The sequence below is a fragment of the Acidovorax sp. SDU_ACID1 genome (assembly GCF_045291395.1).
GTDB lineage: Bacteria > Pseudomonadota > Gammaproteobacteria > Burkholderiales > Burkholderiaceae_C > MR-S7.
Genome location: NZ_CP152342.1, coordinates 3,313,400 through 3,367,977, shown reverse-complemented (window position 1 = coordinate 3,367,977; position 54,578 = coordinate 3,313,400). Strand labels below are relative to the sequence as shown.

53 protein-coding genes, 1 tRNA gene and 6 pseudogenes (2 of these 60 running past the window's edge) are annotated in these 54,578 nt (G+C 65.4%); 34 read left to right on the top strand and 26 right to left on the bottom strand.

All coding sequences use genetic code 11. From position 1 onward, the window contains the following. Positions 1 to 95, top strand: a protein-coding gene (locus tag AAG689_RS16510) for an IS3 family transposase (RefSeq protein ID WP_406622737.1); it begins 1,029 nt to the left of the window's first position. Within the gene, positions 1 to 95 belong to an annotated coding region that runs on past the window's edge; the region does not span the whole gene. Positions 96 to 115: 20 nt separating this feature from the next. Here the strand turns inward: AAG689_RS16510 and AAG689_RS16505 are convergent. Next, positions 116 to 1,396 carry a plasmid recombination protein gene (locus AAG689_RS16505; RefSeq protein ID WP_406622918.1) on the bottom strand — a complete coding sequence of 427 codons (1,281 nt, stop codon included), beginning with the start codon at positions 1,394 to 1,396 and terminating at the stop codon, positions 116 to 118. Between the two features lie 710 nt (positions 1,397 to 2,106). Here AAG689_RS16505 and AAG689_RS16500 point away from each other — a divergent pair. Beyond that, positions 2,107 to 2,922, top strand: a complete 816-nt coding sequence (locus AAG689_RS16500; protein ID WP_406622917.1) for an IS5 family transposase — start codon at positions 2,107 to 2,109, stop codon at positions 2,920 to 2,922. A gap of 51 nt (positions 2,923 to 2,973) precedes the next feature. On the opposite strand, the gene AAG689_RS16495 is transcribed toward AAG689_RS16500, so the two are convergent. Then, positions 2,974 to 3,276, bottom strand: a complete 303-nt coding sequence (locus AAG689_RS16495) for an integrase (RefSeq protein ID WP_406626358.1) — start codon at positions 3,274 to 3,276, stop codon at positions 2,974 to 2,976. A gap of 30 nt (positions 3,277 to 3,306) precedes the next feature. Then, positions 3,307 to 3,531 carry a hypothetical protein gene (locus AAG689_RS16490; protein WP_406622916.1) on the bottom strand — a complete coding sequence of 75 codons (225 nt, stop codon included), beginning with the start codon at positions 3,529 to 3,531 and terminating at the stop codon, positions 3,307 to 3,309. An 861-nt stretch (positions 3,532 to 4,392) separates the two neighbouring features. Between AAG689_RS16490 and AAG689_RS16485 the strand changes: the two genes are divergently transcribed. Together AAG689_RS16485 and AAG689_RS16480 are read left to right on the top strand one after the other, a co-directional pair. After that, positions 4,393 to 5,152 (top strand): IS5 family transposase gene (locus AAG689_RS16485; RefSeq protein WP_406622915.1). Its coding sequence is split into 2 segments (ribosomal slippage): positions 4,393 to 4,736 and positions 4,735 to 5,152, totalling 762 coding nucleotides; the frame shifts between segments, so codons are not numbered across the junction. Between the two features lie 180 nt (positions 5,153 to 5,332). Beyond that, complete coding sequence (locus AAG689_RS16480; RefSeq protein WP_406626357.1) at positions 5,333 to 5,548, top strand: IPTL-CTERM sorting domain-containing protein; 216 nt, start codon at positions 5,333 to 5,335, stop codon at positions 5,546 to 5,548. A 251-nt stretch (positions 5,549 to 5,799) separates the two neighbouring features. Here AAG689_RS16480 and AAG689_RS16475 read toward each other — a convergent pair whose 3' ends face one another. The 4 genes from AAG689_RS16475 to AAG689_RS16460 form a co-directional block, all read right to left on the bottom strand. After that, positions 5,800 to 6,633 carry a tripartite tricarboxylate transporter substrate-binding protein gene (locus AAG689_RS16475; protein WP_406622914.1) on the bottom strand — a complete coding sequence of 278 codons (834 nt, stop codon included), beginning with the start codon at positions 6,631 to 6,633 and terminating at the stop codon, positions 5,800 to 5,802. 189 nt (positions 6,634 to 6,822) lie between these two features. After that, complete coding sequence (locus AAG689_RS16470; protein WP_406622913.1) at positions 6,823 to 8,211, bottom strand: FAD-binding oxidoreductase; 1,389 nt, start codon at positions 8,209 to 8,211, stop codon at positions 6,823 to 6,825. Between the two features lie 98 nt (positions 8,212 to 8,309). Next, a complete protein-coding gene (locus AAG689_RS16465; protein ID WP_406622912.1) occupies positions 8,310 to 9,296 on the bottom strand; it encodes a Bug family tripartite tricarboxylate transporter substrate binding protein in 987 nt (328 codons plus the stop codon). A gap of 59 nt (positions 9,297 to 9,355) precedes the next feature. After that, positions 9,356 to 10,249, bottom strand: coding sequence for an SMP-30/gluconolactonase/LRE family protein (locus AAG689_RS16460; RefSeq protein WP_406622911.1), 894 nt, complete (start codon positions 10,247 to 10,249; stop codon positions 9,356 to 9,358). A gap of 247 nt (positions 10,250 to 10,496) precedes the next feature. On the opposite strand from AAG689_RS16460, the pseudogene AAG689_RS16455 reads away from it, so the two are divergent. Further along, a pseudogene (locus AAG689_RS16455) lies at positions 10,497 to 10,682 on the top strand (LysR family transcriptional regulator); the annotation flags it as partial. Between the two features lie 26 nt (positions 10,683 to 10,708). Then, entirely contained in the window at positions 10,709 to 11,419 is a 711-nt protein-coding gene (locus tag AAG689_RS16450) for a LysR family substrate-binding domain-containing protein (RefSeq protein WP_406626356.1), read from the top strand. A 116-nt stretch (positions 11,420 to 11,535) separates the two neighbouring features. Here AAG689_RS16450 and AAG689_RS16445 read toward each other — a convergent pair whose 3' ends face one another. Then, positions 11,536 to 12,381 carry a LysR family transcriptional regulator gene (locus AAG689_RS16445; protein ID WP_406622910.1) on the bottom strand — a complete coding sequence of 282 codons (846 nt, stop codon included), beginning with the start codon at positions 12,379 to 12,381 and terminating at the stop codon, positions 11,536 to 11,538. 285 nt (positions 12,382 to 12,666) lie between these two features. On the opposite strand from AAG689_RS16445, the gene AAG689_RS16440 reads away from it, so the two are divergent. The 7 genes and pseudogenes from AAG689_RS16440 (at position 12,667) to AAG689_RS16410 (ending at position 19,224) form a co-directional block, all read left to right on the top strand. Further along, positions 12,667 to 13,728 (top strand): Bug family tripartite tricarboxylate transporter substrate binding protein, encoded by a 1,062-nt coding sequence (locus AAG689_RS16440; protein WP_406622909.1) that lies wholly within the window; start codon positions 12,667 to 12,669, stop codon positions 13,726 to 13,728. 23 nt (positions 13,729 to 13,751) lie between these two features. Next, entirely contained in the window at positions 13,752 to 15,470 is a 1,719-nt protein-coding gene (gene araD / locus AAG689_RS16435) for an L-arabinonate dehydratase (RefSeq protein ID WP_406622908.1), read from the top strand. Between the two features lie 11 nt (positions 15,471 to 15,481). Further along, positions 15,482 to 16,444 carry an NAD(P)-dependent oxidoreductase gene (locus AAG689_RS16430; RefSeq protein WP_406622907.1) on the top strand — a complete coding sequence of 321 codons (963 nt, stop codon included), beginning with the start codon at positions 15,482 to 15,484 and terminating at the stop codon, positions 16,442 to 16,444. Further along, positions 16,441 to 16,971, top strand: a pseudogene (locus AAG689_RS16425) (alpha-hydroxy-acid oxidizing protein); the annotation flags it as partial. The gene AAG689_RS16430 and the pseudogene AAG689_RS16425, both read left to right, overlap by 4 nt. Before the next feature lie 185 nt (positions 16,972 to 17,156). Then, positions 17,157 to 17,615, top strand: coding sequence for an alpha-hydroxy-acid oxidizing protein (locus tag AAG689_RS16420; RefSeq protein ID WP_406626355.1), 459 nt, complete (start codon positions 17,157 to 17,159; stop codon positions 17,613 to 17,615). Further along, positions 17,560 to 18,651 (top strand): annotated as a pseudogene (locus AAG689_RS16415) (Bug family tripartite tricarboxylate transporter substrate binding protein). Before AAG689_RS16420 ends, AAG689_RS16415 begins: the two are co-directional and overlap by 56 nt. Before the next feature lie 210 nt (positions 18,652 to 18,861). Beyond that, complete coding sequence (locus AAG689_RS16410) at positions 18,862 to 19,224, top strand: response regulator transcription factor (RefSeq protein ID WP_406622906.1); 363 nt, start codon at positions 18,862 to 18,864, stop codon at positions 19,222 to 19,224. A 12-nt stretch (positions 19,225 to 19,236) separates the two neighbouring features. On the opposite strand, the gene AAG689_RS16405 is transcribed toward AAG689_RS16410, so the two are convergent. Beyond that, a complete protein-coding gene (locus AAG689_RS16405) occupies positions 19,237 to 20,232 on the bottom strand; it encodes an aldo/keto reductase (protein WP_406622905.1) in 996 nt (331 codons plus the stop codon). Positions 20,233 to 20,427: 195 nt separating this feature from the next. On the opposite strand from AAG689_RS16405, the gene AAG689_RS16400 reads away from it, so the two are divergent. Next, a complete protein-coding gene (locus AAG689_RS16400) occupies positions 20,428 to 22,830 on the top strand; it encodes a catalase (RefSeq protein WP_406622904.1) in 2,403 nt (800 codons plus the stop codon). Positions 22,831 to 22,851: 21 nt separating this feature from the next. On the opposite strand, the gene AAG689_RS16395 is transcribed toward AAG689_RS16400, so the two are convergent. From AAG689_RS16395 to AAG689_RS16370, 6 genes are all read right to left on the bottom strand, one after another. Next, positions 22,852 to 24,396: a methyl-accepting chemotaxis protein gene (locus AAG689_RS16395; protein WP_406622903.1), complete on the bottom strand. Its 1,545-nt coding sequence runs from the start codon at positions 24,394 to 24,396 to the stop codon at positions 22,852 to 22,854. Positions 24,397 to 24,532: 136 nt separating this feature from the next. Then, a complete protein-coding gene (locus AAG689_RS16390) occupies positions 24,533 to 25,243 on the bottom strand; it encodes an ABC transporter ATP-binding protein (protein WP_406622902.1) in 711 nt (236 codons plus the stop codon). After that, the gene (locus AAG689_RS16385) at positions 25,240 to 25,995 is read right to left on the bottom strand and encodes an ABC transporter ATP-binding protein (protein ID WP_406622901.1); all 756 of its coding nucleotides are present in this window, start codon (positions 25,993 to 25,995) and stop codon (positions 25,240 to 25,242) included. The genes AAG689_RS16390 and AAG689_RS16385 overlap by 4 nt, the downstream gene beginning before the upstream one ends. Further along, positions 25,992 to 26,951 (bottom strand): branched-chain amino acid ABC transporter permease, encoded by a 960-nt coding sequence (locus AAG689_RS16380; protein WP_406622900.1) that lies wholly within the window; start codon positions 26,949 to 26,951, stop codon positions 25,992 to 25,994. Before AAG689_RS16380 ends, AAG689_RS16385 begins: the two co-directional genes overlap by 4 nt. 170 nt (positions 26,952 to 27,121) lie before the next feature. Then, positions 27,122 to 28,039 (bottom strand): branched-chain amino acid ABC transporter permease, encoded by a 918-nt coding sequence (locus tag AAG689_RS16375; RefSeq protein ID WP_406622899.1) that lies wholly within the window; start codon positions 28,037 to 28,039, stop codon positions 27,122 to 27,124. Further along, on the bottom strand, positions 28,036 to 29,223 hold the full coding sequence (locus tag AAG689_RS16370; protein ID WP_406622898.1) for an ABC transporter substrate-binding protein: 1,188 nt from the start codon (positions 29,221 to 29,223) through the stop codon (positions 28,036 to 28,038). The genes AAG689_RS16375 and AAG689_RS16370 overlap by 4 nt, the downstream gene beginning before the upstream one ends. Before the next feature lie 209 nt (positions 29,224 to 29,432). On the opposite strand from AAG689_RS16370, the gene AAG689_RS16365 reads away from it, so the two are divergent. Beyond that, on the top strand, positions 29,433 to 30,554 hold the full coding sequence (locus AAG689_RS16365) for an SPOR domain-containing protein (protein ID WP_406622897.1): 1,122 nt from the start codon (positions 29,433 to 29,435) through the stop codon (positions 30,552 to 30,554). Between the two features lie 84 nt (positions 30,555 to 30,638). After that, complete coding sequence (locus AAG689_RS16360) at positions 30,639 to 30,968, top strand: I78 family peptidase inhibitor (RefSeq protein WP_406622896.1); 330 nt, start codon at positions 30,639 to 30,641, stop codon at positions 30,966 to 30,968. A 141-nt stretch (positions 30,969 to 31,109) separates the two neighbouring features. Here the strand turns inward: AAG689_RS16360 and hemW are convergent, their stop codons facing one another. The 5 genes from hemW to AAG689_RS16335 all read right to left on the bottom strand — a co-directional run bounded on the left by hemW (position 31,110) and on the right by AAG689_RS16335 (position 35,753). Then, positions 31,110 to 32,333: a radical SAM family heme chaperone HemW gene (gene hemW, locus AAG689_RS16355; protein WP_406622895.1), complete on the bottom strand. Its 1,224-nt coding sequence runs from the start codon at positions 32,331 to 32,333 to the stop codon at positions 31,110 to 31,112. A gap of 100 nt (positions 32,334 to 32,433) precedes the next feature. Beyond that, a complete protein-coding gene (gene rdgB, locus AAG689_RS16350) occupies positions 32,434 to 33,033 on the bottom strand; it encodes an RdgB/HAM1 family non-canonical purine NTP pyrophosphatase (protein WP_406622894.1) in 600 nt (199 codons plus the stop codon). A gap of 45 nt (positions 33,034 to 33,078) precedes the next feature. Beyond that, a complete protein-coding gene (gene rph, locus AAG689_RS16345) occupies positions 33,079 to 33,804 on the bottom strand; it encodes a ribonuclease PH (RefSeq protein WP_406622893.1) in 726 nt (241 codons plus the stop codon). Between the two features lie 33 nt (positions 33,805 to 33,837). Continuing rightward, positions 33,838 to 34,740: a PP2C family protein-serine/threonine phosphatase gene (locus AAG689_RS16340; protein ID WP_406622892.1), complete on the bottom strand. Its 903-nt coding sequence runs from the start codon at positions 34,738 to 34,740 to the stop codon at positions 33,838 to 33,840. After that, positions 34,737 to 35,753 carry a protein kinase domain-containing protein gene (locus AAG689_RS16335; protein WP_406622891.1) on the bottom strand — a complete coding sequence of 339 codons (1,017 nt, stop codon included), beginning with the start codon at positions 35,751 to 35,753 and terminating at the stop codon, positions 34,737 to 34,739. Before AAG689_RS16335 ends, AAG689_RS16340 begins: the two co-directional genes overlap by 4 nt. A gap of 95 nt (positions 35,754 to 35,848) precedes the next feature. On the opposite strand from AAG689_RS16335, the pseudogene AAG689_RS16330 reads away from it, so the two are divergent. The 4 genes and pseudogenes from AAG689_RS16330 (at position 35,849) to AAG689_RS16315 (ending at position 39,960) form a co-directional block, all read left to right on the top strand. Further along, positions 35,849 to 36,741 (top strand): annotated as a pseudogene (locus AAG689_RS16330) (YicC/YloC family endoribonuclease). A 6-nt stretch (positions 36,742 to 36,747) separates the two neighbouring features. After that, complete coding sequence (gmk, locus tag AAG689_RS16325) at positions 36,748 to 37,368, top strand: guanylate kinase (protein ID WP_406622890.1); 621 nt, start codon at positions 36,748 to 36,750, stop codon at positions 37,366 to 37,368. A gap of 19 nt (positions 37,369 to 37,387) precedes the next feature. Next, positions 37,388 to 37,591 carry a DNA-directed RNA polymerase subunit omega gene (gene rpoZ / locus AAG689_RS16320; protein WP_020226898.1) on the top strand — a complete coding sequence of 68 codons (204 nt, stop codon included), beginning with the start codon at positions 37,388 to 37,390 and terminating at the stop codon, positions 37,589 to 37,591. Positions 37,592 to 37,749: 158 nt separating this feature from the next. Continuing rightward, entirely contained in the window at positions 37,750 to 39,960 is a 2,211-nt protein-coding gene (locus tag AAG689_RS16315; RefSeq protein WP_406622889.1) for a RelA/SpoT family protein, read from the top strand. A gap of 9 nt (positions 39,961 to 39,969) precedes the next feature. Here the strand turns inward: AAG689_RS16315 and greB are convergent, their stop codons facing one another. Continuing rightward, entirely contained in the window at positions 39,970 to 40,527 is a 558-nt protein-coding gene (gene greB / locus AAG689_RS16310; RefSeq protein WP_020226900.1) for a transcription elongation factor GreB, read from the bottom strand. A 329-nt stretch (positions 40,528 to 40,856) separates the two neighbouring features. Here greB and AAG689_RS16305 point away from each other — a divergent pair, with 329 nt between their 5' ends. Next, entirely contained in the window at positions 40,857 to 41,672 is an 816-nt protein-coding gene (locus AAG689_RS16305; RefSeq protein ID WP_406622888.1) for an IS5 family transposase, read from the top strand. A 132-nt stretch (positions 41,673 to 41,804) separates the two neighbouring features. On the opposite strand, the gene AAG689_RS16300 is transcribed toward AAG689_RS16305, so the two are convergent. Further along, the gene (locus AAG689_RS16300; protein WP_406622887.1) at positions 41,805 to 43,559 is read right to left on the bottom strand and encodes a terminase ATPase subunit family protein; all 1,755 of its coding nucleotides are present in this window, start codon (positions 43,557 to 43,559) and stop codon (positions 41,805 to 41,807) included. 193 nt (positions 43,560 to 43,752) lie between these two features. On the opposite strand from AAG689_RS16300, the pseudogene AAG689_RS16295 reads away from it, so the two are divergent. From AAG689_RS16295 to AAG689_RS16275, 5 genes and pseudogenes are all read left to right on the top strand, one after another. Beyond that, a pseudogene (locus AAG689_RS16295) lies at positions 43,753 to 44,082 on the top strand (GPO family capsid scaffolding protein); the annotation flags it as partial. 186 nt (positions 44,083 to 44,268) lie between these two features. After that, positions 44,269 to 44,889 carry a hypothetical protein gene (locus AAG689_RS16290; RefSeq protein ID WP_406622886.1) on the top strand — a complete coding sequence of 207 codons (621 nt, stop codon included), beginning with the start codon at positions 44,269 to 44,271 and terminating at the stop codon, positions 44,887 to 44,889. Further along, a complete protein-coding gene (locus AAG689_RS16285; RefSeq protein ID WP_406622885.1) occupies positions 44,886 to 45,116 on the top strand; it encodes a hypothetical protein in 231 nt (76 codons plus the stop codon). The genes AAG689_RS16290 and AAG689_RS16285 overlap by 4 nt, the downstream gene beginning before the upstream one ends. Before the next feature lie 63 nt (positions 45,117 to 45,179). Next, entirely contained in the window at positions 45,180 to 45,350 is a 171-nt protein-coding gene (locus tag AAG689_RS16280) for a hypothetical protein (RefSeq protein ID WP_406622884.1), read from the top strand. Continuing rightward, on the top strand, positions 45,323 to 45,751 hold the full coding sequence (locus tag AAG689_RS16275) for a hypothetical protein (RefSeq protein WP_406622883.1): 429 nt from the start codon (positions 45,323 to 45,325) through the stop codon (positions 45,749 to 45,751). Before AAG689_RS16280 ends, AAG689_RS16275 begins: the two co-directional genes overlap by 28 nt. Before the next feature lie 56 nt (positions 45,752 to 45,807). Here AAG689_RS16275 and AAG689_RS16270 read toward each other — a convergent pair whose 3' ends face one another. After that, on the bottom strand, positions 45,808 to 46,068 hold the full coding sequence (locus tag AAG689_RS16270) for a BrnA antitoxin family protein (RefSeq protein ID WP_406622882.1): 261 nt from the start codon (positions 46,066 to 46,068) through the stop codon (positions 45,808 to 45,810). Positions 46,069 to 46,096: 28 nt separating this feature from the next. Then, positions 46,097 to 46,363 carry a BrnT family toxin gene (locus AAG689_RS16265; RefSeq protein WP_406622881.1) on the bottom strand — a complete coding sequence of 89 codons (267 nt, stop codon included), beginning with the start codon at positions 46,361 to 46,363 and terminating at the stop codon, positions 46,097 to 46,099. Positions 46,364 to 46,682: 319 nt separating this feature from the next. On the opposite strand from AAG689_RS16265, the gene AAG689_RS16260 reads away from it, so the two are divergent. The 3 genes from AAG689_RS16260 (at position 46,683) to AAG689_RS16250 (ending at position 48,914) form a co-directional block, all read left to right on the top strand. Beyond that, complete coding sequence (locus AAG689_RS16260) at positions 46,683 to 46,931, top strand: hypothetical protein (RefSeq protein ID WP_406622880.1); 249 nt, start codon at positions 46,683 to 46,685, stop codon at positions 46,929 to 46,931. Between the two features lie 106 nt (positions 46,932 to 47,037). Continuing rightward, complete coding sequence (locus AAG689_RS16255; RefSeq protein ID WP_406626354.1) at positions 47,038 to 48,009, top strand: Rha family transcriptional regulator; 972 nt, start codon at positions 47,038 to 47,040, stop codon at positions 48,007 to 48,009. Positions 48,010 to 48,059: 50 nt separating this feature from the next. Continuing rightward, positions 48,060 to 48,914: a tyrosine-type recombinase/integrase gene (locus AAG689_RS16250; protein WP_406622879.1), complete on the top strand. Its 855-nt coding sequence runs from the start codon at positions 48,060 to 48,062 to the stop codon at positions 48,912 to 48,914. 114 nt (positions 48,915 to 49,028) lie between these two features. Here AAG689_RS16250 and AAG689_RS16245 read toward each other — a convergent pair. After that, positions 49,029 to 49,105: transfer RNA gene (locus AAG689_RS16245), tRNA-Arg, on the bottom strand. Positions 49,106 to 49,251: 146 nt separating this feature from the next. Continuing rightward, complete coding sequence (locus tag AAG689_RS16240) at positions 49,252 to 49,530, bottom strand: hypothetical protein (protein WP_406622878.1); 279 nt, start codon at positions 49,528 to 49,530, stop codon at positions 49,252 to 49,254. Between the two features lie 211 nt (positions 49,531 to 49,741). Between AAG689_RS16240 and rpsO the strand changes: the two genes are divergently transcribed. From rpsO to secG, 5 genes and pseudogenes are all read left to right on the top strand, one after another. Continuing rightward, positions 49,742 to 50,008 (top strand): 30S ribosomal protein S15, encoded by a 267-nt coding sequence (gene rpsO, locus AAG689_RS16235; protein ID WP_024000822.1) that lies wholly within the window; start codon positions 49,742 to 49,744, stop codon positions 50,006 to 50,008. A 207-nt stretch (positions 50,009 to 50,215) separates the two neighbouring features. Beyond that, the gene (gene pnp / locus AAG689_RS16230; protein WP_406622877.1) at positions 50,216 to 52,456 is read left to right on the top strand and encodes a polyribonucleotide nucleotidyltransferase; all 2,241 of its coding nucleotides are present in this window, start codon (positions 50,216 to 50,218) and stop codon (positions 52,454 to 52,456) included. A 92-nt stretch (positions 52,457 to 52,548) separates the two neighbouring features. Then, positions 52,549 to 53,540: pseudogene (locus tag AAG689_RS16225) on the top strand (NAD(P)H-quinone oxidoreductase). After that, on the top strand, positions 53,537 to 54,292 hold the full coding sequence (gene tpiA, locus AAG689_RS16220) for a triose-phosphate isomerase (protein ID WP_406622876.1): 756 nt from the start codon (positions 53,537 to 53,539) through the stop codon (positions 54,290 to 54,292). The pseudogene AAG689_RS16225 and the gene tpiA overlap by 4 nt, the downstream one beginning before the upstream one ends. 35 nt (positions 54,293 to 54,327) lie before the next feature. After that, positions 54,328 to 54,578 carry the 5' portion of a preprotein translocase subunit SecG gene (gene secG, locus AAG689_RS16215; RefSeq protein WP_406622875.1) on the top strand. Its footprint extends 127 nt past the window's final position, so only the first 251 of its 378 coding nucleotides appear in the window; it begins with the start codon at positions 54,328 to 54,330; its stop codon lies beyond the right edge, outside the window.

Sequence of the window (54,578 nt, the reverse complement as noted above, 5' to 3'; positions counted from 1 at the left end):
CCCACAGTTCACTGGGGCGCATCTCGCCGGCCAGCTTTGCTGCCTTGCATCGCCAGCGCGCTGGCGATGCAAGGCAATCACCGGAGATCAAGTAGTCTCCACAACCTTGGACTCGCTAACTCGGGACTGGCACGTCTAACGGGGGCAGGTCACAGTGCGAATCTCCCAGCCCCTCCGGGGGCGGATCCACAGGCGCGCCGAGGACGATGGCCTTGCCCCCATCGCCTTCCTGCTGACCGGTGACGGCCTGATGGCGCCCACCGGTGATGCGCCTGTCGTTGGACACGATCACGGCGTGGTCGCCTTGGGTCTCCTTCGCCGCCTCCACCGTTTGGGTTTCTTGCCCGATACCCAGGGCGTCCAGATGCGCCACCAGCCCGCCGGGGGCCACGGAGTGCACCTGCTCGGTGCAAATGTTCGCCAACGAAGCATCAGGAGCCCTTGCACGCTGGCGAGCAGCTTTCTGCTTGTTCACCGCAAGCCCCACGTCGGGGAGGGCTGCCCTTTCTTGCAGAGTCGGAACGACCTCAAAACTCTCCATCTCGTCAATTGCGACAGAGCATAGAGTTTTGGTGCCCACTGCTACACGCTGAGCGTGACTTGGTTCCCGAGCCGGCCCCTTGCCATTGCTCGTAAAAATCTGCGCCATGGTGCGCATCCGCTTCTGGCGAGGGGCGACCTCCAAGCCGAGTTGCCGCATGTACGAACCAGGGTCAAGCTCGATCGACCTCCGCACGGCGGGCCAAGTGGGATCATTCAACAAAGCGGGCAAAGCCCGCCGATAGTGCGCCAGAACCATCGTGACGGCTTCTGCCTTATCCTCGCCGCGCAGCTTCTGCGCAGGAGGCGACAGCCCATGGCGGATACCGACCTCGGTGTAGAGGGTCTCGCGCCAACTATTGAGCTGAGCGGGACTTCCACACACTTTTCCTCCCTGCATTCGACCTTCCAGGAGCGGAAGCACAAGCACATGCATGTGCGGAGCACCTTCATCCAAGTGCACATCGGCGCTCAGGATGTTGCGGGGATCGCAAAAGTGCCGGCCCATCCAGGCCAGGCAATCGTTGAAATAGGCGCGATGGTTCTCCGCATTGAAACCGGGTGGCAGGCTAAAGATGACCTCCACGGCGAGCACCACGTTTTTTCGCAGTGGCTTGAGGCCGCGGCCCTTGCCCCGGCCTGCAGCACGCAGCATCGCCCGGGTGGCATGCGTGATCGCCAGGCTCGCGCCGTGACCGGCGTCCGGGCCGGCCAGGGCGTAGTTCAAACGAACGCGCTCTGGGTCAATATGCGGTTGAAGACGCTCGCGCTTGTTATGGCGCCCCGCTTCCAGCAGTTGTCGGAAGGTATGGATACGCCCAATGCGCATGACACCGCACAGGGCAGAGGTCGCCATCCCTTACCCTCCAACACCCAAAATGCGGCGCAAATCGGCCACAGGCCACGCAAGGGCGACCATGGACCCGAATCGGGCGCAGAGGGCCGTTTTCATGACAGGCCCAGAGGCGAAGCGTCTGCGGCTTGCGGTTGAGGTGGATTGCAGCTTCGGTGGTCGGCAGTGCTGCGCGGGTTTCCTGGATCAGGGGCTTGATCGAAACCATGGAGGCTCCAGCAAGGGGGAGCCAACTCAGTTTTCCTTGAGTGCATGACATCCCCCGGATTGACGGGAAATTGCCAAGCACTCCTGCGCTACAGCCTTCTTGTGCGATCCTGCCGTATCGACCACAAAGCGGTCAAAGACTGGATGTACGCATATATGTTAGTAGGGCCGTTGAAATAGTCAAGACACATACGGTGATCGCGGAGGGCCGAGACGGCATCGGTGGTCCCGAAAGACGAGGCTGCGTCCACCTAGGCAGGTGATTCAGCGCGCTCCAGGCGCACTACGGCACAGTAGCCGACGGCGTGTGCATGGCGCTCACACTACGCTGTGACGGCGTGGCCTTGCCGCCTTCCAGGCTCGGACTGCGGGTGCAGCGTGGCGGTCCATTAGTTTGTGTTATCGCTTTTTTGCCACTATGTGCAGCTTGCCCGGTTCGATTTGGGCGTCAAACTGCACCTTAGAGCGTGTTATGAACTTGATAGCGCGTGCGGTAGATTCGCCACATGGCAAGGCGCAAGCAGTACCCCACGGATGTCACGGATGAGGAGTGGGGCTTCGCGGCGCCGTACCTGGCACTGATCGACGAGAAGGCAGCGCAACGCCAGCACGAACTGCGCGAAGTGTTCAATGCCTTGCGCTGGATGGCCCGTGCGGGTGCGCCCTGGCGCATGCTGCCTGGGGACTTCCCGCCGTGGGAGGCGGTCTATCAGCAAACACGCCGCTGGTTGCAAGCAGGATGCTTTGAGGCAATGGCCAACGACCTTCGCTCGGTCATTCGCGTGGCGCAAGGACGCCAGGGCCAGCCCAGTGCGGCAGTCTTGGATGGACGCACCTTGCAATCGAGCTGTGAGAGTGGTCCGCGTGCTGGCTACGATGGTTACAAGCGGCGCAACGGCTCGAAAGTGCACATGGCCGTCGATACGCTGGGGCATTTGCTGGCCGTCCATATCACACCAGCCAATGAACAGGAGCGAGCGCAAGTGGCGCCGTTGTGCGAGGCGGTGCAGGAAGCGACAGGCGAGACGGTGAGACTGGCCTGGGCCGACCAGGGCTACACGGGCGAAGAGCCCAACCGGCAGGCCAGCGAGCACGGCATTGATCTGCAAATTGTCAAGCTGCCCGAGGCCAAGAAGGGCTTTGTGCTGCTGCCCAGGCGCTGGGTGGTCGAGCGCAGCTTTGGCTGGCTGGCGCGATTCAGAAGGCTCAGCCGCGACTATGAAAGATTGCCCGAAGTGCTCGCCGGATTGCATTTCCTGATCTTCGTGATCCTCATGCTGCCAAAGGCGTTGCCTGCCTTGGGCACGGGGGTGAGTTCATAACACGCTCTAGAACCTCGATTCTGGTGCAGTCGCCTCAGGCGCTAGACAAGGTTAACGCAGGGGCCTCACTCGATCCCCAACCCGGCTCTTCACATAGTGCTCCGTCATGCCTCGGTTCTTGTGCGCGAGCAGCCTCTGTGAGTGCGCCAGGTCGCCGGTATCGGTTGCAGCCTTCGCCCGAATGTCCCGAAACTGGAAGTCCACCTTCGCCAGTTCGCGGGCCTTGTCAAAGCGTGAGCGCAGTGCGAACCTGCTCAAGGGCTGGCCGTTCTCATCCTGAATCAGGAAGGCACCGATCGCCTTGCGCGGGTGCTGGTTGATGCGCTCGATGACGGCGGCCAGTTCGCCCGCGATCTCGATGCCCAGGCGTGCTCCGGTCTTGTTCTACACGACCCACAGCGCACCGTCGCGAATATCCGCCCGCTTCATTTTGAGCACGTCGGCGGGGCGCTGGCCGGTGAGCAATGCCACGTCCATGGCATCGGCTACGGTGAAGTGCGCGTGCTGTTTCACGCGCTCGAATTCCTCATCGGTCACATAGCGGTCGCGTCCCGTTTCCCTGAAGCCTTTCACGCCTTGGCAGGGGTTCTGCACGCTGGTGTAGCCCACTCCCTGGCCTTGTTGAAGATGTGTGAGAACAGCGTTTTTTCGCGGTTGGCGCGCACCTTGACGGCTTGGCCTCGAATGTCGAGGTCTTCACGGATGTGCATGGGCGCGATGGCAAGCATCACCCGCGCGCTACGGACAGCGCGCGAGCGGCTGGCCGATGCGCAGCAACTGCAGGGTGTCGAGCTGCCAGCAGAGCGCAGCTACTGATCAGGCCAGCGTCTCGTAGTCTGAAAGCGGCGTGACGGCGCTGTCCACAGCCACGACCTCTCCTGCAGTGGATTCGCTGATCTCTACCGGCCGACCGCGGCACACGTCAATGCGTGGAGGAGGGGCGCCAGGGTAGGGCGGCGCGCAACAGGCTCCCGTGCCGCGCCAGAGCGGCAATGCCCTCGCTCTGCAACCGCGCCAGAGCGACGGACTCCTAGCGCTGGCGGCGCTGCAGAGCGGCACGCGAAGTTTTCTCCATCAGCAGGCAAAGATGCGTTAGCCTGAAAAGCGCTCGACTACTACACTCAAAGTCATATCGATTCTTATGAAGGAGCGGAGATGGCTTTGCGAAGCATTGGCGTAGGGCTGGTTTTGTGGGCAACTGCGAGCGTATCCCAGGCGATCTACACCATCAACATCAACCAAGTGGGTCCAGATGTTGTGATGAGTGGGACGGGGTCGATAGACATCAACCCTGCTCTATCGTCTGGCAGCCTTGGACCGTGTCTTCTTGGCGGTGATGGTTTGATCTACACAGATGCCCTCTGTATTGGCACGGATATAGATGGAGATCTGTATTCGGGAGTTCTAGGGCGTGTCATCAATCAAAGTCCCTTCAGTTGAAATTCACAGCCCCAGCGCCACGTAGCGGCCATGAGTAAAAGATATGTCCTCAGTGATGGGCAATGGGAGCGCATCAAGGACTTCTTGCCCGGCCAGGCTGGGCAGCCCGGAGCGACGGCAAAAGACAACCGGCTATTCGTAGATGCAGTGCTGTACCGATACCGAGCAGGAATTCCCTGGCGGGATCTGCCCGCGCGCTTTGGTGATTTCCGCGTGGTGCACACCCGTCACTCACGCTGGAGCCAAAGCGGCGCATGGCAGCGGGTGTTCGATGTCTTGGCACAGGATGCGGACAACGAGTACGCGATGATCGACGCCACTATCGTGCGCGCCCATCAGCACAGCGCTGGCGCAAAAGGGGGATCCGGACAAGCAGGCTCTCGGGCGCAGCAAAGGCGGCCTGAGCACCAAGATCCATGCCACGGTCGATGCGCTGGGCAATCCGACAGGATTTCTCCTCACACCTGGGCAAGCGCATGACCTCAAGGGCGCCGATGTCCTGCTCAAGGACACACCTGCCCAGACCATCCTTGCCGACAAGGCCTACGACGCCCATGCTCGGCTGATCGAGCCGTTGCTGAGCAAGGGCAAGGCGGTGGTGATTCCTTCACGGGTGACCAACAAGAAGCCGCGCGAATATGACCGAGACCTCTACAAGGCCCGGCATCTGATCGAGAACTTCTTTGCGCGTCTGAAGCAGTACCGAGCCATTGCCACGCGTTACGACAAGACGGCTCGTAACTTCTTGGGGGCCATCCATCTGGCCGCATCCATGGTGTGGCTCGCGTAAGTGGCAGTAACCCCGTCACTTTCTCAGGGTTGATTGATGACATACCCTAGTGCCGGGCATTTCGCTGCCCTCAGCAGTACCGACCGCTGGATCAAGCTCTTCTGGGCCGAATGTTTTCCTTCTCGGAACTGATCTGTATCTCCCGCCTACCTATGCCTCCGGCTCACCGCTGGTCAATCAATCTACTTATGCTGGCACGACATTGGCGGCCCTCGGTCTCACCGTGGGAACCCAGACGTTGTTCGTCCCATCCGGCGACGAGATCGTGATCAACATCGGCCTCGCATCTCCACCACTCCGGCCAGCATCCCTACGCTTGGTGAGTATGCGTTGCTAGGGATGTCGTCATTGCTGGCCATGCTGGGTATCGCGGCCGTGAGACGCAGGCAGCGCTGAGGCACCGCCCGTTCGGGGTGATCTCCGGTGTGCTCGTCGCAGGTCAAAGTGTTCCGCAAAAATTCTAGGGGCCTCGCCAGCATTGGGTTTGCAGGGTGCCGCTCCCAGAGAATTGCGGAACACGAATCCGGTGCAAAGCCGCGCCAGTGCTCAATTCCGCGACGGACTCATAATCCTTTAGTCGTCGGTTCAAGTCCGCCACGCCCTACCAATATCCGCACTGTTGTCCTCCGTGGAGTGTCCCACGCGGCTTATTCGATCGCGACTTTGTTGTTCTTCACCAGCCGCTGCACCTTGCCCAGTTCGTCCCGGATGAAGGTCTGGAACTGCGCTGGCGTATTGGGCCGCGCGGAGAAGCCCAATCCTGACAATTGCTCCTGAACGGAAGGTTCGCGCAGGACTTGAGCCACCTCTGCGTTGATCCAGGAGACGAGGCCGGATGGTGTGCCCGCTGCGCCCAGAATGCCGATCCAGGTGTATGACTCGAAGTGATGGAGGCCTGTTTGGTCCAGCGGCACGAGCGTGGTCTTCAACCCATCCGTTCGCAGGCTCGTCAGCGCGAGGCCGGTGACCTTGCCCGTTTCTACAAAAGGCATGGCGCTTCCGAAATTGTCGAAAAGCATATCGATTTCGCCGGAGGCGAGCGCCAGCAAGGCTGGACCGCTGCCCTTGTAGATGACGTGTTGCGCCTCGGCTTGCACCTCGTTGAGAAACAGAAGCGTCGAGACATGGATCGACGTTCCCACTCCGCTCGTGCCGTAGTTGAGCCCACCCTTCTTGCTGCGCAGCCGCGCAATGAGTTCCGGCACGGAGCCGATGCCGGATTGCTTGCTGACCATGAGCACCAAGGGCGTGGTTGCCACAAGGGAGATGGGCGAGAAGTCCTGAAGGATGTCGTAGCGCAGATTTTTCACCAGTGCCGGCGCATTGGTGAACGAGGTGGCGGCCACCAGCAGTGTTTGGCCATCGCCTTTGGCACGCGACACGTACTCCGCGCCGATGTTGCCTCCTGCACCGGCCTTGTTCTCTACGATGACCGGGCTGGCCCAGCGGCGCTGCAAGCGTTCGGCCAGGATGCGCGCCACGATGTCCGTGGTGCCGCCTGGGCGAAGGACACGATGAGCGACACCTTGCCCGTGCTCGGGAAGCCTGCGGGCCGCTCTGCGGCGTGCGCGGCCTGTCCACAAAGTGCGCAGGAGGCTGCCAGCGCCATCAATTGGCGGCGGGCAATAGGAAAGGAGGGAGTGGTGACCATGGGGTTCTCCAACGAGACGTTATGCAAGGACTTTCCCGGGATTCAGAACGGCGTGTGGATCGATGACCGCCTTTATCTTGCGCATGAGAGCTATGGCAACGGGTGACTTGTAGCGAAGCAGATCCGCCGTCTTGAACGATCCGATGCCGTGCTCCGCAGAGATCGACCCTCCCAAGGACATCACCTTGTCGTAGATGATTTCGTGCACGCGGCCTTCCAGTACGACGAACTCCGAGGCGGGCGTAGCGGGTGGCGGCTCGACGTTGTAGTGCAGGTTGCCATCGCCGATGTGCCCCAGGACGACCAGCGTGTGGCCTGGGCACTGCGCATCGAGCAGCATCCGTGTTTCGTCGATGAAGCGGGGAATGGTGCCGATGGGCAGCGAAATGTCGTGCTTGAAGTTGCGCTTCTGGGACAGGCCAATGCGTTCGCGCAGTCTCCAGAACGCCGCGCTTTGCTGGTGCGTCTGTGCGATGGCTGCGTCAGAAACGACACCTGCGTCGTAGGCCTGTTCCATGAGTTCCTCAAACTTCTGGATGGCATGGGCTTCACTGTCCTGATCCGAGGACTCCATGAGGATGTACCAAGGAGAGCGTTCGTCGAGAATCCTGGGCGAGTCGGCAAATTTCTCTTCGACTAGGCGCACGCAGTAGTCCGACATCAATTCAAACGCCGTGAGTGCGGGGCCGAGCTGGCTTTGGGCCAGCGACAGCAGCTTCAGTGCCTGAGCTGGACTGTCGATTGCACACCATGCCGTGACTTTGGCGGCCGGCACCGGGAACAATTTGAGCGTCGCAGCGGTAATGATTCCCAACGTGCCCTCAGCGCCGATGAAGAGGTTCTTGAGGTCGTAGCCGGTGTTGTCCTTGCGCAGGCAATTCAGGGCGCTCAGGATCTCGCCGTTGGGCAGCACTACCTCCAGGCCCAGGCACAGGTCACGCATATTCCCGTAGCGCAGGACGGCAGTTCCCCCTGCATTGGTGCTGAGATTGCCTCCCACGGTGCAACTTCCCTCAGCGCCCAGGGACAACGGAAAGAGACGTCCGTTGTCGCGTGCGGTGGCTTGCAATTGCTGCAGCACCATGCCGGCCTCCACCGTGATGGTGTTGCCATAGGTGTCGATTGCCCGCAGCTTGTTCAGTTGGCTGGTCGATAGCAGAACCGTTGGCTGTGGAACCGTGGGAACCGATCCGCCGACCAGTCCTGTATTGCCGCCTTGGGGAACAAGTGCGACCTGGTGCGCGTGGCACCACTGCACGAGGCGGGCCACCTCGGCCGTCGAGGATGGCTGTGCGACACACTGCGCATGCCCTTTGAGGCGCCCGGAGAAGTCGACGAGGAAGCGCTCGATCTCCGATGGCTGCGTGATCGTCTGGCCGATGCCATCGGGAAGGGAAGGGAGGTTCATGGTTCGAAGTGCGGGGAGAAGAGGTGCCCGCCGCACCTGCCGCATTCCGGCAACGGAGAGACGGCGCGGGTGGGGCGGGGCGTTGGATGCAGCGCGATTTACTCAACCTGTACGCCAGCGTCGCGGATCACGGCCGCCCAGCGGCTGCTGTCGCGCTGGATGATGGCGTCCATCTCGTTGGCGGTGCTACCCACCATCTCCACGCCAAGCGGCGCGAACTTTTCGATGATTTCGTGTGAGCGCGCGATTTCGGCGAAGTCCTGCTGCAGCTTTTGAAGGATGGCCGGCGGCGTCTTGGCCGGGGCGGAGATGGCGAACCAAATATCGCCGGCCAATGCCGGATATCCCAGCTCCGCGACGGATGGCACCTGGGGCAGTAGCGGCAACCGCTTTTCCGACATGGATGCCAGCACCTTGACCTTGTTCTGCGACACCGTGCCGTAGTTCGATCCAATGATGTCGATCAACATCTGCACGCGGCCGGTCTGCAGGTCTCCCAGCGCCAGGTTCGACCCTTGGTAAGGGACATGGATCATGCGGGTTCCCGTCTGGCTCTGGAACAGTTCGCTGTGCAGATGGATCACGCCACCTACGCCGGCCGATGCAAACGACACCTGGCCGGGGCGCTGCTTCACATAGTCGATGAATTCCTTGAAGTTGTTCACCGGCACATCGTTGCTCACCATGAGAATGCTGGGCGACGTCGCCAGCAAGCTCACCGATACCAGGTCGCGGCCACTGTCATAGCGCATCTTCTTGTACAGGTTGGGCACCACCGCCAGCGTGCTGGACGTAGCCAGCAGCAACGTGTGTCCATCGGCAGGCGACTTGGCCACGTATTCCGCGCCCAGCATGCTCGCTGCACCAGGTTTGTTCTCGATGACCACGGGTTGGCCGTACTTCTGTGAAAGGATGGCCCCCAAGGCTCTCGGCAAATTGTCGGCAGTACCGCCTGCTGCGAACGGCACGATGATGCGAATGGGCTTGCTTGGATAGGCGGCCTGCGCCACTGCGAGGCCCGAAGCCAGGGCGAGGATGGCTGCGGACACATAGCGGCCCAACTGGGAGAGGCGGTAGATGTTCATGGCGGTCGGTCTCCTGTTGTCGTGATGGATGCGGTAGCCGGGAAAGAGGGCAAGCGGTGCTAGCCGTGCCACTGAGCGATGCCTGGTGTGTTCAAGCGCACGCGATAGATCGAGGTGCACGCAGTGACGTACAGCGTGCGCAGATCGGCGTGCGCAAAGGCGAAGTTGCACGCTTTTTCCGGAAAGCGGATGCGCGCGATGCGTTTTCCTGACGGCAGGAAGATATGGATGCCTCCTGGCCCGCAGCTGTAGACGCGGCCTTGTGCGTCGACCTTCATGCCATCCGGGACGCCGGGCTCATCGCCAGGCACATCGGCGAACAGGCGCCCCGCATCCACCAGCCCATCCGGGCGCACCGTGTGGACATGGATACGCTTGCGGGGGCTGTCGTTGACGTAAAGCAGACGCTCGTCAGGACTGAAGCACAGGCCGTTAGGCTGCTCGAGATCCACCGCCAGCCGTTGCAGCCCACCCGTGTGCGTGATGCGGTACACGCTGGAGTGGTCCAACTGCGGTTCGCGCAGCGTGCCGTGCGGCAGGCGGCGTCCAAAAATGGGATCCGAGAAGTAGATGCTGCCATCACGGCGCGTCACGATGTCGTTGGGACTGTTGAGTTCGCGCCCCTCGAAGTGGCTGGCAATGGTTTCCAGTGTCCCGTCCCCAAGGGTGCGGACCACTCTGCTGCTCGCATGCTCACAACTGAGAAGCCTGCCCTGCGCGTCCCAGGTATTGCCGTTGGTCATGTTGCTCGGGGAACGAAAAACCGAGACGCCGCTTCGTTCATCCCAGCGGTACATGCAACTGGCGTCGATGTCGCTGAAGAGCAGGTAATGGTCGCGCCCGTGCCAGAGTGCACCTTCTGTGAAGACAAAACCAGAAGCAACCCGCTCAATGGGCGTGTCGTGGTCGACGACTTGGCGGGCAGCCTCTGCATCGAAGTACTCGATGGTCATGGACGCGGGATCCTGCCGATGAGAGGAAGAGGGCACTGCGCGCCGAAGGCGTGGAGTAGAAAGTCGTGCGAGGAAAACGCTCGGGCGGCAGGCTCGAGGCTTTCGAGAGGAGGGCATGTGGTAAGGCGCATCCGTTGTCTCCACCTGCCTTGTGGGATATCGGAAAAGGTGGGCAGGTCATTTATTCTGGGAAGCGCTGGCTTATATTCCCAATACTATTTATGTCTGTTATTTAGACAATACCTGTATGAGTAGGCATCTTGATCTCCGTTTGCTGGAGTCCTTTCTGGTCGTGGCCGAGGAGCTGAGCTTCACGCAGGCGGCGAGGCGCCTGCACATGTCCCAGCCTCCTTTGAGCCTGCAGATCAAGCAGCTGGAAGCCAAGCTGGACACCCTGCTCTTCGAGCGCAACAAGCGCAGCGTGCAACTCACGGCTGCCGGCGAGGTCCTGAGAGAAGAATCAGAGCGCCTATTCGCCATAGAACGCCGTGCGCGACAGCGTGTCACCAAGATCGGCAAGGGGAAGATGCGGGGCACATCGCCGTCGGATTCACGGCTGTCGCAGCGATTGATCTCGTTCCAGCTTTGCTGCGCGAATTCAGCGCACAGGTGCCGGACGTGCTGTATTCCTTGTGGCACGCGCCTTCGGAGGCGCAGATCGCAGCCTTGCTGCGCAAGGAACTGGACATTGCCTTGGTGCGACCTCCGGTGGCCGACACCCGACTGGATGCCCGCTGCCTGTTTGCTGAACCGCACGTTCTGGCTGCCCCGGCGCAGCATCCATTGGCGTCCCGGCGATCGGTCAACGTGCGGCATCTCCACGGTGAAATGCTGGCCATGTTCGACCGCCGCGCCGGGCGCTATGCCCATGACCTGATGGTCGGCTGGATGGGACGCAACAATGTCGTTCCCGCTCGCACCCACGACGTCGTACAGCATCAGGCCATGATGGCCCTGGTGAGTGCGGGAATCGCATTGGCGCTGGTGCCGGCGTCAGTGTCACTGCAGCCGGTCAATGGTGTGGTTTTTCGCCGTTTCACGGGCCCCCAGCCCCCGCCCATCGAGCTTTGGATGGCATTGCGCAAAGATGCCTCGAATCCAATGGCGGCGCGATTTGCGGAAATCTTGGCACACCATGCCAAGCACTATCGCGCAACCCTTCCAAAGTAGTTCTCTGTTGGCCTCCAAGCGAACGGTCGTCTGCTAGCTAATATGGTCATGGTCCATATGTTCGGCAAGGCTTGGTGGCTCCAGTGCGCATTTCGCAGTCTCGACAAAATTGCCGATCAGCGGGGAGTCTGATTCCCGGTTCCAGCAGAGGTGCACTTCGGGTCCCACCGCAGGTGGCTCCGCAGGGGCTTGAACACCAGATTCTCCATACGGATGCGCGCACATGTCTCGGGCACCAGCGCAACGCCTAAGCCAGCCGCCACCATGGCCACCACGGCATGCGTCTGCGTGGCGCGTTGCACGAACCGTGGAGCCACGCGGGCATGGTGCAGGATCTCTTCCACCATGGAGTTGAAATAAGGCGCGTTGCGTAAATCGAAGCCGATGAAGGGCACGCCGTCGCAATCGGCCAGTGCGATGCGGTCGTGCAGCGCCAGTGGATGCGATTGCGGCACAGCCATCACCAAGGACTCGCGCAGAAGGCAGTGCGAGCGCAGCGGCGCCTTGATGGGCACAGGCCTGAGCACGCCCAAGTCGATTCTTTGCTGGCGCAACGCCACGACTTGCTCTGTGGAAACCATTTCCAGAAGCACCAGCTCTACGCGCGGGAACCGCTGCTGAAAGGCAGCAATGACCTTGGGAACGGCCTCATAGGCCGATGCTGCGGTGTACCCGATGCGCAGCACGCCGTGGTAACCCTTTGCTGCGGCCTGGGTGGCCGAGGCCGCGTTCTCCAACTCTTCAAGGATGAGCAATGCCTTGTTCAGCAGCACGCGCCCGGCCGGGGTGAGTTCGACAGAACGCTGGTTGCGCACGAACAATGCGGCCCCCATACGCTCCTCCAACTGGCGAATGCTGATTGACAGAGGCGGCTGCGAAATATTGAGCCGGCGGGCGGCACGCCCGAAGTGCAATTCCTGCGCCACGGCCACGAAATGCCGCAGTGATCTCGTATCGAGCATTGATATTTTTTAAGTAATACTCATAGCCCAATTTTATATTGGACGAATGATTTTGCTTTTCCTACATTGCTCTCGCAGAGCGGGACCCCGCCCGGGGTTCCGCATATGAACTTATCGAGAGCAATGAATGGCGAACAGATTCTCAAGCGACGGCGCACAGTTGCTGAGCGCAGTCCTCGACGTCCGCGGCACGGCCTGCAGGCTAGCGGGGTGTCCACCATGGCGATTGGCGTGTGCGCACCGCATAGCGATCCCTGCCGCCATGGACTTACGCACTGCTCGTCCATGACCCCATGCGCCAGGCTGAAGACATCCATTGATATCCAAGGAGACAAAACCATGCATCCACATGCAATCTCGCGCCGCGCCTGGATCCGGGCTGCAGCGGCTTCCGGCGTGGCCGCGCCACTCGGGAGCGGCTTGCTGAGCAGCGCCTGGGCGCAGGCCGCCCCCTATCCCGCGCGCCCCGTCAAAGCCGTCGTGCCCTATCCGGCGGGCGGAATGAGCGATGTTTCCAGCCGCGCGGTGCTGGACCGTTTGTCACGCGAACTGGGCCAGCCCATCGTGATCGAGAACAAGGGAGGGGCAGCCTCCACGCTGGCGAGCAACTGGTTCGTCAGCCAGCCGGCGGACGGGTACACCCTGTATGCGGCGCCGGTGTCCGTCGTCATCAATCCGATCTTGCAAAAGAGCGTGGCCTATGACGCGCGCCGCGACTTCGTGCCCATCTCCATGATGATCAATTCGCCGTTCGTTTTGCAGGTCAATCCGCAGCTCAACGTGCGCAATATGCGAGAACTGCTCGCCCTGCTGCGTGCCAACCCCGGGAAGTTCGCCATTGGCACCTCGGGGCCCGGTTCCATCAATCATTTGGCAGCCGAATATTTCATGCGCGCCATGAATGTGCAGATGCAGGTGGCCCACTACCGTGGCGGCGCACCGGCTGCGCAGGACCTGATGGGGGGCGTGATCCAGGCCATGTTCTCCGCCGCTAACGAGGCGGCGCCGCTGATCCGTGCGGGCCGCACGCGCGGCATCGCCGTCACCACTCGGCAGCGCCTGGACATCCTGCCCGACCTCCCGACGGTGGAGGAAGCGGCAGGCGTGCCCGATTTCGAGGCCGTTTTCTGGCTGGCGCTGATGGCGCCCGCGAAGACGCCCGAAGATGTGCTGTCGCGCCTGCGCAAGGGCATGCAGGTTGTAGGGCAGGACAAGGAATTGCAGGAGCACCTGGCGCGCCAGGGCGTACAGCTCAAGACCTCGACGCCAGCCGATGTGCTGGCAGCCATGAACCGTGATGAGGCTCTGTGGGGCCGGATCATCTGCGAACAGGGGATCAAGGAATGACCGGGCGCGACGTGCCAAAACGCATGGCAGCCGAAGACCTGCGCAGCCACCGCTGGTTCGGCGCCCAGGATCTGCGCGCCTTCGGCCACCGCTCTCGCACGATGCAGATCGGGCTGGTGTGCGAAGACTTCGTGGGCAAGCCCGTCATCGGCATCGTCAACACGTGGTCGGATATCAACCCGTGCCATACCCATCTGCGCGAACGCGCAGAGCAGGTCAAGCGCGGCGTGTGGCAAGCCGGCGGCTACCCCGTGGAACTGCCCGCCATCACGCTGGCCGAGACCATTCAGAAGCCGACCACGATGATGTACCGCAACCTGCTGGCGATGGAAACGGAGGAACTGCTGCGCTCCTATCCCATCGATGGCGTGGTGCTGCTGGGCGGTTGCGACAAGACCACTCCGGCACTCGTCATGGGTGCGACCAGCATGGGCCTGCCCACGATCTTCCTGCCCGCCGGCCCCATGCTGACGGCACGCTGGCGTGGGCAGACACTGGGATCGGGCTCCGACCAGTGGAAATTCTGGGATGAGCGCCGTGCCGGGCGCATCACGGCCGAGGAGCATGCGGAGGTGGAGGCCAGTATCGCCCGCAGCCACGGTACCTGCATGACGATGGGAACGGCATCCACCATGGCGGCTATCTGCGAAGCGCTGGGGGTTTCATTACCAGGTGCGTCCAGCATCCCGGCTCCTGATTCCGGGCACGCGCGCATGGCCGGCGAATGCGGCAAGCGCATCGTGGAGATGGTGTGGGAAGACTTGCGCCTGGACCGCATCCTCACGCCGGAAGCCTTCGACAACGCTGCCACCGCGCTCATGGCCAACGGCGGCTCCACCAACGCCATCATCCATCTGGTCGCGATGGCGGGGCGGGCAGGAGTGGACTTTCCGCTGGAGCGCTTCAACGCCATCAGCGCGCGCACGCCGGTGTTGGCCAACGTGCGCCCGGTGGGGCAGGGCTACCTCATGGAGGACTTCCACTACGCGGGCGGCCTGCCCGCACTGCTGGCCGAGCTCAAGGATCTGCTGCATCTGGACTGCTTGAACTGCAACGGGCGCACGCTGGGAGAGAACCTGCAGGGCGCACGGATCTGGAACGACGATGTGATCCGAGCGCGCGGCAACCCTGTCAAGACGGACGGAGGCCTCGTGGTGCTCAAGGGAAACCTCGCGCCCGATGGCGCCGTCATCAAGACCGGAGCCATGGACCCGCGCTACCTGAAGCACACGGGCAAGGCCCTGGTGTTCGACGACTACAACCACATGGCTGCGCAGATCGACCGCGACGATCTGGAGGTGGACGAGAGCACCGTGCTGGTGCTGCGCAACGCGGGGCCCCTGGGCGGTCCGGGCATGCCCGAGTGGGGCATGATGCCGCTGCCACGCAAGCTGCTGCTGCGCGGCGTGAAGGACATGGTGCGCATCTCGGATGCGCGTATGTCGGGAACCAGCTACGGCACCTGCGTGCTGCACGTCGCCCCCGAGAGCTGGGTCGGCGGTCCGTTGGCACTGATCCGCACCGGAGACACGATCACTCTGGACGTGCCCGCCCAATCCCTCCACGTACACCTGAGTGAAGAAGAGCTCACCGCTCGCCGCGACGCGTGGCAGCCGCCGTCGCCGCGTTTCTCCCGTGGCTACGGCAAGCTGGTGGTGCAGCACATCCAGCAGGCAGACAAAGGCTGCGACTTCGACTTTCTCTGCGGCACTGCGCCCACCGCAGAGCCAGAAATCCACTGATCCTTGCAGCCATGCCCCATCTGCTGATTGCCAAAACCGTGCATGAGGACGGCCTGCGCCTGCTGCGCGAGCGCAGCGACTGGACATTTACCTGTCTTGACGACGCACACGACCCGGAGTTCACAGAGCAGCTGCCAGCGGCAGATGCCGTGGTGTTGCGCTACCGTTCCCTGCAGCGCGCCCACGTGGACCTTGCGCCGCGTCTGCGCTGCGTATCGCGCCACGGCGTAGGCTACGACAGCGTGGATACCGTAGCGCTGGGGGAGCGCGGCATCGTGCTGGCCATCACGCCGCAAGCCAATGCCTCCGCCGTCGCGGAACATGCTATGGCGCTGCTGCTGGCCGTGGCTCGACGCATTCCGCAATGCCACGGCAGTGTCGCCACCGGTCAGTGGGTTCAGGGCACGGGCTCGCAACCCTTCTTCGAGCTGGAGGGAAAGCAGGCGCTGGTTGTGGGTGCCGGGCGAATCGGCCGTGCCATGGCTGCGCGGCTGCGTGGGTTTGGCATGGCGGTGCGCATCTTCGATCCGTTCCTCGCGCCGGGCACGCTGCTGCCAGAGGGTTGTGAACTCGCGCCCGCTCTCGATGCGGCGCTGGCACGGGCAGACGTGGTCAGCCTGCACGTGCCCTCCACGGAGGCCACGCGCGGCTTGGTGGATCCGCTGGCCTGCAAGCGCGGCGCCATCCTGGTCAACACGGCGCGTGGCGATGTGGTGGACGCAGGCCGCCTGCACACGGCGCTGCGCACCGGGCAACTCTATGGCGTCGGCTCGGACGTGTTCGACACGGAGCCTGTCCCTGCGGGGCATCCACTGCTGGCGGAGCCTGCCTTGGTTGCCACGCCCCACGTCGCTTCGTTCACCGACGGCGCGCTGCGCCGCATGGCATGTGAGTCGATTCAGAACGTACTGGACTTCTTCGACGGGCGGCTGCACGCAGCGGCCATGGTCGACCTGCATGGGAGTGCCGCATGAGCATGCTGCTCTCTACGGCCGACTACGAACGGGCGGCGCGCCGGCGGCTCCCCCGTTGCGTGCATGGCTTCGTCCTGGGCGGAACGGAAGATGGAGCCTCGCTGCAAGAGAACCGCCGGGCTTTTGAGGACTGGCAATTCGTGCCGCGCGGGCTGAACGATGTCAGCCAACGCCATACGCGCACCCGTCTGTGGGAGACGGAATACGCCATGCCCGTGGGGCTGGCCCCCACCGGCCTGGCCGCGCTGGTGGCGCACGACGGTGACCTGGCTCTGGCGCAGGGGGCGCAGGCAGCAGGCGTGCCTTTCATCATCAGCGGCTCGTCCAGCGTGCCGCTGGAAGAACTGATGCAAGCCGCGCCGGGCGGTTGGTACCAAGCCTATTTCCCGGGTGATCGCGAGCGCATTGGACGCATCCTGCATCGGCTGCGCGCCGCGCAAGTGCAAACCCTGGTGGTCACGATGGACACCTGCGTGGCGGCCAACCGCGAAAACAATGCGCGGCTGGATTTCAACATTCCGTTCCGGCTCACGCCGCGCCTGCTGTGCGACGGCATCCTGCATCCGCGCTGGAGCGTGGGCGTGCTGCTGCGCTCGCTGGCCACGCGCGGCGTGCCGCGCTTTGCCAACCTGTACGAGGAAATCGGCACACCCATCACGGTCGACCCCCCCAGGGCTTCCGCACGGGGCGCGACCGCCTCACCTGGGACGACATGGCATGGCTACGCCAGAACTGGAGCGGGCGGCTCGTCATCAAGGGCGTGCTGCATCCGCAGGACGCGCAACGCGCTGCGGCCCTCGGCGCCGACGCGCTCATCGTCTCCAACCACGGAGGCCGGCAGTTGGACGGCGCGGTGGCGCCACTGCATGCGTTGCCGGCCATCGCGCAGGCGGTTGGAAGCGACATGCCTCTCTTCCTGGACGGGGGCATACGGCGCGGCACGGACGTGCTCAAGGCATTGGCGCTGGGCGCGCGGTTCGTCTTCGTGGGCCGGCCCACGCTGTGCGGCCTCGCAGTGGGCGGTGCGCACGGCGTCCGCTCAGTCCTGGCCCTCCTGCAGCAGGAGATCGAGCGCGACCTCGCGCTGCTGGGCTGCAGCGAGCCCGGGGCCGTCGATGCAGGGCTGCTGCGCCCCCACCCCCGGGCTGGCCGGCTCCAAGCGAACGGATAGCGGCCACGCCATCCACCACCACAGCACAGGAGACTCCGATGGACACCACGCGCATTTTTCCAACGCGCCGCCGCTGGCTGCAACAGGCTGGCGCGCTCACAGCCCTGCCTCTGGCGAATGCCCTAGCCCAGGGGGCGCCTGGCCGAACCGGCCGATCACCTACATCGTCCCGTACGCGCCCGGCGGAGGGACAGACACGGTGGCGCGCATCCTGGGTCCCCACATGGGCGAGACGCTGGGGCAGCCCATCGTCGTAGTGAACAAGCCGGGAGCGGGTGGCAACATCGGCGCGGCTGCCATCGCGCAATCGGCGCCGGACGGCTACACCATAGGTGGAGGCTCCATTGCCTCGCACGCCATCAACGGCAGTCTGTACGCGAACATGCCCTACCGCATGGTGGAGGACTTCAGTCCCATCACTGTCGCGGGCACCATGCCTAACCTGCTGATCGTGCACGCCGACACTCCCTGGCAGAGCGTGGCCGATCTCGTGCGTGCCGGGAAAGGAGCGTCCAGCAAGCTCTCCTATGCGTCAGCGGGCAACGGCACCTCACAGCACCTGTGCATGGAACTGTTCAAGCTGCAAGCCGGGGTAGAGGCCGTGCACGTACCTTACAAAGGCGCCGGCCCCGCGCTGTAGGCCGTGATGGCAGGCGAGACGCTGTGCAGCTTCGAAAACCTCGCCGTGGCCGCCCCGCAATTGGCCAGCGGGCGCATCCGTGCACTGGCCATCACCTCGGCACGCCGGCTGAACGCATGGTCGTCCATTCCCACGGTGGCGGAGTCGGGTTTTCCGGATTTCGAGGTCACTTCCTGGCAAGCACTGTTCGGACCCGCCCGGCTGCCCGCACCCATGGTCGCGCGCCTGAACGAAGCCGCGGTATCCGCCCTCCGCCAGCCGGGAACGCGTGAGCGCTTCGCTACCCTGGGCATGGAGGTTACGCCGATGACGCCTCAGGAGGCGCAGAGATTTCAACGGGCCGAGGTCGAGAAATGGAGCAAGGTCATCCAGTCGGCCCGGCTGACAATTACCTGATCCTGTAGAAGATGCTGGGCTGCTGCGCGTGCACCAGATCATCAGGGCGCTTCGAGCGTGTGGGTGGGAACGTGCGCCACCGCTTCGTGATCGACATGGCGAGCCTGCCGGACGCCGTAGCCTGAAGGCGGGCCCCGCATGCGGCGGCTTCCTACATCACCGGGGCGGTGATGCATTAGGTTTGGAGCATCGCAGCCCCATCCGCCTCACATGACTCACCGGGTCCTACTTGTCGAGGACAACTCGACCATCCGCGCCACCCTGATACCTGCCCTGGAAGAGCTGGCGGACATGGAGGTGGTTGCCACCGCGGACGACGTCGCCAGCGCGCTGCAGGCGATCAGTGCGGTGGCGTGGGACGTCGTCGTGCTCGACCTGTTCCTCAAGAAGGGCACGGGGCTGGACGTGCTGAAGAACATGACCGCGCTGGATTTCAGCGCAGGCAAGGTGCTGGTGCTGACGAACTACGCCACCGCCGACATACGCCAGCGGTGCCTGCGTCTGGGCGCGGACGCGGTGTTCGACAAGTCCACGGAGATCGAAGGCTTTCTCGAAGTCTGCGCGGCGATGTAGCGCCGCGCGAGGTCACGTCTCGATGCCCACGAAGCCCGCGTCCGGATAGCGCGCACCGGCAACGCTGTCGGGGGTGAACAGGTGGTCCAGCTCGGCCATTGCGCCTGCGTCCAGCAGGACGTCGGCAGCGCGCGCATTGCTCTCCAGGTGGGGAATGCGGCGGCTGCCCGGAATCGGGATTACGTGGGGCTGCTTGTGGAGCAGCCAGGCCAGCGCGACCTGTGCGCTGCTGAGGCCGCGTGCCTGGGCGAACCGGGACAGTTGATCCACCAGCCGGCGGTTGTGGGCTTGGGCGTCGCCGGAAAAGCGCGGGTTGTGCTTGCGGAAGTCGTTGTCGGCCAGCGCGTCGACTTCGAGCGTGCCCGTGAGGAAGGCGCGGCCGAGGGGGCTGTAGGCGACGAAGGCCGTTCCCAGCTCGGCGCAGGCGGCCAGCATGCCCGTTTCCGGTTCGCGGCTCCACAAGGAATACTCGCTCTGGACGGCGGCGACGGGGTGCACGGCATGGGCGCGCCGCAGCGTCTCGACCGACACCTCGGACAGCCCGATGGCTCCGACCTTGCCGGCCGCCACCAGCTCGCCCAATGCGCCTGCGACGTCCTCGATCGGCACGTCCGGGTTGCGGCGGTGGCAGTAGTACAGGTCGATGCGCTCCACGCCGAGGCGGCGCAACGAAGCCTCGCAGGCGTCGCGGATATAGGCAGGAGAGTTGTCGATGCGCCGCTCGTATTGCCCGGCTGCGCGCACGATGCCGAACTTGGTAGCCACCACCACCTGCCTGCGCCGGGCGGTGCCGCCCTCGGCGATGAACCGGCCCACCAGCGTCTCGTTGTGGCCCAGGCCGTAGGTGTCGGCCGTGTCGAACAGCGTCATGCCCAGCTCGAGCGCCCGCGCCAGCGTACGCAGCGAGCTGGCATCGTCGCTTTCGCCATAGAACTCGCTCATGCCCATGCAGCCCAGGCCGAGGGCGGATACCTCGGGGCCGGAAGCGCCCAGCTTGCGTCGTTGCATCGAAAGATCTCCTGTTGTTCCAAGTGTTGCAGGGCTGCGCCTGTGGCGGACGCCCCTGGCCGCGTGATGGTGCATGGTAAGCCGCAACCGGTATTCCCGCGCCGGCTCCGCACGCCTGGAATCGGCTCCACTTCCTACAAGGCACGGCATCCGCAGCCCCTAGTTTTACGGCTCCACGAACTAGGAGCATGGTCCATGAAACAACAGCAACAGTGGGACGCCGTGGCGGCCGAAGCCGCTGCGCGCAACACGGACAGCGGCCCTGGCAGCCCCGCGCCCGTCGAAGTCTCCGACCCGGCCGCCGTGAAGGCATCCGAAACGCAGGAGCTGGCATCCGCGATCCCCTACAACAGCACCAAGGCGCTGGAGCACGGCGAATCCAACGGCCTGGCCACTGCCGCGGGCGCGGTGGCTTCGGCCGGCTCGCGGCTGCCCACGGCCAGCACTCTCACGGAAAGCACCCACAACGCCAAGGTTGGAGGCGCGGCGCTGGAAGGCGTCAACAGCACGATGGATTCGATGGACCGGGTGCGCGTCGACTCCTCGGACCGCATGCTCACCACCAACCAGGGCGTGCGCATTGCCGACAACCAGAACTCCTTGAAGGCCGGCCTGCGCGGATCGGTGCTGATGGAAGACTTCATCCTGCGCGAGAAGATCACCCACTTCGACCACGAGCGCATTCCGGAGCGGATCGTGCACGCGCGAGGCTCTGGAGCCCATGGCATTTTCGAATGTACCCAGTCCCTGGCGGACCTGACGCGCGCGGCGCCGCTGCAGGATGCGGGCAAGGTCACGCCCGTGTTCGTGCGCTTCTCCACCGTGCAGGGCGAGCGCGGCTCCAAGGACACCGCGCGCGACGTGCGGGGCTTCGCGGTGAAGTTCTACACCGAGGAGGGGAACTGGGACCTGGTGGGCAACAACATGCCCGTGTTCTTCATCCAGGACGCGATGAAGTTCCCTGACCTGGTCCACGCGGTCAAGCCCGAGCCGCACCACCAGATGCCCCAGGCCGCCAGCGCGCACGACACGTTCTGGGACTTCGTCTCGCTCATGCCCGAGTCCACCCACATGCTCATGTGGGTGATGTCGGACCGCGCCATCCCCCGCAGCTACGCCACCATGCAGGGATTCGGGGTGCACACGTTCCGGTTCGTGAACGCCGAAGGCGAGTCCCGTTTCGTGAAATTCCACTGGCTGCCCGTCGCAGGCACCCATTCGCTGGTATGGGACGAGGCCGTCAAGATCTCGGGTGCCGACCCGGACTTCCATCGGCGCGACCTGTGGGAGCGCATCGAGTCGGGCGCGTATCCGCAATACGACCTGGCGGTGCAGGTGTTCACCGAGGAGCAGGCCGCGGGGTTCAGCTTCGACATCCTCGACGCCACCAAGATCGTCCCCGAGGAACTGGTGCCGCTGCGCACCGTAGGGCGCCTCACGCTCAACCGCAATCCGGACAACTTCTTTGCTGAAACGGAGCAGGTGGCGTTTTGCGTTGCCAACGTGATTCCCGGCATCGACTTCACCAACGATCCCCTGATGGCGGGGCGCCTGCATTCCTACATCGACACGCAGCTGTCGCGCCTGGGCGGCCCGAATTTCCACGAACTGCCCATCAACGCTCCTATCGCGCCCGTGCACAACAACCAGCGCGACGGCATGCACCGGCAGGCCATTGCCCGCGGCCGGGTGTCCTACGAGCCCAACTCCCTCGCGGGCGGCTGCCCCTTCCAGGCGGGGGCGGCCCATGGTTTCATGTCGGTCGCGGCGCGTGGCGATGTCCAGGATATGGAGCCCAAGATCCGCGCCAAGCCCGAGAAGTTCGCGGAGCACTATGCCCAGGCGCGGCTGTTCTTCGACAGCCAGACCCCTGCGGAGCAGGCCCACATTGCCGCGGCCTTCCGTTTCGAGCTCAGCAAGGTCACCGTGCCGGCCATCCGCCAGCGCATGGTGTCTTCGCTGCGCAACGTGTCCGATGCACTGGCCCAGTCCGTGGCCGAGGGGCTGGGTATGGACACGCTGCCGCCCGCCATGCCGCTGGCCACGGAAGCGGTGACGGAGCCCGAGGTGACGCGGTCCGACGCGCTGTCTCTGCTGGCACGTCCTGGTGATGGCTCGATCGCGGGGCGCAAGGTCGCCATCCTTGTCGCGCAGGGCAGCGATGGCACCGCGGTGCATGCGCTGCAGCAGTCGCTGCTGGAGCGCGGCGCCGTCGGCCGCTTCGTGGCCAGCCGGATCGGTCGTTTGACCCTGGCGGACGGCAGCGTGCTCAATGCCGATGCCTCCACCGAGAACTCGCCCGGCTTCCTGTTCGACGGCCTGGTGATCGCAGGCGGACAGGCCGGGGCCAAAGCGCTGCAGCGCGACGACCACGTGGGCGATTTCATCCGCGACCAGTACCGCCACTGCAAGCCCATCCTCGCCATCGGTGCCGCGACGGGGCTGCTGGACCAGGCATTGGCCCCTGCCGGCCTGGAGGCGGCTGAGCCCACAGACCCCGCGCTGATCCGCAGCGAGAGCGGGGCACAGGCAGATCTGGACGCGTTCCTGATGGGCCTCAGCGCGCCGCGCGATTTCTCTCGCGAGAAGGGCGCGTAGAAGCGTGCGGCAATAGGCCCGTCATGCCCGGGCGCCTTCCGCCGCATCGAGGCGGAAGGCCGCCACGGCGTGGAGCAGCTCCTGCGCCTGGGTCCTGAGGCTGGCCGCCGCCGCGGCGCTCTGTTCCACCAGCGCCGCGTTCTGCTGCGTCACCTGGTCCATCTGGGTGATGGCTTCGCCGATCTGGGCCACCCCTGTGCTCTGCTCGCTGCTGGCCGCGCTGATCTCGCCCATGATGTCCGTCACCCGCCGGATGGCCGTCACCACTTCGGTCATCGTCGCGCCGGCCTTGTCCACGAGCTGCGTACCTTCCTCGACCCGCTCCACGCTGGTCGTGATGAGGCCCTTGATCTCCTTGGCCGCCTCTGCGCTGCGCTGTGCCAGGCTGCGCACCTCGCTCGCCACCACGGCGAAACCCCGACCCTGCTCACCCGCGCGCGCCGCTTCCACGGCGGCGTTGAGCGCCAGGATGTTGGTCTGGAACGCGATGCCGTCGATCACGCCGATGATGTCCGCGATCTTGCGGGAGCTGTCGTTGATGCCGCGCATGGTGTCGACCACCTGTGCCACCACCTCGCCGCCCTGCGTAGCCACTGTCGAGGCATCGAGCGCCAGCCGGTTGGCCTGGTGCGCGTTGTCGGCGTTCTGGTGCACGGTGGACGACAGCTCTTCCATCGACGCGGCCGTCTCCTCCAGCGCGCTGGCCTGGCTCTCGGTGCGCGTCGACAGATCGCTGTTGCCTTGCGCGATCTCGGTGGAGGCGTGGGTGATGCTGACCGTGGAGTCGCGCACCTGCGCCACCAGCCGCCGCAGGCTGGACTGCATGCGCGACAGGTCGGCCATCAGGCCCACCGTGTTTTGTTCCGCATCGGCGGTAGCGGTGAGATCGCCTTCCGCCACCCGGCTCAATGCCGCACGGGCCTGCGCAGGGTCGCCGCCCAGCTCGCGCTGCAGCGTGCGCACCATCACGACGGTGAGCGCCACGGCCACGGCCACGGCGAGCAGCGCGAGTGCCGTGGCTGCCGTCTGCATGCGCCCGGCGCGCGTCTGGGTGGCGTCGTTCGCGGCGGCGGCAGTCTTGCGCGCTCCGTCGAGCTGCTGCAGCAATGCGCCCCGCAGCGAGCGCCAGGCCGGCGTTTCCTGGGTGTTGAGCAGCGTCACCGCGGCTGCGCTGTCGCTGCGCGCGAGCGTCTGCACCTGGTCCTGCACGGCGAACTGGTTGCTGCGCAAAGTGGCCAGCGACGCGATGCCTTCCTCGAAGGCCGTGCCCTTGGCGCTTTGCTGCGTGGCGGCGTAGGCTTGGTCGAAGGCTTCGCGCGCCGCGGTGAAGTTGTCGTAGGCCTTGGAGTTGCTGGGGTCCAGCAGGATGTTGCGCAGCGCCTGCCCGCTCTGCAGGCCCTGGGCATAGAGTTCCGACAGGCCTGTCGCCACGGCCTGCTCGGTGCCAATGTAGCTGTTGAAGTCGTTCTGCGTGCGCACGAGGCCCCACAGGCTGGTGCCCAGTGCAAGGACGAAGAGGCTCGCCGGAGCGACGGCGCAAAGGATCAGACGTGTGGTGAATCTCATGGGGAACTGGGGCCAATTTCCCACCGATGGCGGGTCTCAATTCATCATATCGTTAATTGCGAATATAAGAATTTAGTGTTTCCAAGGATGAGAAACATAGGACCGCGCAGGCTGGCCCGGCGTGCCGGGTCGCCCATCACACACCGACGTAGCGCTGCCACAGTCCGTGGTCGGCATCCAGCGCGGCCGAAGTACCCTGCCACGCCACGCGCCCGCGCTCGATGATGGTGTGGCGGTCGGCCAGGCGGATGAGGCGCTGCACGTACTTGTCGATCACCAGCAGCGTCTGGCCTTGCGCACGCAGGGTCGCCAGGCACTGCCAGATCTCCTCGCGCACCAGCGGCGCCAGGCCCTCGGTGGCTTCGTCGAGGATCAGCAGATGCGGGTTGGTCATCAGCGCGCGGCCGATGGCCAGCATCTGCTGTTCGCCGCCCGAGAGCTGGTTGCCCATGTTGCGCTGGCGCTCGGCCAGGCGCGGGAACAGGTGGTAGACGCGCTCCAGCGTCCAGGGCTCCCTGCTGGCGTTGCGCTGGGCGGCGAAGGCCAGCAGGTTCTCGCGCACCGAGAGGTTGGGGAAGATCTGCCGCCCCTCGGGCACGATGGCCAGCCCGCGGCGCGCGATGCGGTCGGGCGGCAAGCCGTCGATGCGCTCACCCAGGAAGCGCACGCTGCCGCCGCGCGGGCGCGTGAGGCCGAGCAGCGAACGCACCGTGGTGGTCTTGCCCATGCCGTTGCGGCCCAGCAGCGTTGCGGCCTCGCCCTGGGCGATGGCGAGGTGCACGCCGAACAGCACCTGGCTGCTGCCGTAGGCGGTTTCCAGATCCTGCACTTCCAGCAAGGCGGTCATGCGGCCTCCGGCAGTTCGTCGCCCAGGTAGGCGCGGCGCACCTCGGGGTGCTCGCGGATCTCGGCGGGGGGGCCGCTGGCGATCACGCGGCCGAAGACCAGGGTGGAGATGCGGTCGGCCAGGCGGAAGACGGCGTCCATGTCGTGTTCCACCAGCAGCAGCGTGGTACTGCCGCGCAGCGATTGCAGCAGCGCCACCATGCGCTCGGCCTCGTGCGGGCCCATGCCGGCCATGGGTTCGTCGAGCAGCAGCAGTTGCGGCTGCAGCGCCAGCGCCAGGCCCACTTCGAGCTGGCGCTGCTCGCCATGCGACAGAGCGCCGGCGGGCCGCTGCAACTGCGCGCCCAGGCCCACGCGCTCGGCCACGGCGGCTGCTGCCGCGTAGCGCGCGCGATTGGCCCGCGCCGGGCGCCAGAAGCCCGCCTTCTCGCGCGACTGGAGGGCCAGAGCGATGTTGTCCAGCACCGGCAGGCGCTTGAACACGCTGGTGATCTGGTAGGAGCGCACCAGGCCCCGTTGCGCGCGCGTGTGCATGGGCAGGCCGGTCACGTCCTGCCCGGCGAAGTGGATGCGGCCCGAGGTGGGCGCGAGCGCGCCCGAGAGCTGGTGGATCAGCGTGGTCTTGCCCGCGCCGTTGGGGCCGATCAGCGCGTGGATCTCGCCCGCTTGCACGGTGAGGCTGGCGTGGTCGGTCGCCACCAGCCCGCCGAAGCGCTTGACGAGGTTGTCGATGCGCAGCAGCTCGCCCGTCATGCGGCGGCTCCCTTGCGCTGCGCCAGGCTCAGCAGGCCGTTGGGCGCCAGCAGCACCACGGCGAGCAGCACCGCGCCCAGGCCGAACTGCCAGTGGATGGTGTAGGCCACCAGCACCTCTTCCAGCAGCAGGAACAGCGCCGCGCCCGCCAGCGGGCCATAGAGGTGCCCCACGCCGCCCAGGATCACCATCACCAGCAGCATGCCCGACTGGCTCCACTGCAGCATGGCGGGGCTGACGAAGCTGCCCTGGTTGGCCAGCAGCGCCCCCGCCAGTCCGGCGATAGCCCCGGCCAGCGTGAAGGCCGCGAGCTTGTAACGGTACACGGGAAAGCCGATGGCCTCCATGCGCGTCTCGTTCTCGCGGATGCCCTGCAGCGCGTGGCCGAAGCGGGCGTTCAGCAGGCGCCAGAGCACGAGAAAGACTAGCGCGAACACGGCCAGCACCACGTAATAGAACTGCGCGTCGTCGGCCAGGTCGATGCCCAGCCCGACCTGCGAGCGCGCGGGCAAGGGCAGCCCGTCCTCGCCGCCATAGGCCTTGAGCGACACCATCAGGTAGTACAGCATCTGCGCAAAGGCCAGCGTGATCATGATGAAGTACACGCCCTGCGTGCGTAGGCTGACCAGCCCCACCACGCAGGCGAACAGCCCGCCCGCCACGAACGCCAGCGGCCAGGCCACCCAGGCGGAGGTGATGCCCGCCTCCTGCATGAGGATGCCCACGGTGTAGGCTCCCACGCCCACGAAGGCCGCGTGGCCGAAGCTGACCATGCCGCCGAAGCCCAGCACCAAGTTGAGGCTGGCAGCGGCCAGCGCGAAGACCAGCACGCGGCTGGCCACGCCCACGTAGAAATCCTCGCCCAGCGCGCCGGCGATGGTGGGCACCAGGGCCAGCAGCACCAGCAGCGGCACGGCGACGGCGGGGCGCAGCCGGTGGTCCAGAAGAGACGTCATATCAGTTATCCATAGCGCTGCGCGCCACCCGCATCGCGTGAAACCGGCGCGGCCCAGGCGCAGGCAGCCGCGCAAGGGCCGCCCCGCCGCGCTGGCTGCGTCCCCCTCCCATAGCGCGAAGCGCGTAGAGAGAGGGGGAAGGCGCGAAGCGACTCAGGGGGTGTTTCATCTCAATGCGTAGGGAAAAGGCCCTTGGGCTTCCAGAACAGCACGGCGGCCATGAGCACGTAGATCAGGATCGAAGCCACGGCCGGCCCGGCGCTGGAGGCTGCCTCCGGCCCCATGAGTCGGCCGAACAGCATGGGCACCAGCGTGCGCCCCGCCGTATCCACTACGCCCACCAGCAGCGCGCCCAGCAGCGCGCCGCGGATGGAGCCGATGCCGCCGATCACGATGACCACGAAGGCCAGGATCAGGATGCTCTCGCCCATGCCCACCTGCACCGCCAAGAGTGGCCCCAGCATGCCGCCCGCCACCGCGCACAGGGCCGCGCCCAGCGCGAACAGCGCGGTGAACAGGCCGCGCACGTTGGCGCCCATGGCCAGCGCCATCTCGCGGTTGGAGGCGCCCGCGCGCACCTGCATGCCCACGCGCGTGCGCGTGACCAGCAGGTACAGCAGCAGCGCCACCGCCAGCCCCACACCGATGATGAACAGCCGGTAGGCCGGGTACGAGAAGCCCGGCAGCAGCTCCACCGGCCCCGCCAGCGACTCGGGCGGATTGAGCGGCACCGGCTGCGAGCCCCAGACCATGCGCACCGCCTCGTTGGCCATGAGCAGGATGGCGAAGGTGCCCAGCACCTGCGACAGGTGGTCGCGCTGGTACAGGCGGCGCAGCACGGTCACTTCCAGCAGCACGCCGATCACCGCCGTGGCGGCGATGCCCGCAGCCAGCCCGATCCAGAACGAGCTCGAGGCCGCAGCGCAGGTGGCGATGAGGTACGCGCCCACCATGTAGAGCGAACCGTGCGCGAGGTTGATCATGTCCATGATGCCGAACACCAGCGTCAGCCCCGCCGCCAGCAGGAAGAGCATCAGGCCGAACTGCAGGCCGTTGAGGGCCTGCTCCAGCACCAGGATGCCCGTCATGCGGGCATCTTGCATTCAGACGCGTAGGCGTCGCCGTGGTTCTTGAAGATGGGCGCCACCGTGCGGTTGGTGATGCGGCCCTGGCTGTCCTTGGTGATGACGCGCAGGTAGTAGTCCTGGATGGGGAACTGGTTGGGGCCGAACTTGAACGGGCCGCGCACCGAGTCGAACTTCGCCGCCTTGAGCGCGCGGCGCACGGCTTCCTTGTCGGCCAGGTTGCCCTTCACGTCGCGCACGGCGGCGTCGATCAGGCGCGCCGCATCGTAGCCCTGCGAGGAGTAGAGCGTGGGCAGGCGGCCGTATTCTTTCTGGAAGTCGGCCACGAAGCGCTTGTTGGCCGCGTTGTCCAGGTCGTGCGCCCATTGCGAGGTGTTGAACATGCCCAGCATGGGCTCGCCCACGGCGCGGATCACGTCCTCGTCGGCCGAGAAGCCGGGGCCGTAAAGCGTCATGTCCTTGGATAACCCTGTGCCCACGAACTGCTTGATGAAGTTCACGCCCAGGCCGCCGGGCAGGAAGATGTAGACCGCGTCGGCGTCCGAGGCGCGCATCTTCGACAGCTCCGCACCGTAGTCGAGCTGCGACAGCGGCGTGTACATCTCCAGCGCCACCTCGCCCTTGAAGTAGCGCTTGAAGCCGGCCAGCGCATCCTTGCCCGCCGGGTAGTTGGGTGCGAGCAGCGCGACCTTCCTGGCGCCCTTGTCCTGCGCCGTCTGGCCCGCGGCCTCGTGCTGGTTGTCGTTCTGATAGGAGGCGCTGAAGAAATACGGGTTGCATTGCGCGCCCGCGAGCTGCGAAGGGCCGGCGTTGGCGCTGATGTAGAAGGTCTTGGACTGGAACACCGGTTGGCCGACGGCCAGCATGACGTTGGAGAAGACGATGCCGGTCATGAAATCGACCTTGTCGCGCTTGACCATGCGGTCGGCCGTCTGCTTGGCCGCGTCGGGGCTCTGCTGGTCATCGGCCACGATGACCTCGGCCGGCAGGCCACCGAGCTTGCCGCCGTTCTGCTTCACGGCGAGCTGGAAGGCATCGCGGATGTCCACGCCCAGCCCGGCGCCCGGCCCCGAGAGCGTGCTGAGCAGGCCGATCTTCACCTTGTCGGCGGCCTGCGCGGTGGCGGCCAGGCACAGGGCGGCGGTGGCAACAACGGCCAGGCGCAGGGGGGCGGGGGGCTTGCTCATGCGGGATGCTCCTGAAAACTCGGGGTCGTAAGTGGGCGTAAAACGCCGTAGCTTACCGGTGGTTGCAGGCGGGGCCGGAAAAAAGTGCGCTACCTGCGCACCACACCGGCGTGGCCGCCGGCCTGGAAAATCTGTGTGAAATCGGCCTCCAGCGCTTGCCAGCCAAGCGCAAGCAGCTACTTTTTTGATAGTCGTGCCAGAATGCGCGCATGCAAGCCCGCCCCGCCTATGCGGCGCACGCCGCAGCGCCGCCCCGCACCGAACCGGAATACACCAGCGTCGCGCCGTCGCTGTACCGGGCCGCGCTGGGCCCCGTGAATGTGGCGCACTATCTGGCCGCCTTCGAACGGCTGGACGCGACGGGCCGCGTGCTGCCCGGCTGGAACACGGCGGCCGCGCTGTGTCCGCTGGGCTGGCTGGCGTTCCGCCGCCTGTGGCGGGCGGCGCTGGTGTACCTGGCGGCGCTGGCCGCGGCCGCGCTGCTGCTGTTCACGGCCGGGCACCAATGGCTGGCGCTGCCGCCACCGATGCTGGCGGGCCTGGCGCTGGCCGGGCTGCTGGTGGCGTGCGGGCTGCCGGGACTGTATGGCGACGCGCTGCTGCATGCCGACGTGCGGCGGCGGATCGACCGCGCGGTGGCGTCCGCGCCCACCCTGCGCGAGGCGATGGACCTGCTGGACCGCCATGCCAGCAGCCGGCGGCGGCTGGCCTGGACGGCGGCGCTGGGCGGAGCGCTGTTGCTGGCGGCGGCGGTGGCCTGGGCCCTGTTCCAGGGCGATGCCCCGCGGACGGACGAAGCCCAGGCACAGGCGCCGGCCATGCCGCCCCCGCAGCCTCCCGCCCGTCCGGCCGAACGCATGGATGCCTTGCCCATGCCGTCCGGCACGCCGGTGGCCGATGCGGCCGCCGTGCCGCCGCCGCAGGCAGAGAGCGGCAGCGGCGCGGCGCCGGAGCCCGCCGTGCCTGCGGCGGTGGTGGACGCCGCGCCTGCGCCCCCGGTGCAGGAGACGCTCCCCGCACCCGTGGCGCAGCCCGCGTCTGCGTTGGCTCCCGCCAAGCGCGCTGTGCCGCCTGCCAGGCAGACGCAGGCGGCGGCGCAGCGCAAGCTCTACATCAACGTGGGCCTGTTCGCGGACCCGGCCAACGCCCGCCGTGCGCATGCGCGGCTGCGCCAGGCCGGGCTGCCATCCACCGTGCAGTCCGTGGCGCGAGCCGACGGCAAGCGGCTGCAGCGCGTGCGGGTGGGGCCGTTCGCCTCGGCGGCGCAGGCCAACGCGGCGGCGGCGCAGGTGCGCACGCTGGGGCTGGACGCGGCGGCGGCCGTGGAGTGACGGGCCGGGGGCGTTACCTATCGTGACGGCGGCGGCGCACACACCGCGCTAAGGTGCGGCTTTTTTCATCGGGAGGATGTGACTATGCGCAAGATTTCCTGGGCGGCGGCCGCCGCGGCGGCGTTGGCACTGGTATCGGGCTGCTCGTCGGTGGGCCCGGCGGCAACGCCCGCGCCGCCGCCGATCGGCGCGAGCACCGCGCCCGTGGGCGGCACGTGCGACACGCAGGCCGCGCAGTGGGCGCTGGGCAAGAACGGCACGGCCAAGGTGCTGGAGGAGGCGCGCGTGCGCGCCGGCGCCCGCATGGCCCGCGTGTTGCACAAGGGCCAGCCGGTCACGATGGAGTTCGACGCCCAGCGGTTGAACCTGGAGGTGGACGGCAGCGGCAAGATCACCGCCGCGCGCTGCGGCTGATTCATATCCGATTGAAACGGGCGCGTCCCAAGTCAGGGCCGCCGTGCAAGGGCCGTCCCGCCGCACGGGCGGCGTCCCCCTGCCCGCAGCGCAAAGCGCGTAGAGAGCGGGGGAAGCGGCGCAACTGCTCAGGGGGGCATTTCAATCCCCGAGGAACAGCGACTGCAGGTCGCTGAGGAAATCGAAGCCGCGCTCGGTGGGGCGCACCCGCTCCATGTCGCGCTCGACGAGGCCCCGCGCCTCGGCCTCCTGCAGCCCCTGGGCGATGGCCGTGAGCGGCAGCCCCGTGCGGGCGGTGAAGTCCTGCAGCGCGAAGCCTTCGCGCAGGCGCAGCGCATTCAGCATGAACTCGAACGGCAGGTCGGCGCGGCGCACCTCGTCGTCCTGGGCGATGGCCTGGCCGGCCAGCGCGCCCTGCATGTAGCGCTGCGGGTCGCGCAGGCGCACCTGCCGCATGATGCGGTGCGCGAAGCTCAGCTTGCTGTGCGCGCCCGCGCCGATGCCCAGGTAGTCGCCGAACTGCCAGTAGTTGGTGTTGTGCAGGCACTGGTGGCCTTCGCGCGCATAGCCCGAGACTTCGTAGCGCCGCAGGCCGTGCAGGGCCGTCAGTTCGGTAATGCGGTCGAGCATCGCGTAGGCCGTGTCTTCCTCGGGCAGCGGCGGCGGGTGCTTGGCGAACCAGGTGTTGGGCTCCACGGTCAGGTGGTAGATGGACAGGTGCGGCGGCGCGAGCGCAAGCGCGGTGCGCACCTCCTGCTCCAGTCCGTCCAGCGTCTGGCCGGGCAGGGCGTACATCAGGTCGAGGTTGAAGGTGTCGAACGACGCGGCGGCTTCCTCCACGGCGGCCAGGGCCTGGGCGCGATCATGCACGCGGCCGATGGCCTGCAGGTGCCGGTCGTCGAAGCTCTGCACGCCGATGGACAGGCGCGTGACGCCCGCGCTGCGGTAGGCGCGGAAGCGCTCCTTCTCGAAGGTGCCGGGGTTGGCCTCCAGCGTGACTTCGCAGCCCGCGTCGAGCCGCAGCCGCGCGCGGATGTCGGCCAGCAGCCGGTCGATGGCCTCGGGTGCGAACAGGCTGGGCGTGCCGCCGCCGATGAAGATGCTGTGTACGGTGCGGCCCCAGACGAGGGGTAGGGCGGCTTCAAGGTCGGCCATCAGCGCGTCGAGGTAGCGGGCGGTGGGCACGTCGCCGCGCGCCTCGTGCGAGTTGAAGTCGCAGTAGGGACACTTGCGCAGGCACCAGGGGATGTGCACGTACAGCGACAGCGGCGGCAGGCTGGACAGCTGCAGCAGGCCGGGACGCATGTAATGCTGCACGTCGCGCGGAGGCAGGGATTGCGGCGCAGGGACGATGGGGACGGTCATCGGGCTCTCAAAATAATAGCTGGCTGCGCTTGTTTAGCAAGGGTTTCTGTGGGAAAACCATATGAAACCATTGAGTAGCAAGCGCAAGCAGCTCTCTTTTTCATAGCCAATGTTCGCGGATCAGCGCCAGCATCTGCTGTGCGGAGCGGCCGCGGTGGCTGTGGGCGTTTTTCACCTCGGTGGGCAGCTCGGCGAAGGTCTTGCCGAATTCGGGGATGAACATCACCGGGTCGAATCCGAAGCCGCCCGTGCCGCGCGGCGCGTGCGCGATCTCGCCGGCCACGCGGCCCACGGCGATCAGCGGCTCGGGGTCCTGCGGGCTGCGCACGGCGACCAGGGTGCTGACCATGGCGGCGCGGCGGTCGTCGATGCCTTCCATCTGCTCGATCAGCGCGCGCACGTTGTTGGCGTCGCCCTTCTCATAGCCGAACTGCGTGGCGTAGTAGGCCGTCTGCACGCCGGGCAGGCCGCCAAAGGCGTGGATGCACAGGCCCGCGTCGTCGGCCAGCGCGGGCAGGCCGGTGTGCGCGCAGGCGTAGCGCGCCTTGGCCAGCGCGTTCTCGACGAAGGTGTGGAACGGCTCCTCGGCCTCGCCCACGCCCAACTCGCCCTGCGCGATGAGCTGCACGCCCAGCGGCGCCAGCATGGTTTGCAGCTCGGCGAGCTTGCCCTTGTTGTTGGATGCAAGAACGAGTTTCATGGTCATTTTGGCCTCTAGCGCTTGATATGCAAGCGCTGGCAGCTATTAATTCCGAAGCGATTGCTGTTGCAGCGCGACCAGCTCGGCGATGCCTTGCTCGGCCAGCGCCAGCAGTGCGTTCAGCTCGCCCTTCGAGAAGGCCGCGCCTTCGGCCGTGCCCTGCACTTCCACGAAGTGCCCGGCGCCGGTCATCACCACGTTCATGTCGGTGTCGCACGCCACGTCTTCCACGTATTCCAGGTCGAGCAGCGGCGTGCCCTGCACGATGCCGACCGACACGGCCGCCACCGCGCCGGTGATGGGTGAGGTGGCGATCTTGCCCGCCGCCAGCAGCGCGGCCACCGCGTCGTGCGCGGCCACCCAGGCGCCGGTGATGGCGGCAGTGCGCGTGCCGCCGTCGGCCTGGATCACGTCGCAGTCCAGGTGGATGGTGCGCTCGCCCAAGGCCTTCAGGTCGAACACCGCGCGCAGGCTGCGGCCGATGAGGCGCTGGATCTCCTGTGTGCGCCCGCTCTGCTTGCCGCGCGCGGCCTCCCGGTCGCTGCGCTTGTGGGTGGAGCGCGGCAGCATGCCGTATTCGGCCGTCACCCAGCCGCAGCCAGAACCGCGCTGGTGCGGGGGCACCTTCTCCTCGACCGAGGCAGTGCACAGCACGCGGGTGTGGCCGAATTCGATGAGCACCGCGCCCTCGGCGTGCATGGTGTAGCGGCGCGTGATGCGGATGGGGCGCAGGGCGCTGGCGGCGCGCTGGCCGCTGCGTTCAAAGGTCATGGGTGTCTTTCGGCGAACGGCCCCGGGGGCGGTTCACGGTTTTTTGGAAGCAGAGCGGCGGATGGCTTCGTTGATCTCGGCGATGGAGCGCTCGATGGCCTCGTCGTCCAGGTCGTCCACGAAGCCGTCGAGGGGTTCGGCCTGGATGGTGGATTCGAACACGTCGTCGCTGATGCTCTCGGTGGACACGCCCTGGGTGGACTCGAACGCGTCCGGCGTCTCCCACTCCATGGCCACCACGGTGACGTTGTCGCTGGTGTCGCCGGCGGCGCGCAGCGCGTCCTCCACCAGGTCGGGCACCGCGTTGGACACGGCCTGGCGGCCCAGGCCGCGGACGATGGCGTCGTCGTCCAGCGCGCCCCACAGGCCGTCGGAGCACAGCAGGATGCGGTCACCCTGCTCCAGCAGGACGGGGCCGCTCAGGTCGTAGATGGGCTTGGTGGGCGAGCCCAGGCAGGTGAACAGCACGTTGCGGTTCACGCGCTCCAGGCCTGGGATGGCGGCGTTGCGCAGCTCCAGGTAGGAGTGGTCGCGCGTGCGCGTGAGCAGGTCGCCGGCGCGCACCACATAGAGGCGCGAGTCGCCACAGTGGACCCAGTGGGCGCGGCCCTCCTGCACCACCGCCGCCACCAGCGTGGTGCGCGGCGTGTCCAGCATGCCCTTGCTGCTGGCGTAGCGCAGGATCTGGTGGTGCGCCGCCAGCAGCGCGGAGGTGAGGAACTCGCCCGCGTCCTGCAGCGCCGGCCGGGCCTGGCGCTGGAACATGGACGAGACCGTCTGGATGGCGATCTGCGCCGCCACCTCACCCTGCGGGTGGCCGCCCATGCCGTCGGCCAGCACGAACAGGCCGCACTCGCGCGTGTAGCAGTAGCCCATGCGGTCTTCGTTCTTCTCGCGCCCGCCGCGACGGCTGATCTGGAAGACGGAGAACTTCATTTGGGACGGGCCGCGAGGCCGGAGGCGTCCGTCGCCTTGGGCGCGCTCTTGCGGTTGTCGGAAACCAGGGTGTCGAACTGCATGCGCACCTTCTCGGCCACCGACAGCTTGGTATAGCGGCGCTCGCCCTCGCGGCTCAGCTCCTTTTGCAGCGCGAAGACCGATTGCGGGCGCGACAGCGGGTCGAGCGCCATGCACCACTCCACCACCTCGATCAGGTTGTCGGAGTAGATGCCGCGCAGCTTGTTGAGCGCGAGCGACAGGCGGTCCTTCTCCTGGCGCTGCGGCGCCTCGTTGGGCGGAAAGCCCTGCATGCAGGCGTAGATGCAGGCGCCGATGGCGTAGATGTCCGTCCACGGGCCCATCTGCGCGTCGCGGCGGTACATCTCGGGCGCGGCGAAGCCGGGCGTGTACATGGGGCGGATGAAGTTGCCTTCCTTGGACAGCACCTCGCGCGCGGCGCCGAAGTCGATCATCACAGCCTTGTTGTCGTCGGTGATGAAGATGTTGGCCGGCTTGATGTCCAGGTGCAGCATCTTGTGCTGGTGCACGATGCGCAGGCCGCGCAGCACCTCGTCGAACAGCGAGCGGATGGTGGACTCGCGGAACACCTTCTGCGTCTTGAGGTCGCGCGCGGTGATGATGAAATCCTGCAGGGTCGCGCCCTCCAGGTAGTTCATCACCATGTAGACGGTTTCGTTCTCGCGGAAGAAATTGAGCACGCTCACCACCGAGGCGTGCGAGATCTGCGCCAGCGAGCGCCCTTCCTCGAAGAAGCTCTTGAGGCCCAGGCGGTAGAGCGAAAGCTTTTCGGGCGGCACCTTGGGCAGCAGTTCGCCCGGCGCGCGCGTGGCCAGCGATGCAGGGATGTATTCCTTGATGGCGACCTGCTGGCCCTCGGCATCCACGGCGAGATACACCACGCCAAAGCCGCCGGAAGCCAGCCTGCGCACCACGCGGTAGCCGCCGATCACGGTATCGGGGGGCAGGGGAGCCGGCTTGATTTTTGACATAGGGAGCGAGGAAGACGCGGGCGCAGCGAGCGAACCCGGATAATCGCCGGATTGCAAGCAATCCACCACCGAAAAGTCCAATGGCAGTTTACAGCATGACCGGATACGCCAGCGCGCAGCGAGGCGTAGCCGCGGCAGGGGATGACAAGGACGGACAGGGCCGCCGCCTGGGCCTGGAGATACGCTCCGTCAACAGCCGTTTCCTCGACCTGGCGTTCCGCCTGTCCGATGAGCTGCGCGCCCACGAGCCGGCGCTGCGCGCCCTGCTCACGGCGCAGCTCAAGCGCGGCAAGGTCGAGGTGCGCGCCTTCGTGGATGCGGACGGCGCCACCACCCTGGCCGAGCCCGCGCCGCGCCTGCTGCAGCGCGTGAGCGCCGTGCAGGACGCCGTGCGTTCCTGGTTGCCCGACGCCGCCCCCTGTCCGTGGCCGACGCACTGCGCCTGTGCGCCAACGCCAGCGCACCCGCCCAGGACTGGAGCGAATCGCTCCCGGCCCTGGCGCGGCAGGCGCTGGACGACCTGGTCGCCGACCGGGCACGCGAGGGCGAGCGCCTGGCCGCCATGCTGCACGACCGCCTGGGCCAGTTGCGGGCCCTGGCGCAGCAGGCCGGCCCGCTGGTGCCGCAGCTCGTGGAACAGCAGCGCCAGCGCTTCATGGAACGCTGGCGCGAGGCCATGCAGCTGGCCGAAGGCGCCGCTGTGCCCGAAGCCGCCCAGGACCGTGCCCTGACCGAGGCCACGGCCTTTGCCATCCGCATCGACGTGGCAGAGGAAATCACCCGGCTGCAGGCCCATCTGGACGAGATCGAGCGCCTGCTCAAGAAGGGTGGCGAGATCGGCAAGCGCCTGGACTTCCTCATCCAGGAACTGCACCGCGAGGCCAACACCCTCGGCTCCAAGTCCGCAGCCATGGAGCTCACGCGCATCAGCGTGGACATGAAGGTGCTCATCGAGCAGATGCGCGAGCAGGTGCAGAACATCGAATAATTCAACATGGACTATCCCGGAAACCTCTTCGTCGTCTCGGCTCCCAGCGGAGCGGGCAAATCCAGCCTGGTCAAGGCGCTGCTGGAACTGGACTCGCACGTGCAGCCCTCGGTGTCCCACACCACGCGCGCTCCGCGCGGGCAGGAAAAGCACGGGCGAGAATACTTCTTCGCCTCGGAGCAGGAGTTCGACGCCATGGTGTTGGCCAACGGCTTCGTGGAGTGGGCCAACGTGCACGGACGGCGCTACGGCACCTCGCGCAAGGTGATTGAGGAGCGCGTTGCGCACGGCGCCGACGTGGTGCTGGAGATCGACTTCCAGGGCGCGCTGCAGATCAAGCAGGCCTTCGTGAACGCCGTGCTGATCTTCATCCTGCCGCCGAGCTGGGAGGAGTTGCGCTCGCGCCTGGAGCGGCGCGGCGAGGACGCGCCGGACGTGATCGAGATGCGCCTGCGCAATGCGGCCGACGAGATGGCGCAGGTCGAGAAATTCGACTTCGTTATAATTAACGAGGTTTTCGAACGGGCGCTCTTTGACCTGAAGACCATCGTCCATGCCCAGCGCCTCAAGTACACCGCCCAGCGCCGCGCTCGGGCCGACACGTTCGAATCGCTCAACATCCCCTGAATCGCCCCGGAGAGACCCAATGGCCCGCATTACCGTGGAAGACTGCCTCGAAAACGTTCCCAACCGCTTCCAACTGGTGCTGGCCGCCACGTACCGCGCCCGCATGCTGAGCCAGGGCCATGCCCCCAAGATTGAAAGCCGCAACAAGCCCGCGGTGACGGCGTTGCGCGAGATCGCCGCCGGGAAGGTCGGCCTGGAAATGCTGAAGAAAGTGCCCGGCTGAACCTAGAGACGCCACGCGCCCGCACTACCGGGCAGAGAAAGCACCGCAGAGGCGGTGCTTTTTTGCCCGCCTGTCGCCGGTTGTCTGACACGCTACATTAAAGGCATGGACGTGGTCGTGAAAAAGGGGGCGCCGGCAGTGCGCAGACGGAGCCCGCCGTGCCAAACAGCTCATCCGCCGCGGCGGCCAATGCCGCGGCGGCGAGCTTCGCCGCGCTTCTGGAAAAGCTCGACTACCTGGACAGCGCCAGCATCGAGCAGGTGCGCCAGGCATACCGCTATGCCGATGCGGCACACCTGGGCCAGTTGCGCAGCAGCGGCGAGCCCTACATCACGCACCCCATTGCGGTGGCCGCGCTGTGCGCGAGCTGGAAGCTCGACGTGCAGGCCCTCATGGCGGCCCTGCTGCACGATGCCATGGAGGACTGCGGCATCACCAAGGCCGACCTGATCGACCGCTTCGGCGCGCCGGTGGCCGAACTGGTCGATGGCCTGACCAAGCTCGACAAGCTGCAGTTCAACACCCGCGAGGAAAACCAGGCCGAATCCTTCCGCAAGATGCTGCTGGCCATGGCGCGTGACGTACGCGTCATCCTCATCAAGCTGGCCGACCGTACGCACAACATGCGCACGCTGTCGGACATGCCGCGCAGCAAGTGGCACCGTATCTCGTCGGAAACGCTGGAAATCTACGCCCCCATCGCCCATCGGCTCGGCCTGAACCAGACCTACCGCGAACTGCAGGACCTGGCATTCCGCCACCTGCATCCCTGGCGCTATGCGACGCTGGCCAAGGCGGTTGCCAAGTCGCGCAATCGCCGGCGCGACATCGTGCAGAAGGTGCAGGCAGAGGTGGACGCGGCCTTCGCCCGCCAGGGCATGGCGGTGCGCCTGGCGGGGCGTGAGAAGACGCTCTTCGCCATCTACCAGAAGATGGACGCCAAGCACCTGAGCTTCGCCCAGGTGACGGACCTGTACGGCTTTCGCATCATCGTGCCCACGGTGACGGACTGCTACACCGCCCTGGGCGTGTTGCACCAGATGTACAAGCCCGTGCCGGGCAAGTTCAAGGACCACATCGCGATCGCCAAGCTCAACGGTTACCAGTCGCTGCACACCACGCTCGTGGGGCCGGCAGGGCTGAACGTCGAATTCCAGGTGCGCACCGAAGAGATGCACGTCGTGGCCGAGGCGGGTGTGGCCGCCCACTGGCTTTACAAGGCACAGGAGACGGACGGCACGGTGGCCGAGCGGCTGGGCACGAAGTGGCTGCAGTCGCTGCTCGACATCCAGAACGAAACACGCGATGCAGCGGAGTTCTGGGATCACGTCAAGGTGGACCTGTTCCCGGATGCGGTCTACGTGTTCACGCCCAAGAGCCAGATCCTCGCGCTGCCGCGCGGTGCCACCGCCGTGGATTTCGCCTATGCCATCCACAGCGACGTGGGCGACCGCACCACGGCGGCGCGCATCAACAACGAGCAGGTGCCCTTGCGCACCGAGCTCAAGAACGGCGACGTGGTCGAGGTCGTCACCAAGCAGGGCGCACGGCCCAACCCGGCCTGGCTAGCCTTCGTGCGCACGGGTCGTGCGCGCTCGAAGATCCGGCATTACCTCAAGAACATGGCGCAGAGCGAGTCGGCGGGGCTGGGGGAGAAACTGCTCACCCAGGCGCTGCGTGCCGAAGGCATGGAGCAATTGCCCGACGCGCAAACACATGCGGCCCTCTGGGAAAAACTGCTGCGCTTCACCGGCAGCCGCAGCCGAGCGGAACTGATGACCGATATCGGCCTGGGCAAGCGCATCGCCAACATCGTGGCCAAGCGGCTGGTGTTGCTGCTGACAGAAGACGGCCAGCGGCCTGATGCGCTGCTACTGACCCGCGAGCGCTACAGTTCCCACGAGAACGTCTCGCAGGGCAGTATCACGCTCGATGGCAGTGAGAACGCTTCCGTGCAATACGCGCCTTGCTGCCGGCCCGTGCCCGGCGATCCCATCGTGGGCTATCTGGGGCGCGGCGAGGGGCTGGTGGTGCACCACGCCCAGTGCGGCGTGGCCAAGAAGCTGCAGCACAAGGATGGGGAGCGCTTCATCGCAGTGGACTGGTCCGACGAGCCCACGCGCATGTTCGAGACGACGATCACCGTCACCGTGAGCAACGGCAAGGGCGTGCTGGCACGCATCGCCTCGGAGCTGGCCAGTTCCGAGGCCGACATCGTGCGTGTGGACATGGACGATGCGATGGATACCATCGACCTGCGCTTCGTCGTGGCCGTGCGGGACCTCGCGCACATGGAAACGGTGCTGCGCAACCTGCGCCGCACGCAGTCCGTGCTGCGGGCGTTCAGGGTGCTGCCGCAGCCCGCGTAGTGCGGAGATTCAGGCGCCCGGTTCCGGGTAGCGCACGGACAGGATTTCCAACGTGCGCGCTCCGGCGGGCGTCTGCAGCGATACCTCATCGCCTTCGCGCGCCTTGAGCAGCGCGCGCGCCACGGGCGATATCCAACTGATCTGGTGCAGGCTGTTGTCGGCTTCGTCCACGCCCATGATGGTCACGGTGCGCTCCACGCCCTCGTCATCGATGTAAGCGACCGTCGCCCCGAAGAACACCTGGTCGCTGCCGGCGTGCAGCGAAGGGTCCACGACCTCGGCGATTTCCAGCCGCTTCGTGAGGAAGCGGATGCGCCGGTCGATTTCCCGCAGACGCTTCTTGCCATACAGGTAGTCGCCGTTTTCCGAGCGGTCGCCATTGCTGGCGGCCCAGTGGACCACCTCGACGACCTTGGGGCGTTCTTCGTCGATCAATGTCAGCAACTCGGCGCGCAGCCGGGCGTAGCCCTGGGGCGTGATGTAGTTCTTGCCGCCCAGGGGGATGCCAGCGGGCAGGGCTGGCTCGTCGTCGGCCTCGTCGGTTTCCTTGGTGAAGGCTTTGCTCATGGCGCTATCGTGCCTGAAAGTGCTGGCGCAACGAAAAAGCCCTGGAACCTTGCAGTTCCAGGGCTTACCGTTTGGTGCGCTGGCAGGAATCGAACCCACGACCCCTTGGTTCGTAGCCCAGCCAGATCAAGCGGCCATCTTTTAAATCAACGACTTAGGGCGCCCACAACCCCGCAGTTCTGCATAGAGCTGCTGGGTGCTGCTCGGACGACTTACGCAGATCTCACGCAGCCCAAGAAGGCCCCCGTAGGGTCTTCCCATCCGCCGGCCGTGGCCACTCTCTCTAGAGCGTGTTATGAACTTGATAGCGCGTGCGGTAGATTCGCCACATGGCAAGGCGCAAGCAGTACCCCACGGATGTCACGGATGAGGAGTGGGGCTTCGCGGCGCCGTACCTGGCACTGATCGACGAGAAGGCAGCGCAACGCCGGCACGAACTGCGCGAAGTGTTCAATGCCTTGCGCTGGATGGCCCGTGCGGGTGCGCCCTGGCGCATGCTGCCTGGGGACTTCCCGCTGTGGGAGGCGGTCTATCAGCAAACACGCCGCTGGTTGCAAGCAGGATGCTTTGAGGCAATGGCCAACGACCTTCGCTCGGTCATTCGCGTGGCGCAAGGACGCCAGGGCCAGCCCAGTGCGGCAGTCTTGGATGGACGCACCTTGCAATCGAGCTGTGAGAGTGGTCCGCGTGCTGGCTACGATGGTTACAAGCGGCGCAACGGCTCGAAAGTGCACATGGCCGTCGATACGCTGGGGCATTTGCTGGCCGTCCATATCACACCAGCCAATAAACAGGAGCGAGCGCAAGTGGCGCCGTTGTGCGAGGCGGTGCAGGAAGCGACAGGCGAGACGGTGAGACTGGCCTGGGCCGACCAGGGCTACACGGGCGAAGAGCCCAACCGGCAGGCCAGCGAGCACGGCATTGATCTGCAAATTGTCAAGCTGCCCGAGGCCAAGAAGGGCTTTGTGCTGCTGCCCAGGCGCTGGGTGGTCGAGCGCAGCTTTGGCTGGCTGGCGCGATTCAGAAGGCTCAGCCGCGACTATGAAAGATTGCCCGAAGTGCTCGCCGGATTGCATTTCCTGATCTTCGTGATCCTCATGCTGCCAAAGGCGTTGCCTGCCTTGGGCACGGGGGTGAGTTCATAACACGCTCTAGTACGGGAACCGGATCGCCAAACGTGAACGCCTGCATGTGGCCCGCGGCCGAGGGTGAGGGCGACGGCACGGCCGCTCCCTGAGCGGTGGCGTGCATGGCCTTGCGCGATCGTTTTTTTGCCATCAGAAAATCTCCAGAATTCCGGTATTGCTGTGCAAGCCGCCACCATCCAGCGGCTCGTTATCCATCGCGTGCATGCAGGCCCAGGCCAGGTCGGCATGGCCTGTTTCCGAGTTGCGGCCCGCGTCATAGGTGGCCTGCCGGCCGCTGGCAGTGAGCACCTTCTTGATCGCCATGAACGACTGAGCGAGATCCACAGAGCCCGCATCGAACTCCAGCCGCCCTTTGCTGATGACGCTCTTGGCTTTGAGCACCAAGCGCGTTTTCACCTCGACGTTGTATTGGTAGCTGCGCACCGCCGGATAGAACTTCTTGACGATCTGGTACACGCACTGGCCAAGACCGCCCGTGTCCATGCCGATAAAGGCCACGTTGAAGCGCTCGGTCACCTTGCGAATGGCTTCGGCCTGCGCCTCGAAGTCAAGGCCCCGGAACTGGTGCCGCTCCAGCACGCGGAACTTGCCGCCCGGCGTGCTGGGCGGCGCCAGTACCACCAGCGCCGCCGTATCGCCCGATAGGGACGGGTCATAGCCCACCCACACCGGCCGCCAGCCGTAAGGGCGCGCGCTGAACGGCTTCACATCGTCCCAGGCGTCCCAGCTATCGACCATGCAGCGCTGCAGCTCGGCCAGGGGGCACACGCTGTAGCTGTCATCGAGGAACCCGCACATCAGCAGGTTCTCGAACTCCTCCGCGCTGTACTCAAGCCGCAGCTCATCGATGTCGAACAGGTTGCACCCGCCGCGCATCGCATCCACGATCGTGACGATCTGCCGCCAGATCTTGTCCTCGCCGGTGAAGCCGCCTGCCAGGTGGTCGTGCGACAGATCCAGTGAGATCCGCTGATCCTTGGGCCGCTTCTTGTTGAAGCGATCGCCGCTCCACAGCTCGTAGGCCTCGTGCTGGATGCTGCTGGGCGTAGAAAAATAGGTCTTCCGCCAGTGCTTGTGCATCGCCATGCCCGAAGCCACCTTGTTCAGGTCGGCGAACTTGCGCGTCCAGAAGCACTCGTCGAAATAGAAATTGCCGTGATAGCCCTGGGCCGTCAGCGCGTTCGTGCCCAGGAAGTAGAGCGTGGCCCCATTCGAGAGCACGATCGGGTCACCCGACAGATCCAGATCGCAGGCCTCACGGGCGAAGGCGATGATGTACTGCTTGAAGATGTGCGCCTGGGCCTTCGACGCGCTCAAGAAAATCTGATTGCGCCCCGTGGCGATCGCATCCGCCAGAGCCTCCCGCGCGAAATACCACGTGGCGCCGATCTGTCGAGACTTCAGGATGAAGCGCGTGCGCAGCTCGCTGTTCCTGAACCACACCTTCTGATAGTCGAACAGCGAATCGCGGAAGGCGTCGAGCAGCTTCTCGTGCTGCTCCTCGGTGAAGTGGTTGCGCTCCGGCTTCTTCTTCGGCCCCGCGTTGCGCCGCGCAATCGCAGGGCTCAGATCGGTCTCCTTGCCCGTCTCACCATAGCGCTGCACGCGCGCCAGCCGCTCAATCTGCCGGCCAAGTAGGTCGATTTCCTTGAAATCGCCGCCCGTCTTGCCGTCCTTCATCACCAGCTGCACCAGTCGGGTTTCCAGCGCCGCTTCCACGCGCTGGGCGGGTTGCGTCTTGTCCCACTCCTCGGCATCCTTCCAGCCCTGCACGGTGCTGCGCGGCTCGCCGATGTACTCTGCGATCGAGCTGACGCGCCAGCCCTGCCAGTACAGGTGCCGCGCCGCGCGCCGCTTGTCGGCCGCCATGCCCTCGGCGGGCATCAGCGAAAAGGGAACGACAGGAACGACGGCGGAAATGGGCATGCCGGCGAGCGTAGGCGTGGGCATGTCGCCGTGGAACAGGCGCCGTGGGCCTTTTGGTTGTAGCCAGCTACAACCAGAACACGTTGCTACGTGTGAGGTGGGCATTCAGGATTGGCGGCAATCGCAACAACCGCTTTTCCAGCCCACCACCATGGCACAAATATCCAAATTCTTCCGGGTCGCGACCGAAGGCGCAACCACCGATGGCCGCCAAATCGAGCGCGCCTGGATCCAGCAGATGGCGAAGAACTTCAACCCCAAGAAGTACGGCGCCCGCGTCTGGCTGGAACACCTGCGTGGCATCCATCCCGAAAGCTCGTTCAAGGCCTACGGCGATGTGCTTGCTGCTGAAGCTCGCGAAGTCGAAGACGGCAAGCTCGCCCTGTTCGCGCAGATCGAACCGCTGCCCGAACTGGTGGCGATGAACAAGGCCAAGCAGAAGATCTACACCTCCATCGAGGTGCACCCCAAGTTTGCCGACAACCCCGTGGCCTGCCGCCTGGTGCGCATCGAAGCCACCGCCCGCCGCCGCATGCGGCCGCCGCCGGCGGCGCCGCCTTGCCCCTTCACCGGCTTCGTGCCGCGTGCCTTGCCTTCCTACGACCACAAGCGCGCCGCCGCCGGCGATCGCGACTGATTTTTGACCCGGAGCAACCATGAAAAAGCCTTGATCCTGGCCCTGACGGGCCGCCCCGACGTGGGCAAAGACACCATCGGCGAGATCCTGCAGCAGCAGGGCTTCGCGCGCCTCGCCTTCGCTGACGCCCTGCGTGACGAAGTGGCGCAGGCCTGGGGCGTGGACGTGCGCCTGCTGACCGATCGCCACACCAAGGAGCTGCCGCTGCCCAGCATGGCCGCAGGCATGTGCCGCGACACCAGTTTCATCAACTGGGCCGCGATCGGCGGCAACGACCTGGCCGCGCCGCGCAGCCCGCGCTGGGTGCTGCAGCACTGGGCCACGTACATGCGTCGCGACACGCCAAGCTATTACGTCCACATCGCCGCCCGCAAGGCCGGGCGCCTGCTCGGCTCCGGCTGGATTCACATCGTGCTCACGGATCTCCGCCACCGTGAGGAGGAGGACCTCATCCGCCAGCTCGGCGGCGTGGTGGTGCGCGTGCACCGCACTGATGCCCATCCGCTGCCCCAGGACACGGCAGCGCACACGAGCGAGGCGCACGGCTCCATCAAGGCACAGGCAGACATCGTGAACGACGGCACCCTGCAGGCGCTTGCCGAGTCCGTGCAGCACCTCGTGCAGCAGCTCGAAGGGAAGGCGGCGGCATGAAGCGCGTTCTGAATATTTTCGAGACGGTCAAGCCGGTGAGCAGCACGGCCCCGGCCGCGGCACGCCGGCGCCGGACGCCGAGCAGGGCAGTGGTGGCGCTCGATCGCCTCGGCCGGCAGCGGGTACCGCCGGCGCCGCGGGCAGACGTTGGATTCGTGATCGAGAGCCACGCACAGGCGCAGGCCTCGGTGCTGCGGCGGGCGGCCATGCGGCGGAGGAGAATCTGACTATCAAATTAGCCCCAAACCGTTTATTTACAAGCGCAAGCAGCTATTTATTTGAGAGCGCCCATGAATATCAACACACGCCCTGTCAACTTCATCCACTTCCACGATCTGACACTGCTCGTTGTCGAGCATGAGGGCACCGAATACGTGCCCCTCAAGCCGCTTTCCGACCTCGCCGGTATCGATTGGCGTAATACAAAAAGAGCATGGCGCACGCAGAAAACGTCACGCTGATGGGGGCCAAGTGGCTGAGAAGCCCTGTTTTTGCAGGCCAGGGGGGTGATATCACCCCCACCCCCGACACGCTTTTCATTCAGCTTGACCGCGCCCGCATGTATTTGGCACGCATCAACACGGCTCGCATGAAGGCGCATGGCAATGTGGACGGGGCTGAGATGCTCCTAGCTCTGCAAATCGAATGGGCCGAAGCTCTGCATGCCTATGAAACTACGGGCGTTGCGGTCAAGAAGAACCACCGCGAAGGGCTGTCCACGCTCATGGGCCTCATCAAGGCCCGCACCGCCACTACCAGCGCCGCCGAGCGCGCCGCGCTCACAGCCCTCATCGCCAACACCTTCGCTGACTTGGGCCAGCCGCTGGCGGCCGAATCACAGCGCGAATTGCCGGGGGTTTGAACCATGAATCGATTTCCCCTGTCCAGCCTGGAGCAGCACTGTGCAGTGCCCGCCATTCAGGCCGTGGGCGAATGCGTTTTGAGCCAGTCCTTGAGCGCGTCGTTCATTCGGGCTTGCCAGCCCGCGCCAGCGGCGCGGAAGGCGGCGAGCACTTCGGGGCTGTACCGGATGGTGACGGCCTGTTTGGCATCGGCCTTGGTGCTGCCAGCCGGGCGACCGCGCCGCGCGACCGCATGCATGGCGGCCATGCCTTCCTCGGGGCTCACGGTGCGCTCGCCGATGCGCCAAGTGGCTTGGTTCAGATCGGCTTCGCTCAAGTCTGGCGCGTCGTCTGGATCAGTCCATTCAGGCTTGGCTGTAGCGCGCTTGTTCCCGTTCATTGGCTTTCCTCATGCTGATGATGCGGCGAACCGCGCCGCGCGGTGTCCAGGCGATGACGACCATGCGCCCGTCCAGGTAACCGATGGTGTTGAACCGGTCTTCGCCATAGTCTTGCCGCCGGTCGGGGAAGCTCACCGTGGCGGTGGCGAACACTTGCGCTGCATCGGCGAAATCGAGTCCACGTTCGGCAAGGGTCTTCTCTCTCTTGTCGGCGTCGAACTCGATTTGCATGAATTTATTGTAACTCCAATTAAATTGGGATGCAAGGGCTTTGCGCCAAGCCTGAATGGGACTACACTGCGCCCGCTGCGCGAAAAAGGCGCAGCCGGGTTTGGAAGCCTGTCGAAAGTTTGCGGCAAGAGCCGCATGGAACCGCCAAGGTCAGCGGCTCTCTCTATTTATGCCTCCAGTTTTATGGTGGCTCGGTGGGAGGGCGCAAGCCCTGCCGGTTTGCGCAAGCTTTCCCGGTCTTCCAACCCATCGAGCCGCCGCCCCCGTTTGGAAGCGGGTGCGACGGTTGTTGCAAACCGAAAGCTTAGGAGGCCACATCATGGCTCAAACCCTTCCCGGCAAACTGCCCCTGGCAGTGCAAGACGTACTCATCAATCGCAAGACCGACCTGCGCAACTTGGCCGAGGCACTGGCCTTTCTGCCCGAGGGCATCGCGGTGATGCTCAACACCCCCGGCCATACCGGGATGCTGGCGGGTCTGCTGCACCCCATGACGGCGTACCTGCAACAGATCGCCAGCGATCTGGAAAGCTTGAGCGAAGGGCGCGTGCCCAGCTTGTACCCCTGAATCCACGGCGCGGCCCAGCCCGCGCCGCAGCGGTGGGAAAGGCGGTGGCAGCATGATGCGCCAACCGATGGTCACCTCTCCAGCCCTGGAAGCCTGAGCCGGCCAGATCACCGCCACCAGCCTGCAAGTGGCCGCGCATTTCGGCAAGCTGCACAAAAACGTGATCCGAGCCATCCAAAATCTAGAGATTCCGGACGACTATCGTCGGCTCAATTTTGAGCTGACGATCAACCGGGTTCCTGGCCCCAAGGGGGCCTTGCGCGATGAGCCGATGTACCACATCACCCGTGATGGGTTCGCTTTGCTGGCCATGGGGTTTACCGGCAAGGAGGCCATGCGCTGGAAGGTGGCCTATATCACCACCTTCAACGCTATGGAAGCCAAGCTGCGGGCGCTGTACGTGGCGCCGCTCTACAGCCAGAAAGAATTCCGCAACGGGATCAAGCTGCGCTCCAAGATGGTACTGATGAAGCAAAGCCGCTCCACCATGGCCGCTTTGGTCCAAGAGACCAACCCCATGCCCAGCGCAACTTGTATTGGCAACTGCGACAGATCAATGACGCCCTCGGCATTCCCACCGAGAGCGCCGAACAGTTGCTGGGCTCCGATGCTCCAGCCCTTCTTGCGCATGGAGGGCTTGCCGATGGCTGAACCGAGGTTCATACGCGTTAGCAAGGCACCTGCCTACCTCGCCATGGATCGCAACCGGTTCACGGCCGAGGTTCGGCCGCACCTGACGGGAATTCCCATCGGCAAGCGTGGCAAGGCGTTCGACCGCCTGGAACTGGATGCCTGGGCGAACCGCTATAAAGAGTCTCGTGGGCGCCCTAGTCGCACCGAGAAAGGAGCAATTTCATGCGAACTAGGACGAAAGGCATCCAGCTTGCCAGCGATGGGAGCCGGAGCGTCGATAAGCGCTATCGGGGCACGCGGATCTTCGAGCGGCTCGGCAAGGTCTCCCAGGACGACGCGGAAGCTTGGCTCCGAGAACGCCAAGCCGAGATCGACGCCTATCGGGAAAACCAACTTCGATGTGGCGATCAGCAACTGTTTGCGGCTGCTGCACAAAAGTACCTGATCGAGTGCCAGCGAAAGGCATTGCGGTCACTGGAGACGGTGGCCTATCACGTGGATCTGCTGCTGCCTCATATTGGCAGCATGGCTCTCGCCGATGTGTGCAACGACTCTCTACAGGCTTTTGTCGATGAACGACTGGATGAGGACGAGGTGAAGCCGTCCACGGTGAACCGAACGCTGGAGGTGGCGCGCACGATCTTGAACCGTGCTGCCCGCCTGTGGCGTTCCAACGGCAAACCGTGGCTGGCCACCGCGCCGCTGATCGAGATGCTGGACGAGAACGCCGCACGGCGGCAACCGTACCCCATCACGTGGCAGGAGCAGGCATCGCTGATGCGCCGCTTGCCGGAGCATTTGCAGAACATGGTGTTGTTCGACCTGAATACCGGGGCGCGCGATGCCAATGTCTGCAGGCTGCGATGGGAATGGGAGCGGCCTGTGCCGGATTTGGGCCGCAGTGTGTTTGTGATCCCCCCGGCCGAGTTCAAGACGAACCGCACCCATGTGCTGATCTTGAACGACGTGGCCTGGAAGATCGTGCAGAGCTGCCGGGGCATGCACCCGCAGTTCGTGTTCGTGTACCGCCGGGAGAGGGTGAAGAACCACCACCTGGCGCCGGAAATGGCCTACCGGCCGATCGCCACCATGAACAACACGGGTTTCCAGAACGCGAGGGCAGGGGCGGGTCTGGAGCGCATGCGCGTGCATGACTTGCGGCACACCTTTGCCCAGCGGCTGCGCGATGCCGGCGTGTCGGAAGAGGACCGAGCCCTGCTGCTCGGCCACGCGATCGAGGGGATGCCGCAGCACTACGCGACGGCCACCATCGCCCGCCTGGTCGAGATGGCCAACAAGGTGAAAGAGACCTTCGACCGAACCACTCTCCTGCGGGTGGTCAACGGCTGAAAGGGTGCGTGGCCTGGGAAAGTCACGCAAAAACTTACGCAAAGCGTGAGGCTAGGCCCCTCGGTCCTGGAAACGAAAAAGCCCTGGAACCTTGCAGTTCCAGGGCTTACCGTTTGGTGCGGCTGGCAGGAATCGAACCCACGACCCCTTGGTTCGTAGCCAAGTACTCTATCCAGCTGAGCTACAGCCGCTAAGCTTTGAATTATAGCACGAAGTTTTCACGCTATTTCAAAAATCGCCACTTGTTGGGATTGCAGAGTTTCTGCGGATCGGCATCGTGACGATGGGATGGATTGTAGCGCAGTTTTTTCTGCGCTCACGGGAAAAGGGCCCGCTGTCAGCGGCTGGTGTAGCCCAGGCAGGCGCCCGCGTTCGGCATGCCCTTGCATTCTCGGTAGAGCCTGCGGTCTCGCTCGGCAGTGGTTTCGCCGGAGTGGTTTTGCTGCTGCTTGATCTTGACGGAGCGGGACTTCTTCGGTGCGGATGCAGCACTGCTTTGCGCTTCGCGGGTCTTCTTGGTCACGGCATGTGCGATGTCGGCCATGCATGCCACGGAGAGGATGGCTGCTGCCCCCAAGAGGCGGGTGGCGGAGAGCGAAAGGTTCATTGTGGTCATGGCGTACCCGGAGAATGGCTGAAGCAGCCATCTTGCAGATGTGCGGCTCTGAAAGGGGCGGGGACCACCCCGGATGGGACGAAAAAACGACTGGCGGTATAATCGACCGGTTTTGCATGGTGCAAGACGCACGTTGGCGGCCCTTCCAGCCTCCGGCGCAAGTAGAACCGGGATCGGGCTGTGCGCCCTGTCTCTCAATCAAGGAAAAATCATGATCGCATCCTCCGTCAAGGCAGAAGTCGTCAAGGCCAACGCCCGTTCCGCCAGCGACACGGGCAGCCCCGAAGTGCAGGTGGCCCTGCTCACGGCCCGTATCAACGAGCTGACCCCCCACTTCAAGCAGCACGCCAAGGACCACCACGGTCGCCGCGGCCTGCTGCGCATGGTGAGCCGCCGCCGCAAGCTGCTGGACTACCTGAAGGCCAAGGACGCTGACCGCTACACGGCGCTGATCGCCAAGCTGGGCCTGCGCAAGTAAGCACGCCGGCATGCCAAAACGCCTGGGTTAGTGTGGACTAGCTCAGGCGTTTTTTACTTCGGAGTCGCAATCGCAGAGCGAAGCTGTGTCATTCCAATGGCCTTGCCGGGGCAGGATCACTGGAATGGCATCGTGTTCTTCAATTGCACTCCATCCCTTGCTGGTCAAGCGCGACCAGCTATCAATATGGAAGCAAGGAGCTGAACCATGAGCATTTTCAACAAAGTCACCAAGTCGTTCCAGTGGGGCGACAAGACCGTCGTGATGGAAACGGGCGAAATCGCCCGCCAGGCCTCCGGCGCCGTGCTGGTCAACATCGACGACACCGTGGTGCTGGCCACGGTCGTCGGCTCCAAGACCGCCAAGCCCGGCCAGGACTTCTTCCCCCTGACGGTGGACTACATCGAGAAGACCTACGCCGCAGGCAAGATTCCCGGCAGTTTCTTCAAGCGCGAGGCTAAGCCCAGCGAGCTGGAGACGCTGACCAGCCGCCTGATCGACCGCCCGATCCGTCCGCTGTTCCCCGAAGGCTTCTACAACGAGGTGCATGTGGTCATCCACACCATCTCGCTGAACCCTGAAGTGGATGCCGACATCGCCGCCATGATCGCCGTGAGCGCCGCGCTGTCCATCTCCGGCATCCCGTTCAACGGCCCGATCGGTGCCGCGCGCGTGGGCTATATCAACGGCGAATACGTGCTGAACCCCGGCCAGACGGCGCGCAAGAACTCGCAGATGGACCTGGTCGTCGCGGGCACCGAGGTTGCCGTGCTGATGGTCGAGTCCGAGGCGCAGCAACTGACCGAAGACGTGATGCTGGGCGCCGTGGTGTTCGGCCACGAGCAGGGCAAGGTCGCCATCAACGCCATCCATGAGCTGGTGCGCGACGCGGGCAAGCCAGTGTGGGACTGGCAGCCTCCTGCCAAGGATGAGCCGTTCATCGCCAAGGTCACGCAACTGGCTGAAGAAAAGCTGCGCGCCGCCTACCAGATCCGCAGCAAGCAGGCCCGTACGCAGGCCCTGCGCGAAGCCTCGGCTTCGGTGCTGGAATCGCTGAAGGCCGAGGGCGCCGACTTCGACGCTGTCAAGGTCGAGGCCCTGCTGTTCGACATCGAAGCCAAGATCGTGCGCAGCCAGATCCTGGCCGGCGAGCCGCGTATCGACGGCCGCGACACGCGCACCGTGCGCCCCATCGAGATCCGCAATTCCGTGCTGCCGCGCACCCACGGCTCGGCGCTGTTCACACGCGGCGAGACGCAGGCGCTGGTGATCTCCACGCTGGGCACCGAGCGCGATGCCCAGCGCATCGACGCACTGGCTGGCGAGTTCGAAGACCGTTTCCTGTTCCACTACAACATGCCTCCCTTCGCCACCGGCGAAGTCGGCCGCATGGGTTCGACCAAGCGCCGCGAAGTCGGCCACGGCCGCCTGGCCAAGCGTGCCCTGGTGGCCTGCCTGCCGAGCAAGGACGAGTTCCCCTATACGATCCGCGTGGTGTCCGAGATCACCGAATCCAACGGTTCCTCGTCGATGGCCTCGGTCTGCGGCGGCTGCCTGTCGCTGATGGATGCCGGCGTGCCCATGAAGGCACACGTGGCCGGCATCGCCATGGGCCTGATCAAGGAAGACAACCGCTTCGCCGTGCTGACCGACATCCTGGGCGACGAGGACCACCTGGGCGACATGGACTTCAAGGTGGCTGGCACGACCAACGGCATCACCGCCCTGCAGATGGACATCAAGATCCAGGGCATCACCAAGGAAATCATGCAGGTCGCCCTGGCCCAGGCCAAGGAGGCGCGCATGCACATCCTGGGCAAGATGCAGGAAGCCATGGGCGAGGCCAAGACCGAGATCAGCAGCTTCGCACCCAAGCTCTACACGATGAAGATCAACCCCGAGAAGATCCGCGACGTGATCGGCAAGGGCGGCGCCACCATCCGCGCACTGACGGACGAGACCGGCTGCCAGATCAACATCGAGGAAGACGGCACCATCACCATCGCCGCCACCGAAGCCGCCAAGGCCGACGAGGCCAAGCGCCGCATCGAAGAGATCACGGCCGAGGTCGAGGTGGGCAAGATCTACGAAGGCCCGGTCACGAAGATCCTGGACTTCGGCGCCCTCATCAACCTGCTGCCCGGCAAGGATGGCCTGCTGCACATCAGCCAGATCGCCCATGAGCGCGTGGAGAAAGTCAGTGACTACCTGCAGGAAGGCCAGGTGGTCAAGGTCAAGGTGCTCGAGACCGACGAAAAGGGCCGCGTGAAGCTGTCCATGAAGGCCCTGGCCGAGCGTCCTGCGGGTGACAGCGGCCGTCCCGCGCCCGCCGAGCGTGGCGAACGCGGTGAGCGTGGCCCGCGCCGTGACAACGGCAATGGTCCCTCTGAGCAGCAACAGCAGCAGGCACCTGAAGCCGGAACGGCTTCTGGCCAGATGAACGGCTGAAAACCGTTTGCTATTGATAAAGGAGCTGCCAGCGCTTGCTGAATAAGCGCTGTAGCCCTTAATTGAGCAAAGTCCAAGCCATGACGACTGTGATGCAAGCCGTGGAGATCGCGGCATTCGGGCCGCCCGAAGGGTTGCGCCTGGGCGAGCGACCGGTGCCCCGGCCGGGGCCGGGAGAGCTGCTGATCCGCGTTGCGGCCAGCGGTGTGAACCGTCCCGACGTGCTGCAGCGCAAGGGGAACTATGCTCCTCCGCCCGGCGTGTCGGATCTGCCCGGCCTGGAAGTGGCCGGCGTGGTGGAGGCGGGCGATTCCGAGGCCATGGCGCAGGCAGGCCTGCGCGTAGGCGACCGCGTGTGCGCGCTGGTGGCTGGCGGCGGCTACGCGCAGTGGTGCGTGGCGCCCGTGCCCCAGTGCCTGCCGGTGCCGGAAGGCCTCAGCGACGTGGAGGCCGCCTCGCTGCCTGAAACCTTCTTCACGGTCTGGAGCAATGTCTTCGACCGTGCCCGGCTGCAGCCGGGCGAGACCCTGCTGGTGCAGGGGGCAGCAGCGGCATCGGCGTCACTGCCATCCAGCTGGCGCGCGCGCGGGGCGCGACCGTCATCGTCACCGCAGGCAGCGACGACAAGTGCGCGGCGTGCTTGGCGCTGGGCGCGCACCATGCCATCAACTACAAGACGCAGGACTTCGTCGCCGAGACGCGGCGCATCACCGAAGGCCGTGGCGTGGACGTGGTACTCGACATGGTTGCGGGCTCCTATGTGGCGCGCGAGGTGGAGTGCTTGGCGGAGGACGGGCGCGTAGTCATCATCGCCGTCCAGGGCGGCCTGCAGGCCGAGTTCAATGCTGGCCTGGTGCTGCGCAAGCGCCTGACCATCACGGGCTCCACGCTGCGTCCGCGCCCTGTGGCCTTCAAGGGGGCGATCGCCCAGGCGCTGCGCGAGCAGGTCTGGCCGCTCCTGGCGTCGGGGACCGTGAAGCCGGTCATCCACAGCACGTTCGCGGCGGCCGATGCGGCCCGGGCGCATGCGCTGATGGAGTCCAACGCGCACGTGGGCAAGATTGTTTTGACGTGGACGACATGAACCAGAAAAGAAAGCTCATTGCCGGCAACTGGAAGATGAACGGCAGCCTGGACGCCAATGCGGCGTTGCTGCAGGCGCTGCGCGAGGGCGTGGGTACGCCCGCGTGCGCCGTCGCCGTAGCCGTGCCCGCGCCTTATCTCGCACAGGTGCAGTCGCTGGCCGACGGCTCGCCGATCGCACTGGCGGCGCAGGATGTGTCGCAGCACGACAGCGGTGCGTTCACGGGCGAAGTGTCCGCGGGCATGCTGCGCGACTTCGGTGCGCGCTACGTGCTGGTCGGGCACTCCGAACGCCGCCAGTACCACGGGGAGACCGATGCCGTGGTAGCGGCCAAGGCACAGAAGGCGCTGGCGGCGGGCATCACGCCCATCGTCTGCGTGGGCGAGACGCTGCAGGAGCGCGAAGACGGGCAGACGGAATCGGTGGTGAAGCGTCAGCTGGCCGCCGTGATCCATGCCGTCGGCCACTGCGTGAGCGAGCTCGTGGTGGCCTATGAGCCCGTCTGGGCCATCGGCACCGGCCGCACGGCGACGCCCGAGCAGGCCCAGCAGGTACATGCGGTGCTGCGTGCCCAGCTGGCGGCAGCCACCGAGCGCGCGGACAAGGTGCCGCTACTCTACGGCGGCAGCATGAACGCTGCCAATGCGGCGCAGTTGCTGGCCCAGCCCGACATCGACGGCGGGCTGGTCGGCGGGGCTTCGCTCAAGGCTCAGGATTTCTTGCAAATTATTGCTGCAGCGCAGAGTGCATAAGCGCGGGCAGCTATGAATATAGGAGTTGGTAAAGCATGAATGCAATGGTAAACGTGATTCTGGCGGTGCAGATGCTGACCGCCCTGGGCATGATCGGCCTGATCCTCATCCAGCATGGCAAGGGGGCCGACATGGGGGCTGCCTTTGGCAGCGGCAGCTCCGGCAGCCTGTTCGGTGCGAGCGGCAGTGCCAACTTCCTGTCGCGCACCACGGGCGTGCTGGCGACGGTGTTCTTCGTCGCCACGCTGGCGCTGGCCTATTTCGGCAACCAGCGCCCGACCAGCGC

What these genes read in the sequence shown, in the direction of transcription:
- AAG689_RS16285 (WP_406622885.1), top strand. Translation starts at nt 44,886, where the DNA reads ATGAAGCGCGTTCTGAATATTTTCGAGACGGTCAAGCCGGTGAGCAGC.
- AAG689_RS16335 (WP_406622891.1), bottom strand. Translation starts at nt 35,753, where the DNA reads ATGTCAAAAATCAAGCCGGCTCCCCTGCCCCCCGATACCGTGATCGGC.
- AAG689_RS16275 (WP_406622883.1), top strand. Translation starts at nt 45,323, where the DNA reads ATGGCGCACGCAGAAAACGTCACGCTGATGGGGGCCAAGTGGCTGAGA.
- gmk (WP_406622890.1), top strand. Translation starts at nt 36,748, where the DNA reads ATGGACTATCCCGGAAACCTCTTCGTCGTCTCGGCTCCCAGCGGAGCG.
- AAG689_RS16370 (WP_406622898.1), bottom strand. Translation starts at nt 29,223, where the DNA reads ATGAGCAAGCCCCCCGCCCCCCTGCGCCTGGCCGTTGTTGCCACCGCC.
- AAG689_RS16500 (WP_406622917.1), top strand. Translation starts at nt 2,107, where the DNA reads ATGGCAAGGCGCAAGCAGTACCCCACGGATGTCACGGATGAGGAGTGG.
- rpsO (WP_024000822.1), top strand. Translation starts at nt 49,742, where the DNA reads ATGATCGCATCCTCCGTCAAGGCAGAAGTCGTCAAGGCCAACGCCCGT.
- AAG689_RS16365 (WP_406622897.1), top strand. Translation starts at nt 29,433, where the DNA reads ATGCAAGCCCGCCCCGCCTATGCGGCGCACGCCGCAGCGCCGCCCCGC.
- AAG689_RS16265 (WP_406622881.1), bottom strand. Translation starts at nt 46,363, where the DNA reads ATGCAAATCGAGTTCGACGCCGACAAGAGAGAGAAGACCCTTGCCGAA.
- rph (WP_406622893.1), bottom strand. Translation starts at nt 33,804, where the DNA reads ATGACCTTTGAACGCAGCGGCCAGCGCGCCGCCAGCGCCCTGCGCCCC.
- AAG689_RS16410 (WP_406622906.1), top strand. Translation starts at nt 18,862, where the DNA reads ATGACTCACCGGGTCCTACTTGTCGAGGACAACTCGACCATCCGCGCC.
- AAG689_RS16385 (WP_406622901.1), bottom strand. Translation starts at nt 25,995, where the DNA reads ATGACGGGCGAGCTGCTGCGCATCGACAACCTCGTCAAGCGCTTCGGC.
- AAG689_RS16445 (WP_406622910.1), bottom strand. Translation starts at nt 12,381, where the DNA reads ATGCTCGATACGAGATCACTGCGGCATTTCGTGGCCGTGGCGCAGGAA.
- AAG689_RS16440 (WP_406622909.1), top strand. Translation starts at nt 12,667, where the DNA reads ATGACCCCATGCGCCAGGCTGAAGACATCCATTGATATCCAAGGAGAC.
- AAG689_RS16420 (WP_406626355.1), top strand. Translation starts at nt 17,157, where the DNA reads ATGGCATGGCTACGCCAGAACTGGAGCGGGCGGCTCGTCATCAAGGGC.
- AAG689_RS16400 (WP_406622904.1), top strand. Translation starts at nt 20,428, where the DNA reads ATGAAACAACAGCAACAGTGGGACGCCGTGGCGGCCGAAGCCGCTGCG.
- AAG689_RS16305 (WP_406622888.1), top strand. Translation starts at nt 40,857, where the DNA reads ATGGCAAGGCGCAAGCAGTACCCCACGGATGTCACGGATGAGGAGTGG.
- AAG689_RS16375 (WP_406622899.1), bottom strand. Translation starts at nt 28,039, where the DNA reads ATGACGGGCATCCTGGTGCTGGAGCAGGCCCTCAACGGCCTGCAGTTC.
- AAG689_RS16470 (WP_406622913.1), bottom strand. Translation starts at nt 8,211, where the DNA reads ATGAACCTCCCTTCCCTTCCCGATGGCATCGGCCAGACGATCACGCAG.
- AAG689_RS16360 (WP_406622896.1), top strand. Translation starts at nt 30,639, where the DNA reads ATGCGCAAGATTTCCTGGGCGGCGGCCGCCGCGGCGGCGTTGGCACTG.
- greB (WP_020226900.1), bottom strand. Translation starts at nt 40,527, where the DNA reads ATGAGCAAAGCCTTCACCAAGGAAACCGACGAGGCCGACGACGAGCCA.
- AAG689_RS16405 (WP_406622905.1), bottom strand. Translation starts at nt 20,232, where the DNA reads ATGCAACGACGCAAGCTGGGCGCTTCCGGCCCCGAGGTATCCGCCCTC.
- AAG689_RS16430 (WP_406622907.1), top strand. Translation starts at nt 15,482, where the DNA reads ATGCCCCATCTGCTGATTGCCAAAACCGTGCATGAGGACGGCCTGCGC.
- AAG689_RS16380 (WP_406622900.1), bottom strand. Translation starts at nt 26,951, where the DNA reads ATGACGTCTCTTCTGGACCACCGGCTGCGCCCCGCCGTCGCCGTGCCG.
- AAG689_RS16465 (WP_406622912.1), bottom strand. Translation starts at nt 9,296, where the DNA reads ATGAACATCTACCGCCTCTCCCAGTTGGGCCGCTATGTGTCCGCAGCC.
- AAG689_RS16395 (WP_406622903.1), bottom strand. Translation starts at nt 24,396, where the DNA reads ATGAGATTCACCACACGTCTGATCCTTTGCGCCGTCGCTCCGGCGAGC.
- AAG689_RS16460 (WP_406622911.1), bottom strand. Translation starts at nt 10,249, where the DNA reads ATGACCATCGAGTACTTCGATGCAGAGGCTGCCCGCCAAGTCGTCGAC.
- hemW (WP_406622895.1), bottom strand. Translation starts at nt 32,333, where the DNA reads ATGACCGTCCCCATCGTCCCTGCGCCGCAATCCCTGCCTCCGCGCGAC.
- AAG689_RS16280 (WP_406622884.1), top strand. Translation starts at nt 45,180, where the DNA reads ATGAATATCAACACACGCCCTGTCAACTTCATCCACTTCCACGATCTG.
- AAG689_RS16300 (WP_406622887.1), bottom strand. Translation starts at nt 43,559, where the DNA reads ATGCCCGCCGAGGGCATGGCGGCCGACAAGCGGCGCGCGGCGCGGCAC.
- AAG689_RS16260 (WP_406622880.1), top strand. Translation starts at nt 46,683, where the DNA reads ATGGCTCAAACCCTTCCCGGCAAACTGCCCCTGGCAGTGCAAGACGTA.
- AAG689_RS16390 (WP_406622902.1), bottom strand. Translation starts at nt 25,243, where the DNA reads ATGACCGCCTTGCTGGAAGTGCAGGATCTGGAAACCGCCTACGGCAGC.
- AAG689_RS16240 (WP_406622878.1), bottom strand. Translation starts at nt 49,530, where the DNA reads ATGACCACAATGAACCTTTCGCTCTCCGCCACCCGCCTCTTGGGGGCA.
- tpiA (WP_406622876.1), top strand. Translation starts at nt 53,537, where the DNA reads ATGAACCAGAAAAGAAAGCTCATTGCCGGCAACTGGAAGATGAACGGC.
- pnp (WP_406622877.1), top strand. Translation starts at nt 50,216, where the DNA reads ATGAGCATTTTCAACAAAGTCACCAAGTCGTTCCAGTGGGGCGACAAG.
- AAG689_RS16505 (WP_406622918.1), bottom strand. Translation starts at nt 1,396, where the DNA reads ATGGCGACCTCTGCCCTGTGCGGTGTCATGCGCATTGGGCGTATCCAT.
- AAG689_RS16340 (WP_406622892.1), bottom strand. Translation starts at nt 34,740, where the DNA reads ATGAAGTTCTCCGTCTTCCAGATCAGCCGTCGCGGCGGGCGCGAGAAG.
- rpoZ (WP_020226898.1), top strand. Translation starts at nt 37,388, where the DNA reads ATGGCCCGCATTACCGTGGAAGACTGCCTCGAAAACGTTCCCAACCGC.
- rdgB (WP_406622894.1), bottom strand. Translation starts at nt 33,033, where the DNA reads ATGAAACTCGTTCTTGCATCCAACAACAAGGGCAAGCTCGCCGAGCTG.
- araD (WP_406622908.1), top strand. Translation starts at nt 13,752, where the DNA reads ATGGCAGCCGAAGACCTGCGCAGCCACCGCTGGTTCGGCGCCCAGGAT.